The following is a 57,671-nucleotide window of genomic DNA, read 5'->3' on the forward strand; positions in this document are numbered from 1 at the left end:
TGATTTTAATGGGCGCACATGTCTTAAGGTGTCTCTTACCGACGACATGCAGGCAAAGATGTTGAAAGGACAGCCCGGGGATCAGGCAACGTTCGCCCTGCTGCCCGTTACCTTCCACAATGGCAGCATCGAAGTTGACATAGCAGGTGAAGTCAACGATAAGGGTGCTCCGGATGCGCGAGGCTTCGTGGGCATCGCTTTTCGCGTCGATGAAGATGCGTCCAAGTTTGAGGCGATCTACCTGCGAATGACCAACGGACTGAAAGCTGAACCACCCCCTCCTTCTCCCCGCAATGAAAGGGCCATCCAATACTTCTCGTATCCTGACTGGCGGTTTTCCCGATTCAGGAAGGAGTTTCCGGGGCAGTACGAGAAGGGTGCGAGCATAGCACCAAGGTTGTGGATACCGTTTCGGATAGAAGTGAGCGGAACCACCGCAAAGGCATACGTCAACAACGAACCTGAGCCCGCACTCACCGTGACCGATCTGAAGATGGGCCCCGATGCGCAAGGTTCCGTTGGCTTATGGGTGGACGATGGTTCAAGCGGGTACTTTTCCAATCTGCGGATAACGCCACTTCAAGAAAAAACTAAGCCATGAGCTTGTTATCTGCCATCATCAAATAACAAGGAGGCATAACTATACCATGGATGAAGTAACGCAAAGGGCGCTGAATATTCTTTTGAAGGTGAAGTCCATGACGTTCGCCACGATCAATCAGGGGGAGCCGGACGCGAGGATCGTCAACGTCATGCTCGTAGAAGAGGACGGCATCTATTTCACCACCGGGCGAGGCAAACATTTTTACAAGCAGCTCGAACAGAACCCCAAGGTCGCCATCTGCGGCATGAACGAAGATCTCGTGGCCGTGCGCCTCATCGGTGACATTCGTCGCTGCGAGGGCAGAGAAATGATGCACAGGATTCTGGAGCGCAACCCGCTCCTCGGCAACCTTTATGCTGGCGAGACAATTCAGATCCTGGAGCCTTTTCACCTGTTCAGAGGCAAAGGGGAAATATTCGATCTGGGCCACGAGCCTCCCAAAAAAGAACGCTTTGCGTTTGGGGGAGCCACGGTAAACCCACCCGGCTTTCGTATAACCGCAAAATGCACGGCATGCGGTGCGTGCGTCGACTCATGTCCTGTGGGCGTTATCACAGAAGGAGACGTCTATAGCATCGAAGGAAGCCTGTGTCTGGAGTGCGGGCTTTGTGCGGAAGTCTGTCCTGAAGGCGCGATCGATCCGCCCGGCAAAATGTAACGGATCGATTGCGCCTTGCTCGTTCAGCATCGCACGTTAATCAGGGTTGTCCAGAATCTCTGTCGTGGCGGAAAGCTGTACGGATATCTTCACACCGTAAAGCAACCCTTACAACAGCATGGAGGGCGTTCCGACGAGACCTATTGTTTAATCCGGCAAACCAGTCAATACTTCTCAGGATTTCCTCGAGCTGGCCGTGGCGTAGTATGGCACACCCCTTGCTCCGGCGCTAAATGAGGACATCGTCCAAGGTAATTCCATTCCAAGAAAGGAGGTATTTATGAAGCGTAACGGGTTTACGGCTTTACTAATTGTATGTCTTGTATTACTCGCAGTCAGTATCGCGGGAGCAGAATCGTTCCTTCAGCCTACAGGTCTTCTCAGGTGGGACAAGACAAAGGCTTTCAATGGCTACACACTTTACGCAACTCCATACACTAAAGATGTTTACCTGATCGACATGGAAGGGAACCTTATTCACAAATGGGAGACCGATAACCTGAACGGACTTTATGCGGTGCTCCTGCCGAACGGCAATATCCTGCGCGGCGCCTGTGTCAATGAAAGATTCGCGGTCTACTTCGGCGGGTCCTCAGGTTCATTGCAGGAGCTCGATTGGAATGGCAAGGTCGTGTGGGAATACAAGATGAATAGCCCGCAGGGCTTTTATCATCATGCTTTTGACGTCATGCCCAATGGTAACATACTGCTCATCGCATGGGAGCAGAAGAGCTGGGACGAAGCAATAAAGAAAGGGCGTGACCCGAAGACGACCAAGCCGGACGGTGTCGTCTCGCCTGCGGACCCCAAAAGACAGCCTGTCCAGGGTATCTGGCCTGACTTTGTCCGCGAAATAGACAAAAGCGGAAAGATGGTCTGGGAGTGGCACGTGTGGGATCACATCGGCACAGGGCCGGACCAGATCAACATAAACTTCACCCTTCCCTCAACGCTGGGGCCGCTCTACGGAGGGCCTGACTGGACGCACTTCAACACAGTACAGTATCTTCCAAAAACCGACCAGGTGCTGGTCAATTCCCGCAACTTCGGCGAGTTCTACATCATTGACAAGAAGAGCGGCAAGATCGTCTACCGCTGGGGCAACCCGGGTACGCACGGAAAAGGGCGTCTGCCAGGCGGTTACGTAGACGACGGCGACCAGATCCTCTTCGGCCCGCATCATGTGCAAGTGCAGGAGGACGGGAATATCACCATATTTGATAACGGCACCTTCAGGCCTTCCGGAAACTATTCCCGCGTCATAGAGATGGACCCGAAGACGGGAAAGATCCTCTGGCAGTTTGCCGGAAAAGGCATCCCGCGCTATGGAAACTCATTCTCTTCGGCGTTTCAGTCAAGTGCTCAGAAGCTGCCGAACGGCAATTTCCTCGTGACGTCAACAAACTGGGGTCACATGTTTGAAGTGACACGGGACAAAAAGATTGTCTGGGAGTACATCAACCCGGTCAATGAAAAAGGTGTGAACTGCACGAGGGATGATTTTGATGTCACCTACGAGGTGCATCGGTCTTACCGCTATGCGCCGGACTACCCCGGTCTTAAAGGCAAGGACCTGACGCCGAAGGGGCCTTTGACTGCGGGATGTCCTGACTTTCGCAAGGCGCTCGATGAAGGAACGGCAAAGAACCCCAAATAGAAGCACGGGCAAATAGATCAGGGGCTGCGGTTCACTGCAGCTCCCTGATCTGGACCCAAGGACAAACAGATGATTGGTCCTTGCGCACGTCAGCTGCTGCGACTTGTGAGCTCGGGCAGAGTATGGTAACCTTTCCGCAACAGAGGCTTGTGTGAACCGCTTCAGGCCGATACGAGCGGCCTTTATTCTTGTTCTTCTCGTCATTTTCCTTCTTCCGGTGGCAGCTTATCCTCAGCGAATACTCAGGGTAGGTGTCGACTCCTCTTTGCCCCCCTTTTCCTTCATCGATGCTGAATCGAACTCGATTCGGGGTTTCGATATTGATCTGGCAAAGCTGCTTGTTGCCAACCTGGAGGCACGACTCAGGCTCTTCCCGGCAAAGAGCAGCGAATTAGAAGAGCGTCTCTATGACGGTAAAGTGGATTTAATAATCAGCGAGAAAATCCCGAGTGCCAGGCTGCAGTCGCTTGAACTGCCGCTTCAGGTGGAAAGAAAACTCTTTGTAAATAATTCGTGCGTGACCGTCACCTGTGTCCGGGATCTCCCGGGTATCTCGGCAATTGTCCTGAAAGGTAGTGATCTGAGAACACTGGTTCCCAGCTGGGAAAAGGTCAAGTTTATTGAGGCCGAGACCCAGGAGAAGGCCCTGCAACTTCTCAATGCGGGAGAAGCTCAGGCTTACATTTCACCCAACGGCCGCGCGGCGATCTACACGATCCAGAAAAACAATCTGCGAAACATCAAAGAAGTGGGCATGCCCGTTGAGTCGGTGCCTTTGACCGTCTCGGTGCGGGCCGATAACACGCAACTGCTCACAGAGCTGAGTGTTGCTTTCGGCAAAATAGTGGAGAACGGAAGTTTCGACACAATCCATAAGAAGTGGTTCGGACACGAGATCGAATTTGCAGACCTGGAAAAGTACATCAAGTTCGGGAGCGGCGCAGCCGGACTTCTTGCTTTGATGCTGCTGGGATTTATCATCTGGAACAGGACACTGAAAAGAGAGGTGCGCCGGGTGACACATGACCTTAAGCTTTCAGAGCAGAAACACAAGGACCTGATCGAGTTCTCCCCTGAGATGATCCATCTTATTGCGCCGGACGGCAGAATCATGCATGCGAACAAGATCGTGCTGCAGAGGCTCGGTTACTCGTTGGAAGAAGTATGCTCCAAAGGTATCGGCGATCTTGTCGCGCCTGAGAAGAAAGCGGAGATAGAAAATTTTATTGAGTCGATCTTCACGACAGCGGCGGGGACAAGAGAGTTCTCTCTTTGCAGCAAGAGCGGCAGGATGATCGATGTAGAAATGAGCGCCACAGTCGTGAGGGGACCGGACACCGTATTGGCCTGTTGCTTTTCGCGCGATATTACAGAGCGCAAACGGTTGGAGGAAGAGCTGATCCAGTCGGAGCGCCTGGCTATCATGGGCGAGATGGCCGCAGGGATCGCGCACGAGATCAATAATCCGCTCGGGATCATTCTTGCGAACACAGAGGAGCTGCTCCAGCAGAAATTCGATGACGGCGATACAAAGGACAGCCTCGAGGCGATCGAGCGCAATGCGCTGCGGGCGGGCAAATTCATCGACGATCTGCTTACCTTTACCCGGCCGACCCCTCCTGCAAAGGTGCGTATCGATTTGACCGGCCTGGTTGAAGAATCGCTCAGCCTCTGCAAGCAGCAGCTCAAGCAGAAACAAGTCCGGATAGAAAAATCGTTCCCTGCCGGACCTCTCTTTTTTGAAGGCGATGACAGCCAGATTCAGCAGGTTATGATCAATCTGATTCTGAATGCTGTGCAGGCCATGCCACAGAAAGGAACTATCACGATACGTGCAGGGCACGAGCGTAACAACGGCACCCAACTGATTCACCTTGAGATCGCCGATTCCGGCACCGGTATTCCCGAGAAAGACCTGGCGAAGATATTCGATCCTTTCTACACCGCGCGCAAGAACAAAGGATTCGGGCTCGGGCTTTCTATTTCGAAACGCATCATCGATAAGCATAACGGGACTATTCGCGTCGAATCGGAGGCCGGTCGCGGCACCGTGATCTTCATCGATCTTCCCTTCTGTCCGCCTCCGGATGCGCCTCCTGCAGCCCAAAAGGAACGCAGCATTGGCTGAGAAAATCCTTGTTGTCGAAGACGAAGCTGAAATGAGACAAGTCCTGGCGCGGTTCCTGACGCGTCTCGGCTATGATGTGCATACTGCAGGATCCGGCGAGGATGGGTGGAAAGCTCTTGAACAGACCGAATTCGATCTTGTGCTGTCTGATATGGCTATGGACGATCTGAACGGTATCGAATTACTCGAACGCGTAAGAGCCGTAGATGCCACTTTGCCCTTTATCATCATCACAGGCGTGGGCACGATTGAAACTGCTGTCGAAGCCATCAAGCTGGGCGCCTTCCACTATATAACCAAGCCATTTAAGCAACGCGACGTCGAGATCCTTATCCGCAGAGCCCTGGAGTATGGGAAGCTCAACCGGAAGCTTGACACATTGCGTCTGCATGAAGACGACGAGGAATTTCCTAAGATGGTGGTCGGCTCCAGCAAGGCGATGCATGAGTTGCTTCGGAAGGTTGAAAAGATTTCCGATTCACAGGCGTCCGTGTTGATAGAAGGAGAAAGCGGGACAGGTAAGGAGTTGCTCGCGCGCATGATACATCAGAACAGCTCGCGCCGCGACCGTCCGTTCGTGCCGATCGATTGCGGTGCCCTGACAGAGACGCTCTTGGAGAGCGAGCTTTTCGGCCACGTCAAAGGCGCGTTCACCGGCGCGATACGCGCAAAACGCGGCCTGCTGGAAGAGGCCCAGGGTGGAACAGTTTTTCTCGATGAGATCTCCAATATCAAGCTTTCCACGCAGGTGAAGCTGCTACGCGCCATACAGGAACGGGAGATAAAACCGGTGGGTGGTAATCAAACTATACAGATAGACGTACGTTTCATATCGGCCACGAACCGGAATCTCCAGCCCGCAATTCAGGAAGGGAGTTTCCGCGACGATCTGTATTACAGGTTGGCTGTTGTGCCGCTCTTTCTACCGCCTCTGCGCGAGAGGCTTGAAGACATTCCTCTGCTCATCGACCACTTTCTTAACAAGTTCTGCAAATCCTACAAGAAAAAGATCAGCACCATCAAACCGAACGTGCTGGCGGCCATGCGCAGCTGGCCCTGGAAAGGGAATATCAGGGAACTGGCCAATATTCTGGAACGCGCGGTCCTTCTCGCAGAGGACGAGACACTCACCCTCGACTGCCTGAGTATCGAACAGACTCTCGCCAGAGAGGTGGGTGCTTTGACGGACAATACACCGCTTCCCCTGAAACAGGTGGTGGAAGAGGCTGAAAAGAGCGCGATCGTAAAGGCGTTGAAGGCAGCGGATAACAACCGCACTATGGCTGCAAGGCTCCTCGGAATCAGCCGTCGCGCGTTCTACGACAAGATGGCGCAGTACGGTGTGGATCTCTAGTGTGCTGCAAATCCAGCGACATCCCTCTCCCGAATTATCTATGTTGCGCAGTAACCTGCACGGCTGTGCAACACTTCGCACACTTGAGGCAATTCAGACTTTTCTTGTGAAGACGGAATGCTCTCAAAAGCCATGAAATCACGGCTCATCACCGTGGATCGGGTATCACCATACTCGGCACACGGATTGCTTTAAGAATGTACGGAAATAAGCGGCCTGTTTCTACGAAACCGAAAGAGAAGAAGGCGATCGGACCGCGAAGATAGTATGTTTACGGGCAGTGCGAAGGAGAGGGGGTGGGAACGTATTCTGAGCAGTAGTTTCTGAAGCGTGATGGTTTTTTGAGACTACATTATCATGAGAGGAGGGTGATCATGTCAAAGAAGGTGTTCTGTGCATTGGCAATTATAGGATTTATTGCAGCCTCGCTGGTGACGGCCGAGGCATATGAGTTGCTGTATGGTCCCACAGGATTAATAAGGTACAACAAAGAAAAAGCGTACGATGGTTACATGCTGTTCGCTCCCAGTTTGAGCACGACAACGTACCTCATTGATATGGAGGGAAATGTCGTTCATACGTGGAAGAGTAAGTATCTACCAGGGCTCTTTGCGATGCTTCTGCCCAATGGAAATATTCTGCGCGCTGGAAGACCTGAGCCCAACCCTGAAAAGACGCCCGTTGCGTTCGGCGGCACCGCAGGGCTTATCCAGGAGATCGACTGGGATGGAAACGTGGTATGGGAATACAAGGAGTACAGCCCGACTGCGCTCCAGCACCACTGTTTCAATGTTATGCCGAACGGCAACATTCTTTTGATAGGCTGGGAGTACAAGAGCGCCGCGGAGGCGATCAAGAAAGGGCGCAACCCGAAGACCATGCCCAAAGAATGGGAGTTTGAGGGCAAGAAATACACCGGACTCTGGCCGGATTACGTGAAGGAAATAAGCAGGGACAAGAAAGTGGTATGGGAGTGGCACGCGTGGGATCACATCGGGAAAGGACCCAAGAAGCTCGACATCAACTTTCAGCTTCCGAAGGCCTCCGGTTACATGCACATCCCCGACTGGACGCACTTCAATACCGTCGACTACCTCCCTGCAACTGACCAGATTCTCGTCAATTCCCGGAACTTTGGTGAGTTCTATCTTATCAACCATAAGACGGGGGCTATAGAGTTTCGTTGGGGCAATCCCAGCGCCTACGGAAAGGGAAAGCCGCCCAAGTTTCTGGATGATGGAGACCAGATCCTCTTTGGGCCGCACCATGTAACGGTGCTGGAGAATGGTCATTTCCAGATATTCGACAACGGATGGAAGAGACCGGAGAAGAACCGCTCGCGCGTAGTTGAGATGGACCCGAAGACCGGGAAGATTGTCTGGCAGTTCGAGCCTGTAATAGGCAACAGTTTCTATACGACGTATCAGGGATCGGCGCAAAAGCTTCCGAACGGCAATATCCTGGTGACATCGAGCAACCACGGTCATGTGTTTGAGGTGACGTATGGTGAAAAGCCGCAGGTGGTCTGGGAGTGGGTCAACCCTGTTTTTCCCGGTGATAAAATCAAGTGCTTCTATGACGACGGCAAGGACAGCGTGTCGGCAAGAGAAGACCTTGCGGCAAACATGATCCACCGTTCTTACAAGTATGGAAAGGATTATCCGGGACTCGCGGGCAAAGACCTGAGCAAGAAGGAACCCTTCGCAGGAGAATGCCCGGAAATATGGAAAATGGCGAAGTAGCATATCGTAGTAACCATAAGCGTGAGCAGGACCGGAGAGCCGAAGAGGCCGAAACCCGTTCGCAAGGCGCTCCGGTCCCACCAAATAAGATCAGATAAGGAGGAACGGAAATGAAGCGGAGATTGCTTTTGGGTTTTGTGTTTTGCCTGGGCTTTGCTTTTGTAGCGGCAGCAGCCCTCCACGCTCAAGCCCCGGCGAAGGTGAACGTGAATGCGGCGACTGCGGATCAGCTTGCAAAAGTACCGGGTATGTCTGCCGACATGGCTAAGGCGGTTGTTGATACACGGGCGAAATCGGGTGCCTTCAAATCGGCTGACGACCTGATGAGGGTCCCTGGCATGACGAAAGAGAAAGCGGACGCTATCGCACCAGCGCTATCCTTCGGACAGGCTAAGAGCGCAGGAGACGAAGAAGAGACCAAACTCCCGAGATACTAATGCAGTATCGCAGCAGCACCTGGATAGTAAGTAGATAGTGCATAGATGGTAAACCGTGCGTGATGACGCATGGCGAAGCGGATGTCCTGTGCGCTGTGCGCCATCACACCAAAAAAGGAGGTAGAGAGATGCGTATCAGAATATATTCTCTCCTGGCGCTTGTCCTGGCGGCAGCGCTGTTTCTGCTGGGCTATTCCGGGGCAGCGGTTGCGCAAAGCTCGGGGAAGGCAAGCCTGAATAAGGCGAGCGCAGCAAGGCTCGCAAAGGTTCCGGGTGTCACCCCGGCTCTTGCGAAGGCAATAGCGGATTACCGCACCAAGAACGGTGCATTTAAGAAACCTGACGATCTTTTGAAGGTACCAGGCATGACTCAAGACATTCTCAAAAAGATGTCGCTACAGGTTGATTCAAAAGGCGACATACTCTTGCCCGCGGCCAAAGGTGATGGCGACGATGAGGAAGAGCCGAGCCTGAAACCGTCGAAGTGTTAGCTGGCAAAGTTTCTGAAATCTTACGTTGAACATTCAGCCCGTAGGGCTTGTCATACAAGGAGGGTGTGCCATGGACGAGAAGAAGAACGATGACGATCAGAATGACAAAAAAGGCATATCACGTCGTAATGCCTTGAAGAAGCTGGCCGGCGGCCTCTTGGGAACCGCAGTTGTTGGGCTCACTGCGGATAGATCAGGTGCTGCCGCTGCCAAAAATAAAGCGGGAAAGGCCACGAAAGCTCACCAAAAACCGAAGATCCTGCTCATGGGTCTTGACTCATGCAGCATGGAAAAAATACTTGAATGGTCCAAGCAGGGCAAACTTCCCACATTCAAGAAACTCCTTACCCAAGGAAGCTACGGTGAGTTTGAGAATATTTTTCGCGGCATGTCTGTGGATGCCTGGGCTGCCTACAACACGGGCGTTGGCCCGGGTCAGAATAACTTCTTCGGATCGCATCCATGGCAGATCTATGACAAGACGGCCTATCAGACCTCAGGCATAAACCGCTTCTTCAGGCTCCACGCGGCCACAGTGCCTTTCATGCTCGCGGAAGGAGGCGTGAAAGTGGGTCTTTGCGGTACGGCAATGTCCTGGCCGCCGGAACGGCTGAAGGATGGCTTTATGATGTCGGGCAAGGGCGCGCCTGGCCCCGGCGACCAACCCTTCAACATGGGGCATGTATACTACACCCAGGAAAAACACAGGGCAGCGGGCCCCTTAAAGACAAAGATTGCGTTCTCCAACGGAAAAGTTTCAACCATGATCCGCAGGAAGGACCAGCAAGTGCCGCTCGATCTGACGCTTAATCCTGGAAACACGGTAACCATCGCATACGGCGACGTGAAGATTACACTGAAGGAAGGAGAATGGTCAAAGTACGTCCCCATACAATTCCCTAACGGGAGAAGAGCCATCGTTCGCTGGAAGCCGGAACGGGTCAATACGCAAGAAGGCGACCTGCAACTCTACCGTTACCGTCTTCTGCAGGATCCCACGGCACCCGAGCGGCATGAGCCGATAGACCCGTTCTTTGACGGACCGGTCGTCCCGACTGACCGTTGGACCTATCCTGCCTCTCTGCAGAAAGAAGTGTATGACGCGGTCGGCTACTATCGGACACCGAATGTCCCCTTCGAATATGATTACACGTCTTTCATCGCGTACGTGCAGGAAGAGGAGACGCTGATAGAGGATTGCTATGATGCAACGCGGGAACAGAACGACATCGTGATCTGGCTGACGAAAAATAAGCCGTGGGACTTCTTCTGGTTCTCCAATATGCCGTATGACCGCCTTAACCACAATATGACCCGCATCGAAGGCAATCCAGACTGGTCAGAAGAGTACGAAGAGAAGTACGGGAACGACAAAGTGATGCTCGAGTTCACGCAGTACGTTGACAAGGAACTGGCACGGATGCTGAAGGAACTGCCAAAGGATTCCTGTTTCATGTTGATTTCCGACCACGCCTGGGGTCCTACCAAGAAAGATTTCGAGCCCAACTCATGGCTGATGAAGCTGGGTCTCCTCAATGTGAAGCCGGAAGTTGAGGGTAAGAAACGGACCTATGATAACGATGATATCGACTGGTCAAGGACCAAAGCATACACGTCCTGGAACCCCGGCATATTCATCAACCTCAAAGGCCGGGAACCGAATGGCATCGTGGAATATAACGAGTATGAGAAATTGCGTGACTTCATCATCGCTGAACTGAAGAACCTCAAAGATCCGGAAGGGCAGCAATACACAAACATCGCAGACCGGGTCGAGAACATTTATAAAGGCGATTACGGCTGGTACGCGGGTGACGTGCAGTTCTGCGGGTTCCGCGATGCGTCCGGCATCAAAGTGCCCGGCAAGAAAAACGACGGGCTCTACCAGATCAATTTCGGCGGGTTCGGCCGCGACGGCGCAATATGGGACAATCCGCGCAGACATTTTACCGGCTATCATGGCAACGCGCTCACTTCTTTCATTGCGGTCGGCCCGGGTATCAAGAAGAACAATGACGTGTCGAAGGGCGGTCACATGATGAACGTGATGCCGACAATTATGCACATGTTCGGGTTGGTGCCGCCGCCCAATTTTGAAGGCCGCATCATGTATGAAATTTTCGAGCCCAATTCTCCGTTTGCGAAGAAGACGTAGAGTGCGTGCGCAGCGTTGGGTTGCGGGATGGAAGACAGCAGAACAAAGAGGAGTATAAGCCGCAGGAGCTTCCTGAAAGCAAGTGCGCTGGGTGCGGGTGCGCTAGCCGCCCCCAAAATAGTGCAAGGTGATGCCAGCGAAGCGGCTCCTTCTGCAGCAAATCACATTGACCGCGAGGTCATGAGCTGCTGCCAGTTCTGCCAGGTACGATGCACCACAATCGTTCAAGTGAAGGATAAACGGGTTGTCAACGTGTATGGCAACCCGGAAAACGCCTGGACTGAAGGGAAGATGTGTCCTAAAGGTCAGGCGCTGGTAGAGCTTACCTACAGCCCGCATCGCTTGCTTTATCCCTTGAAACGCGAAGGCGCCGGCTGGAAGCGTATCTCCTACAGTGAGGCACTTGCCGTGGTGGCTGAACGCATCCTGAAAATCAAGAGCGATTTTCCGGAGGATTTCACACACCGCCTCGTTCTTTTCGCTCCGTTGTGGGAATCACACGAAAGTGAAATTACAGCACAGATGGCTCTGTACTCCGCAGGTTTTCCGGACATCTGCTCACCGGGAGACACGTGCATCGGGAGCTCGGCAACGGCTCTCCGCATCTGCTTGGGAAGCCCTGTTTCCACGACAACGATCGACGAAGTAATGAACGCGCAAACGCTTGTGCTCTGGGGAGCCAACATCGCAGAAATGTACCCGCCGTATATCCGCTGGATAGACAGGGCGCGCGAGAAAGGCGTGCGCGTCATTTATCTTGACCCCCGGAGGACACCGACCAGCAATCACTGTGATGAGCAGATCATGGCGCGACCGGGCACGGATGGCGCGCTGGCTCTCGCTCTTATCCGGATGCTGATAAAAGAGAGCCTGTATGACCGCAACTATGTGGCCCGTCATGTCAACGGTTTCAAAGAGTTGCTAGACGCGGCTGAGACCTATACCGCGGATAAAGTTGCGGGAATAACCTGGGTACCGGAAGAGAAGGTGAAGGCACTCGCAAAGCAACTCGCTGCGAGCAAGCGAACCGTTGTGTGGCTTGGCGGCTCCATATCACGCTACACCAACTCAATACAGAGTGTCCGGGCGATCATCGCGCTGCAGGCGCTGACTGCAAACCTGAGCGGCCCAGGCAAAGGCATCATGAATGTTCAGGGAGGAAAGCCCGGAGGCACCGAGGCCCTGGAAGAGAGTTTCAGTGCTCCTGATCTCGGGAGTGCCCTGAGTTTCCGAAAGATACTCTTCGCTATGGAACAGAAACGCATCAAGGTGCTGATCCTGAATTCCAGCTATCGCCGCTATCCGGACGCGAACAGGGTCCGTAAGGCGATAGGAAACGTCGACTTTGTCGTCTATCGTGGGTTCTTTATGGATGACGAGGCAAGCCTTGCGCACCTGATAATCCCGGGCACTATGCCATTCGAGAGTTCAGGCTCTCAGTACGGGGCGCAGCGACAGGTTGTCTGGCGCAATCAGGCCGTACCTGCGCAGGGCGAGACGACAGAGGACTGGCGATTCTATTCTGGCCTGGGAAAGAAGTTGAACGGAGAAAAATTTCCTGACCTGAAGAGCCCGGAGGAGATATTTGAACTGGTGAGGAGAAATGCTCCTACGTGGTCAGGTCTTACGCTGGAACGCTTGAAAAAAGAACCGGCAGGCATTTGCTGGCCGTGCCCGACGGAGGAGCACCCGGGCACCCGCGGCACTCTCTATCCTGAAGATCGGTTCTTGACCGGTGATGGGAAAGTGGAGCTTCGTTCACCGGCTCTCGGGAACATAGAGTGGAGTGAGCCCGAAGAAAGCCCGTTCGCAGCGCCGGAGCAAGGTAAAGCCTTTCCCCTTATTTTTCTGCAGGGCAAAGTGGTGCAGCACTGGCAGCACACCTACACGAACTGGTCCGCGTATATGGCTCAATTCTCCAAAGGGAATTACGTGCAAGTACATCCGGATACGGTCAAGGGAATGGGAATCAAGGACGGTGACTGGGTGTATCTGGAAACCGGCATTGGGAAGATCAAGGTCAGATTAGTCGTAAGTGAAATGATCCTGCCTGGGCTTGTCTGGACACCTTCTCATCCTGCCGCGACAAGTCCCTTTGCGGAGAACAGGGGAGCCTCCATCAATACGATCATTCCCTCCAACTGGGACAAGGTATCGGCTCAATTTAACGGATTCGGTTGCAGGTTGGTAAGGGTGTAGAATGACAAGTTTTAATTACGAAATTCTAAATTCTAAACAATCTCAAAATTCAAATGTTCAAAGCGCGGCACGCATTGCTGCCTGTTTGAAATGTAAACATTTGGCTATTCGGGATTGTTAAGGAATTCGATATCAGGATTTGGTTACGTAGCTTGAGGTTGTATGGTTGAGCGGCTTATTTTATTCGACGAAAAGAAGTGCATCCGGTGCCACTCGTGCGAGGTGGGGTGCCAGCTGGAGAACGATGCGCCTCCCGGCGTGCAACTCCGCTGGGTGAAAAGCCGCGTGGCGGGCCATCTGCCGACGGTACAGGAATGGTCTGTATCGACGGCATGCTTCCACTGCAATGATCCTTCATGTGCCTCCGCATGTCCGGCAGGTGCCCTACGCCGCAGAGCTGACGGAGTGGTGGAACACCTGCGAACGAGATGTATCGGCTGCGGCTACTGCATTCAGTCCTGTCCCTTTCACGTTCCAAAAAAGAGCCCGACCCAACATACAATGCGCAAGTGCAGCTTTTGCGTTCAGCGAGTCGACACGGGTAAAGCGCCGGCATGCGTGGCAAAATGCCCCACGGAAGCGCTTACGTACTATCCTGACGGGAAAACACCTGACGTGCGGGCTTACGGCAAAGCCGAACGTCTGCATATGGTCTACGCGCTTCAAAGCTTGCCCGGTGATTACAGGTTGCCTGAACCTGTGCCGCTCAACACGGTGCGCGCATTTCAGGTCTGGAAGTGGCTCGGCGGGCTTCTACCCGGAGCCCTTGTGCTCGCGTGGCTCTGGAGAAGGCTTGGTCCGCAGGAGGGCATCGATGGTTGAGTCAGTCGAGGCCTGGGGACTCCCTGTAGCGCTGGATCTTTTCTTCGCAGGCCTCGGGGCGGGGAGCTTCTGTTTTGCCGTACTGGCGTCACGAAAGAAAGGGGATGCATTCGAAACATCTGCCCGAGGCGCGGCGATTTTTACCCCGCTCTCTCTCGGCTTCGGTCTCACGATGCTGATACTCGACCTCATGTACAAAACGCGTTTCTGGTTTACATTGGTTGTTTTCAACATCGACTCGCCGATGTCGTTTGGTGTCTGGCTGCTCACGATTTTTGCGTTGATATCTGTTGTTCACGCTCTTTTCTTTGTTCCTGAGCCGCTTTGGGCAAAGATACCACTCATCGGCAGATGGACGCTCCCGCGGCAAGCAGCATATCGCCGCAGCCTGGGACTATTGGGGATTCCTTTTGCGCTTGCGGTATCTGTCTATACCGGCGTGCTGCTCTCTGTTTCATCTCTACCTCTCTGGAGAAATATTGCCCTTCCAGGTCTCTTCTGCTTCTCGGCTCTGGCCACGGGATTTGCAGCCGCCGGGCTGATTGCGCTCAGAATTGCCCGAACAGACATGATGGAGCAGCCCATTCTCTGGCTCCGCAGAGGCTATCAGATATTGTTACCCGTTTACTTGCTCTTCACTCTGCTCTTTGCTCTGTTTGCGTATTCTTACGCACCATGGAACGATGTTCGCCATCTGATTGCGGGACGAATGGGTGTGGTCTGGTGGGCGGGTGTGCTCGGTCTGGGCATTCTTTTGCCGCTTGTTCTTGTCGTGGGCAGAGGACAGATGAATAGAATTAAGATTTCAGTAGCACTATACGCGTTGCTGCTAGGCGGGTTTCTCTTGCGGATGGTCCTCATCTTTGCGGGGCAGGCATCCGTATGACCAGCGCACCACGAGCAGTGCGAAGACCGTAGTATAAGGAGGATTGTGCAATGGCAAAGAAAAAAATCGCTTTGGTCTGTGTAACAGTAATCGTTTTTTTTAGTGTTGCGTTCAGTCTCTGGCCCTCTTCATCCGGTTGGTCGGCAGAGGAAAAACTTAAAGGTAAGACAGTCAATATCAACAAGGCGACCACGGACGATTTGATGAAAAACGTGCCCCTCATGACCCCGGAGCTGGCAAAGAATATTGTTAAGTACCGTAAAGATAATGGCGATTTTCAGACTGTGGAAGAGCTGCTCCAGGTACCGGGCATGGACCGGACACTCCTTAAGCGAATCAAACCATTCTTTATTCTTGAAGGTATCGGAGGAAAGGACTGTACATGCTGAACTCCTTCGTTTGTGTGACCAGAGCGCGGCTTCGAAGAGTATTTCTTGGACTGCTTGCCCTCGCGGTACTCTTCTGGGGGCTTCAGGGTGTGAACTGCGCACGGGCTGCTGAGCAGGCGCGTGAGGCTGCCCGTGAGATTCCCCATGGCTTGCCCCCGGCGGAAGACGCCACATACATTCCTAAATTGGGAGGCCTTCTTAACAAGACCCTTCGAAACCATTACGGACAGGAAAAGGAATTGGCCGAGTGCGTGGTGCTGAGAGGCAGCCAGGTTAAAGACAGCAAAGTTATTGTCCCTGCCGGCGGGCTCTTCTACGCTTCATCCACGTCACAGGACGCAAAGCCCCTGCGCAGAGACCCTTTCCTGATTCTGGGCGAGACCTCGTATCTCCTGTCCCTGAAAACAGCACAGGTAACAAAGAGGGATGTCGCGGTGAAGAAGAGGGGCAAGGTTCTTCTCGATGATTCAGGCTACCGGCTCTGGTTCGATTACGCGACAGATCACTACGGAAAACCCTACGGAGAGTTAGCGGTTATCGCCCCGTCCGGAGGATGGCAGACAGAGATGCCGGTCTCCTCCTCATTTCCTGAACCTTCGAAGGCGCGGGACCTGAAATTGAAAGAGGGCGTCAATCCGCAACAGGAGCCCTTCTTTCTTACCAGCTCTTACACGTACGGCGCTACGAAGCTCACCACGAAAAAAATGACGCATAACGACGCGCTCTTTTCTGAGGTGAGGTATCCGGTTATCAAGGAAGCTGTATTTTCCACGGACAGGCCCCACGTGGTGGGCATACGGCAGGAGAGCTATCGCTGGTGGTGGGACAAGAGGATTTACGCGTTCCGAAAAGAAAACGGAATTCTTGTAGAGGTGCGCAACTGGACGGGCAGAAAGGTACTGGCGTCAAAACTCCTCGTGCCCGCTACACAGCAGGAGTACAAGGTGACGCAGCAGGATCAGATGTCTCTCACCGACTTCGATCTTGATTTGCACATCGAGCTTGTCATCGACCCTTCCTGGTACAAGGGCTCTGACTTCGCGCCCTGGGCGAACGACGTTCCACTGGGATGGACAAGCGGTACGGTTTCCTTCATGATCTACGATAACCTTGTGCGCCTCCGAGACGGAGAGCCATGGCCGAGGGACAAGCGCTACATCGTGAGGCTCGAGCCCGATTCCATGAGCGGCATGCTAAAGCGCGTTGTCCTCGAGAACAAAGATGCATTTGAGCTTACTAACGAGAAAGACAGCTACGCAGGGCCGGTCAAGATATCCGATTTCTGGGACAGACCCTATTTTAAGATGGTGGCCGGAAAGATCGAAGGCGATGTGGTGAAGAACTCGTATGTCCGTGATTCTTTATTCCGGCGTACTGATAACCTTATCCTGTGGAAGGAAGGGCGAGAGAACGCAGACTTCTTTATCGGCATGAGTGAACTGGTCGTCTCCGTGATGGAGGATACCTTCCTGACGAGGCTTGCGGACCCCACCTACGGGGTGCCCGTGGTGAAATCAAAGTTCACATCGTACCCTCCTGCCATCGCTTCTGCCAAATGGTTTGCGCCTGACCCTGACTGCGCGTTTGTGCCCAAGCTGAGAGGATTCACGCGTAAATTCGTGGAGAACCGTAAAGGGGAGAAGCTTACGTCCGCAGAGGCACTGGTCATACGGGGAAGTTATGTTGATTACCACAACGGCAAAATAATCATACCTCCGGCCGGCCTCTACTATACCACCCGCCTGGACAGAAACGTGCGGCCCCTCGCTGGTGAATCGTTCTACATTCTCGGCAAAAAAGCATATCTCCTGAGCACCGAGAGCTATCTGGTCGTCAAGAAGCATGCTGCGATCGATTTCTGGAAACAGGTGCCGATGGGAGACGGAAACCTCCTGTTCTGGCAGGATATCCCTCTGGGGGATGGGAGCAAAGCAGTCCGTTTTCTGGGATCGCGCTGGCTCTGGGGAAGGCCGGTGGCAACCATGCGCATCATCAAGTATTCAGGCAACGCGTTCGGAGCGGATATATTGCTCGCTCCGGGCCTCTCGGAGTACAAGCCCATCTATGGCGACAAATCCTTTGCCAATCAGGAGTACTCTTTGCCGGATGTTTACGCAGAGGGCGCAACCTATGTGATACCCCGGTGGGTGAGTCCCGATTTGGTGGAGATTGATGAGATGGGCAGTCCCGGCATGGACTCTTTTACCATCTCGTACGAGGAGGCGGAAAAGCTGGAACTGAAAGCTGGCGAGCAGGCGCCTGTGGGCGAGTACAAGCTCAAGGTCGTGAGCGTTGACCAGGGTGCGAAAACAGCAAGGCTGGCGCTGCTTGACCGAGAGGGCAAAGTGCTCGCAGAGAAGCAGCTCGGCCCAGTAGATCAGAAGGTATACGACACGTTACCGCAGTACAGCCCTTCGCAACAGAAGGTGATGATGGAGTACAAGGACGTTCATGTTGAACTTGAGCTCCCGTGCGACTTCAAGTCGGGGAAGGTCACACTCTATGCCTCCACGGGAACTCAGAAACTCGAACGGGATAAACCGTGGGCAGCTGACCCCCGTTATATCATGCGACCCGACGTGTGCGGCCACTGCTACATGCTCAATGAGTTCATTCTTGATAATCCTAAGCCCATCGTACTCGACGCCAGGAATAACACGTATACAGGACCCGAAGGCTATTTCAAGATTGTGATCGATGACTTTGACGGCGAGCGTATCCAGGCGTGGCACATCGAGGATAAAACAGGGAGGAGGACGCCGAATCTTGCCGAATATCCGAAGAACAACGTGGATGTAATGGTGGGCGTGAACGGCACGACCGAGCATTTTCTGCGGAAGACACTGCTCAAGAGGCTGGCTTACAGAGAGATATGGCGGCTGAAATGAGAGTGTTGTGGCGGATTCCGGCGCATAACTTCGTTGGGCGCGGCAGCGCGGGTCCTCGACCTACTTCAGTACGCCTGCGGCCCTCGCTTTGGGTCCGCCTCGTTCTGCATCCGGACTACGCCACAACACTCCATCTCGTCGGCAATGCCGATAACCTGTAATGTTGTGATCAAGGAGATAGCCTATGGCGCAAGATATAACGTTTGACAGAGCTGTTGGGGGAGCCGTACCGGTCCGAAAACCGTCGGTGTGGGCCGCGCTCCCGAGTTTCAGAAGAAGCTGGCCGGGACTCTTGGCCATGATCATCATCGCGGTGATCTGCGGATTGCCGGGCCTTGACTTTTCCTTCACGGTGCAGAGCCTCCTCGCCTACGTGGACGCAGTGCTGCCGCCGATCTATGGTAAGGGACTCTTTGTCGACCTGCTCCATTTTAACTACGTGGTCATCGGCCTCGTGGCAGGCATACTCATTCGAAATGTGGTCGGCGTGCCTAAGTCGTGGGAACCGGGGTTGACGTATAGCGGAGTCTTTATGAATGTCGGTATCATCATGCTGGGCTCACAATATGTATTGAGGGATCTCGTCAAGCTCGGCGTTGTCTCCATCGTTCTCATGGTGATCATGGTGTTCGGCGGAGCGCTTGTCTTTATCTTCATGGGCCGTTTCTTCAAACTGGGAGACTCGCTCACGGCGCTTCTCTCAGGCGCTTTTTCCATGTGCGGTGTCTCAGCTTGTGTGGCCATCGCGCCCATGGTGCGCGCGAAGAGCGAAGAAGTGGCCTACGCTATCGCCGTATCCGTCACGTTCGGCCTTTTCTGCCTCTTCGGTCTTCCCTTATTCGGAAGGCTTCTCGGTCTTTCGAATGATGCCTTCGGCCTGTTATGCGCTGCGGGAGTACCAAATTCAAACCAGGTGATTGCCACGGGTTTCAACTTCAGTTTTGAGGCGGGGAAAGTCGCCGGCTTTGCGAATATCGGGAGGGTTGTCCTCATTCCGGCAGGTGTGCTCTTCATCTACTTCATGACATTGACGCACGAATTCCGCACGTCGAAGATCAGTGTCTGGCAGGTCCTGAAAGAAAAGTTCCCGCTTTTTGTATTCGGGTTCATGCTGGTGTGGATCGGCAACTGCCTCCACCTGTGGCCGCAACCGGCGAGCGAGGCAATGGAGAAGGTAATGAACTGGTCTTTCACCCTTTGTTTCGTGGGCCTGGGTCTTCAGACAAAACTGGGTGATCTGAGGAGAGCGGGCCCCAAGGGCGTATTGATCGGGTATGTGGCCGGATGCATGCGAATTGGGATTTGCCTTGGTTTCATCGTGATCCTTTTCAAGATGGGTATCTTCAAATAAAAGCCGAATAGCGCCTGAAGGAGAATTTCCATGGGTGAAGAACAAAACGGGAATAAAGGGCTTAACGAAGATCTAAGGAAAGTCGAGGCAGAATCTACGGCCAAGCAGACACGCCACCGTGTCGATGAGTATATCGCGCTGATTTTAGGCCTCGGATCGGTGCTGCTGCTCTGGTTCTTGCAGGCGGTAGGTCTTTATTAGAATAGAGGCAAGGGAATGGACCACGTGTTGCAGGGTTCTCCAGCCACAAAAAGAATACTACTTGTCACGGGCGTAGGTGACTGCGCCAACGCGACTGAGGAGGCCTTCCGCACTGCGAGTGAAACGGGAGCAGAGATCGGGCTCTTACAGATTCTTACCTCTGATCTTTACCATTACGGCCACAATGATCTCATAGCAACGCGTCCTTCAAAGAAGGATTTCTTGCTCTACATCCGGGAGCAGGTGCTTGAACGGGGCCGCGCTGAGGCAGAGGCGTTGCAACGAAGGGCACACGCGATGGGTCTCGCTGTCGAGGTATATTCTGTGGAGACGGAAGATGCGCCGTCGGTCATCATAGCTGAAGCGAGGAAAGGATACGACGCAATCTTCATACCGAGAGAAAGGAAGGCCCTCTTCCCACTCTTCAAGAAACAGCTAGCGTCGAGGCTGCGCCGGCACTTGAGGAACCTGGTGGTAGAATGCTGAAACTAACCACGGTTTTAATGCTGACCCGGATCAGGAACCTGTTCAGAAGCCAGCTGCTTGCTGCAGTCATCATCCTTTTTTTCTCGACCCTCACCTTTGCAGCAAATGCAAAGAACATTGTGCTCATGATTGGTGATGGCATGGGACCTGCGCATATTTACGTGGCATGGCTCTACTCCACCAGGCAGTTAAGCAGGGATTTTGCCATGACGGAGATAATGAACAAAGGGCGCACCGCTTACATGTACAATGACGGACTGGATGGCACGGTTACAGAATCGGCCGAAGCAGCGACCCAGATGGCGACAGGCGTTGAGGTCCACGTAAATGCTATCGGCGTAGGACCGGACGGCAGAATTCTGAAGACCATTCTTGAATTGGCCAGAGATAAAGGCAAGGCCACCGGGTTGGTCACGACCTCCGGAATCACGGATGCAACCCCCGCTGCGTTCGCCGCGCATGTGGACAATCGCTCCAAGGAAGATGTAATCGCACAGCAATTGCTCAACTCGGGCGTAAACATCCTTTTTGGGGGAAACAAACTCTTTTTCCTGCCTGAAACAGAGAAAGGCAGAAGAAAGGATGGACGTAACCTTGTAAGCGAGGCCAAAAAGAGCGGCTACGTTGTAGTGGAGACAGCGGAGCAGATGAAGAATGCCTCAGGAGCAAGAATTCTTGGGCTCTTCAGTGATGACAATATGCTGTTTGAGATTGATCGCAAAGGCAGCCGGGAGCCGAGCCTTGCAGAGATGACCTCAAAGGCGTTGGAGGTGCTCGAGAAAAGCAATGACGGATTTTTCCTGATGGTCGAAGGTGGAAGAATCGATCACGCAGCGCACCACAATGACTCCATAACCACCATCACTGATACCATTGCCTTTGATGAAGCCGTAAAGGTTGCCTATGAGTTTCAGAAAAAGAATCCGGACACGTTACTCATCATCACTGCCGATCACGAAACTGGAGCTCTTGCCATCCTTCCGGACAGTCCTACTGCGCTGAGAACCCGTCACCGCATCGCGTGGGGCGACAAGAGTCATTCCGGTGCTCCTCTTTTTCTGTGGGGCATCGGACCGGGCTCCGAGCTGATCAACGGCTGGAAGCACAACACCGAACTCTTTGGGATCATGAAGGATGCATATGGCTTTTGATTGTCTCGCGAGATGTAGGCCTAAAGCCGGGCCGTGGCCGCGCAAGTCTGTTTGGCTGGTCCTGATCGTGGCGCTGGTGAGCCTGGTGTCGTCCAGCGCACTGCCGGCCCCGGATGGTGCAGGCTTGCTGAGCTTTTCTCCACTTCTGGCCAAACCTACTGCATCTTCTATCGTGGTCAATATTGTGGCTGCCGATGCAGCGATTGTGTGCAGCGTGCGATATAGACCCGATACGGCTGGCTCGAAGGATAGCTGGAAGGAGACAGCGCCAACCGTCGTTAACCCTTTTAGCGCCGCGAGTGTGCGCATCGACGCATTGCATCCGGACACCGGGTACGAGTACCAGGTGCTGGCCCGCCCCATGGGACAGGGCATGGGACGGGATCAGATGGGTAAACAAACGGAAGGACGCTTTAGAACACAGAAGACAGGTAATGGAGCCTTCTCCTTTGCCCTTTTTTCTGACATGCACATTACCCCTTTTGACCTGGATCGGCAGAATGTCTTACGGCGCATCAGCGCGTCTGTTGAGAGACGTGAACCCGATTTTACGCTGATGCTCGGGGACAACATACAGACGTACGTGTCGCACGGCGGACCCTTGGGCGACCCTTCTCAGGGTCCCCAGCTCTATATGCATTTGCGGCGGGCTCTCGGCAGTTTGCCGTCACAGGTGCCCTTATTCTCAGCCATCGGCAACTGGGAGGGTGAAAACGGCTGGCACGGCGCAAGACAGAGGGAATGGGCACGGGACGCGCGCACGGCGTTTCTTCCAAATCCTGACAGCACGACTTTTCCGGAAGGCGGCAGCCCATACCAGGATTACTATGGGTTCACCTGGGGGGATGCGCTCTTTGTTGTGCTCAATCCGCTGAGCTATACAACGACCGATCACACGCACCAGAAAGGCCCTGGACGTGCCGACGAGTGGACGCTTGGAGAGGCCCAGAAGAAATGGGTCTACGAACTGCTTTCAAAATCGAAGGCCCGCTGGAAGCTTCTCTTTATGCACCATCCCGTCGGAGGCAATGCAGGGAACGAGCTCAACTCCCGGTACGGTCGCGGTGGGGGCAGGGCAGCGCGCATCGGAGAGCAAGCGCTCCTGCATAGCTGGATGAAGCAGTTTGGTGTCCAGGCCCTCTTCTATGGACACGATCATGTTTTTACCGACATGGCTGTAGACGGAATACACTACGTCTGCGTGGGAAGCGCAGGTGCTCCCTGGAAGTTTGAAACTGCAGAAACAGGATACGAGAAGTATTGGGCTCCTTCGGGCTATACTCTCGTGGATGTGACCACGAGAGAATTGAAAGTCTCCTTTATCAGCCCCGATGAAAAGACATCGCAGGATGTCCTGCTGCACTCTTTTGTCATTCCTGCTAACCGCTGAAAGAAATGCACCGGATTTCCCGATGACAGGGGCAACTGAGGCTATTCCCGTGGAAATCCATTAATTTGACCCGGCGTCTTTCGGAAACTCTGGCAAATCGGTTGTTTCGAAGCGTCCCGGTCCCGCGTACTGCTCCTCGGGAGAGGCAGTACCTGCCGTGAGCAGACGGTCCTTCCTGAGCCGGAGTCTATTCTGTTCTATATGATCGACGCCTAAGGCGGTGATCGCCATACGTCCGTTCTCCAGACGTTCCACCAATCCTTTTGACTTCAGATACCACATATGGAACTCGATGAACTCCAGCGGTTTGTCGAGCATACGGGCGAGCTCGTGATTGCCTAGCCCCGGCTGCTTCATGTAGTGACGGCGTTGGAGGTACAAAATTGAAAGCAGGCTTTCGCGGTCTTCCCAGTCATCGCCGAAGTCAGTTCGGCTTTTTGCCTCAGATGTGAGCTTCCACCTGCTGTTCCAATAATCCTGGTACTTGACGTCGTAACCGGCGCGCTTCTCAGGGTCGGAGAGTGTCTTGTGGGCCTCAACGATGACGAGGAACCGGTCGGTATCTCCTGATTCCTTGTTGTCCGGATGATACCTCTTGGCGAGGTAGCGAAAGACACGTTCAATAGTATCTGTGTCTGCATTCGGACTCAACTGCAGGAGTTCATAGTAGTCGATGAAGCCGTCTTCATTCACGGGAGACTCCTTCGGAAATGATCATCACAGGACTTAGAGCAACTTCCATGCCAGGCCCGTCGGGTGCTGACAGTGGCCCTCCGTCTAGTGATGGTGATGTTCCTCATCTTCAGCCGGCATAACACCCAATTGATTTAGAGCCGACCTCAAGGCCTCACTACCCTTCTTCATCTGTTCATTTGCTTCAGTTATGAGCTCTGCCACACGCGTTAAGTGGTTACTTCTGGCCAGTTCAATCCACCGCGCGTAGTCTTCGGCATGGCCTTCGTTATGCTCGATGAGGTGTCTCAACACAATGCCCAACCGCTGGATATCATCCATTACGTTTCCTCCGTTGCTTATACGTTCCATGACTATAGCCGATCCTGGAACACCCGCGTTATCACAATTGTAACACACGTCCAGCTCTTCAGGAAGCATTGATTGCAGGCCTCGAGGCACGGCACATTTGGCCTTCTGAAAACGAACTGGTGGAAATGATAGAGAAAGTAGCTATAATACTATCAGACTTCGGAAGACGGGCAGGGCCTAAACCCCAGCACCATAATGGTAGTAGTGAGATGTCATATATTCTGGATGCTTTAAAAAAAGCTGAGCGGAGAGAACAGCGGCGAAAGACGCCGATATCGGGCACTTTCAAATATCGCATTGGATCACCAGAGTGGCCGGTACAAATGGTCTCTCCCAACCGTCTTGTGCGCTTCAGGCCGGAAGCGGCAAAGAGAGGTCTTGCGAAGGCTCTGGCTTTCCCACGAGCAGCGGTGATTGCAGTGGCGCTCCTTGGGGTCCTCGCTGCAATTGAGTGTGCTTTGGTCTATGATGTTCGTACACGCCTGGCTGCCATTACAACTGATGTGAACAGACTGACAAAAGAGATTGGAGAAAAAGAAGCCAGAAAGACAAAGATGGAGCGAGAACGGCTCAGCCTTAAGCTTGAAAACGATTCACTACGAAAAGAGCTGGAAGTGGTGGGCACCGATTTGAAACGGAGCCGCGGTAATCTACAGACACTCAAGGCCAAACAGAAGCGACAGGCACCGGGTCAGAAGCAATCCACGTCTGCCCAGAAGAAGAAGCCAGGACAGATACCAGGACAAGTACCTGCGGCCTGGGTAGCGCCTCCCCGGACAACTGATGCCCCGCCAGCCAGGGCCGATACTTCCTCTCGGCCAAGCGCTACCGAAACCGCCACAGCCAAAGTCTATTCTATCCGTTAGAACAGAGCAGAGGACAGAATTTGTTCTCCAATCAATGTCAGATGTGGTAAGACCAGCCGAACTGATCCGGCTTTTCCCCGTACTGAATTGCGGTGATCTCATCGTACAGGCGCTGAGAAAGAGAGCCTGTCTTGCCATTGTTGACAGTAATGAGGTCGTCCTTGTGCTGGACCCAGCCCACGGGTGAAATCACTGCCGCAGTGCCCGTCCCGAATATCTCAGTCAGGCGTCCTGTTCTTGCCCCGGTCATGACCTCCTCAATAGAGATCCTTCGCTCATTGACCTGTATGCCCCACGAGCGGGCGACTTCAATGACTGTCTCTCTTGTCACGCCTCCGAGGATAGAACCTTCGAGAGGGGGCGTAACCAGCGCTCCATCGATCACAAAGAAGATGTTCATAGTGCCCACCTCTTCTACCCACTTGTTCTCGCAACCGTCAAGCCAGAGAACCTGTGTGAATCCCTTCTTCTGGGCTTCCTCCGCAGGAAGAAGAGAGGCAGCGTAGTTTCCCGGTGTCTTTGCTGCTCCGACTCCCCCTTTGACAGCGCGCACATACTCGCCTGACGTTATGAGCCGTACCGGGTTCATGCCTTCCTTGTAATAGGCCCCCACAGGAGAGGTAATGATCATAAAGAGATACGTGCTCGACACATGAACGCCGAGAAAATTGTCAGTGGCAAAAACGAAGGGACGGATGTACAGAGAGTAGCCTCTTTTCTTCGGTACCCAGTCACGATCGACAGCGAGGAGCTGTTTTAATGCTTCGCTGAAGGATTCCCAGTTCAAGGGGGGGATGCACAATCGCTGGCATGAGCGGTTAAGCCGCGCATGATAACGCTCCGGGCGGAACAGCCGTATCTCTCCGTCGTTTGCCTGAAAAGCCTTGAGTCCTTCAAATACTGCCTGCCCATAATGCAAAGTACAGAGACTCGGGGAAATCTGGATGGTACCGAACGGAACAATGCGCGGAGACTTCCACCGACCATCGCCGTACTGAAGAGTGAACATATGGTCAGAGAAAACCTCTCCAAAGCCAAGGCGATCAAGGTCCACCTCTTTTAGTTTGCTGTGCGAAGTTCTCTCAATCTGAATCTCCACCTGAACCTCCTTTATGATCAAACCGCAATAGCTTAGAATAACTATGGTTTCATTTCAAGGCTGCGCCTTCTGTTTCTGAGCAGGCTGCGTGCCTGCACATGAGCAAGCCTGAGCGGCTCAGGTAGCTTGCCAAGCCTTGCCCAGTATGCGTACTCCTGAATGGCTTCACCGAGGGTGACACCAAAGCCCGGTGAGACGAACATGGGCCTGCTGAAATGTTTCAGCCGGACTGCCGCTCCGACAGCCTGACATCGCAGCATGATGAACTCAATGTCAGGATAGCGTGAGGGCAGTCTTGTATACTCACCGCGGATCAATCTCGATGCAATCCCTATGGTGGGTATGTTGTGCGTCCAGCCAATTACTGTGGCCAGACCGAAAAAATAAGGATGACAGACGCCGTGGCCGTTTACAAAAAGAAGGTCTATCGCTTCTCCGGAGAGCAGGCGCGATAGCGCCGGGGCTTCTCTCAGGAAGAAGAGCTTGCTCACGTAGGGCGCGCTCAGCTCCCCTTCATCGGTCTTGACGCTTTTGAGTTTCCCGTCATGAAAAGTGGCAAGCGCAGACGCGTAACGGTTTACACCGTACGAGGCATCGATCCCTGCCGTAATCCTCATGGATGTGAGCTCGTCTTCAGCTCTTCTCCACTATAAGTATGTCCGGCAGGTTGCGATATTTTTCTGCATAGTCGATCCCGTAGCCCACAACGAATCCATCATCAATGGCAAGGCCGATATAATCGCAGGCAATGTCAATCTTCCTTCGCGCTTTCTTGTCCAGCAGGCAGACTATCTTCAAGCTTTTCGGATTTCTGTCCAGTAAGGTGTCCCGCAACCACTTGAGGGTCAGGCCCGAATCAACAATATCTTCTATAATGAGCACATGTTTCCCGGCAATATCCACTTCCAGATCCTTGGTGATGGTAATCTCGCCTTTTGACGACGTTCCATGGCCATACGACGAAACACGTATGAAATCGACGATAGTCGGGAGTTTTATTTCCCGTACCAGGTCCGAGGTGAACATGAAGGAGCCCTTCAGGATGCAGATGCAGATCACTTCCTCGCCCCGATAATCGCGCGAGATAGCCGTACCCAGTCTCTTGACGGCTTTCCTTATCTGCTGACGGGTAAATAAAGGCTTTAGAACATCATTCATAACTACAGGGCGTATTTGAGGACCCAAATCTCCGCTTCGCCAGGTAAGCTCTGCTTTGTCACGTCCAGCTCGGCCGCGCCCACTGTCTTAACGGCCTTCTTGCCTTTCGTAAACTCATCGAGTGTGGTAATCGGAAATGCACACTTCTCCGTCTTATAATGCATGGGTATCGTAAGCCTCGGCTTAATTGCGTTCATGACGTCTGTAGCTTCCTTTGCATCTATCGTATAAAAGCCGCCAACAGGCAGGAGCAGCACGTCCACCGAGCCCAGTCTCTTAAGGATATCCTGATCCAGATTATGGCCCAGGTCCCCGACATGGACAATCTTTAACCCATCCGCCTCAATCACGAAAATCAGATTATTGCCCCTGTCTTTGCCCTTTGAGGGGTCGTGAAAGCAGGCTATTGCCGTCACCTTTACAGAAGCGACATCATACGACCCTTCTTTTTGAATCCTGGTGAAGTTCCCCTTGATACTTTGCACGTAGTTGTGGTCTCCGTGGTCGTGGCTCGTGAGCACGAGGTCTGCTTCGTCCGTGATGTTTGCGTACGTCAGCCCGCCGTTTCCGAAACCCGATTCGTAGGGATCAACAATGATCCGCGCTCCTTTTTCCGTCGTGAGCTTGAATGCCGAGTGACCATACCACTTCAATTTCATGATATCTACCTCCTTTTACGTTATATAGAGGAAGCTCGATAAGGGTTCGTGTACGCGACTCCCCTGATCCTTTTTCCGCGTGCTTCGCGGGAGGAGTCAGGATTACAACTACTATAACACCAAAGTATTTCCACTTCCATGCTTCAATCGCGTTGTTGCTTCCACCCCTTCATAGCTGTGCAGCTTACGCTTGTTGGAGGATGTTCTGAAGTTCAGTGGAAGCCACACTCCTGAGCCTTATGTTCTTTCTCGGATTCAGAAGGTGCTCTGCCAGTATCTTGTAGGAATCATAGTCGAAAGCATGTGCGGCTCGCTTAAATTGCTCTGCCCCAGTGTCGTCAAACTTAAATGATCCCATTATGCACCACTGATCAATGAGGAAGGCTTCGCCTTCACCGGATCCGGCGCGCTCTTCAACCAGAACAGGGCCGGAAAAGGGCCAGGCTTTGATGCCGCTTGCGGCGAAGGCTCTCACGAATCTCTCGTTGTACGAGCGGGGAGGTTCTACGCCGGTGCAGGCCCCATGGCAGATGTCAGTCTGTACGTGGGAGCACTGGCCATCGCCTTTCTCCAGTTCCATGAGCTTCGGGCACAACCCATGCTCCTTTGCCCGTGCCAGGAGAAACTCCCTGGCTTTTCTCTTCGTTCGGAATATTCCCAAGACATCCCTTAACTCAGATGGGGAACATGACAGCAGTGGTTCTATGAGAGTCGTGAGGTAGCCGTTACCGGTAAGCGTTTTTTTTGCCACGACCAGTCTCTTGCCAGCCAGGGGCTTGCGGTTGTACATGGGATACAATTCGCGCATAAGCGTGCGTGCCAGGAGGCGTGCTCCTAACTCGCCTGCCGTCTTAATTACCCTGACGTCTCGTACCTGTTGAGAAAGCAGCGCCTCTTTTGTCGATCTGTAGCCGCCGGAAAAATGCGAAAGAACACCATTCCGGATGTTGCAGGCATCCCCTACATAGAGCGTGCTGCCATCATCAGCATAGAGGATATAAACACCGGCAGAGTCAGGGAGTGAGCGTATCATTGACTGATCAATGCAAGAAGGGAGGTTTGCGGTCTTGAGTACCTCCCGGATAGCGGTAGCCAGTCGCGAAGCATCCACGCGGTCCCTGAGAAGGTCAAGAAACTCCCACAGCACCTGCGCGTCGTCAAAAGCCCGATGCCTGTTTTGACAGGCTATGCCGAATCTCCTGATGATGCTGTCAAGGCCGTGTCTTCGCTCATGTGGAAAAAGCTTACGTGACAGGCGGGCCGTGCAGAGGCAATTTGCTGAAAAGTCGATCCCCTCCCGCCCAAATTCATGTCTCAGGAATCCATAGTCGAACCGGGCGTTATGGGCGACGAAGACACAGCCTTCCAAGAGCCTGATGAGATGTCCTTTGATGTCACCGAACGTAGGCGCGCCCGAAAGGTCCTTATTCGTGATGCCGGTCAGGTTTTCAATGTGGTAGGGAATGCTTCTCTCAGGATCGACGAGGGTTGAGTAAGTATCTACCAGCGTGCCGTCCTTTATTCGCAGTACCCCCACCTCTATGATGCGATCATAGCCGGGGCTTGTGCCCGTTGTCTCCACATCCACAATGGCTAAGTTTAGGCCGTTCATTGGCGTATTATTATACGGAGAGAGCGTGAGAATGTCTACCCTGCGGATAAAAAAGAACAAGAGTAAGCGGTAAACAGTAAGCAGTAAGCAGTGAATAGTGAGAGTCAGAAAGAAGATCAAAGTGAGCAGCCGGCGGTAAGCAGCAAAAAACGAAATGCCCAGGCCCTGGTCTTCAGGCAGTTCCAAAGCGGCGTTTCTTGGCGACTGCTCACTGCTTACTGCTCACTCGTTACCTGCTCTGCTGTCTCAGAACCAAGACACCCAGGCATCCTGGATGTTTTTCATGAGCCAGTCGCCCCCGGCCATCTCGACGTAATCGATCTTCTCACTTCCTGTTGAACCAAAGTACTCGGCACAGGGAGGGCAGCAGCCGAACCATCCGCCCTTGTCCTTGATCTTTTTCATGATCTCTGCGGCAGTGCCGAATTTCTTGTAAATGGGGGAATCGATTATTTCGACCCGTCTCTTGTTGGCCAGGTCTGCGCCGCCCAATGTCATCCAAACGTAAACCTTGCCCCAGCCTTTGTCTGCCACGGTTTGCGCCATCAGAAGGCCTAGAATAGCCCTGTTAGGGTCATCGCCTCCGTGGGTGATGACAACCACGTACTTGCCCGCTTTGTCTGCCTGGGCCATCGCCGGAGTGCCGACCAGAGAACCGATTCCGGCCATGCCGAGGCCTGCACCCATTGCCATCTTGAGAAAATCGCGCTTGGTGGAGCCTTCTTCTTTTTCACACATCTCTGTGTTCTTCTTTTCTTCCATATTCATTCCTCCTCCAGTTATTTGGGAATCCTATGCTGAACAGAGCGAAATTATATCGGTATCGTACATGATATTATAGACTTACACAAATGAAAATTAAGAATGCACCGGGGCAAATTAATCCAAAAAACCTATAGGACTGATCTCCCTTCTCTTATAGAAGTCGATAGGGCTGGGCCCGATCGGCCCACTCGCTCCCGGGATAGTCTGCCTGGAGCTTCTCGTACGCGGCCTTCAGCGGCTTCGGATCATGGGTGTTCTTGTACCCGGCGACACCGCGCAAAAAGACAGCCTCAGGGGCCGCCTTGCTCTTTGGATGCCCGGAAACAATCTTCTCCAATGTGCCGAGGCATTGATCGAGTACTCCGGTATCGAAGTACACCTTTGCCATGCCCAGCAGGAGCGAGGGAATAAGTTCCGCGGGAGAAAGAAACCCGACGCTGCGGTAGTGCTCCTTCCCTTGCTGGTCAAGGGTGATCAGCGTCGGTGTCCAGGTAATGTTGAACTCTTTGGCCAAAGGCATATCAGACTTAACGCGTAACGGGATCAGGTTACTATTTATAAAATCTATCACCTTGTCGTCCGGATACGTAACCGCATCCATCTGTTTGCAACCGATTCAGGCTGGGCTGAAGAAGTCGAGAAGTATAGGTTTCTTCTCCGCCGCCGCTTTCGTAAGCGCATCTTTCATTTCATTTGTCCAGGCGATCTGTCCCATGGAACCCCTCCTTTTTGAAATAGTTCGGACCCGTTCAACTCATTTGAGTAAAGTAAGCACTCCGGTGTCTCTTCCGCAAGCTGATTGTCCTGAGGTATGGCACAATTCTTTCTATAGGGAACACAAACATTGTGAAAAGGTGAGATCGGTCTTATGATACAATCCCTGCGGAAAGGTGCAATTCCAATGAACACGAGGATTAAAGAGCCGTATGTGCCAGTGGAGAGGTTTGACACTATCCGCCATAGAATTGTCACTCTTTTGTCGGAGCATCCTAATACCGCTCGACAGATGTCGGCGGAACTGAGGATACCGGAGAGAGAGATTTATGATCATCTCGAGCATATCAGGAAGACTATGCACACAGGGCCGCTCCGCCTCCTGGTACAGCCGGCTACTTGTGAGAAGTGCGGCTTCGTTTTCCGCAAGAGGGAGCGATTGAAGAGGCCTGGTAAATGTCCCATTTGCCGGAGCGAATCTATTTCAGAACCTCTTTTTTCAGTATTGGAGGCGAAATCAACATGAGTTCGCGGAGACAAGCCTGGGACTCTTACCTGTCCTCAGACCTTACTGTTTCTGCGGATGAACCTCGAGGAAAAAAGGTATTGAGGGATGAAGAAAAGTCTAAGGAACAATTAATCGAGGAAATGCTGGAACTCCGCCAAAGAATTGCAGAGCTGGAGGAGCTTCAGGAGAAAAAGGTGAGCTTCATGCAAGGCGAGATCAGTTTTGTGAAACGGCTTCCAAAGCGGATCTCCCACGTGAAAACCCTAAGTGGTTTACTCCCTATCTGTACTTCCTGCAAAAAGATTCGTGATGACGGGGGCTACTGGATCCAGTTGGAAATCTATATCAGCGACCACTCAGATGCGGAATTTTCACATGGCCTCTGTCCTGAGTGTGTCAAAAAATACTACCCTGTCGATATACTGACAAGAAACAGCCCAATCCGACCGGATAGTGAATGATGACACCTGCCCTTGAGGCGACTCGTATTCGGGCGCAGAACGAGGCGCTCAAGCCGCGAGGAGCGCATGCATACCTTGTGGTACGTCGAGCAGGTACGGGCCGAAGGGCAACGAAGGTATACGCTTGAAGGTAAATTGGTTCTTTCAGGTCAGCTGAAGGCTCACCCTACTCAACTTCTCCGGCAATTGTTCAACGGAACACCCCAGTTTCCTGCACACATTGAGCATCCTCGTGTTGTCTGATTGCACCAGCGCATAAACCTCGTGGAGCCCTCTTTCCTGGGCGATGCCGATTATCATGTCCACAAGCTTATACCCAAGGCCCTTACCATGGAAGTCATCCTGCACTACCACTGCGAATTCGCCGCTTTTGCCGTCAGGTTCGATGATCAATCGCCCTATTCCGATGATTCTTCTCTTTTCGCCTTCACGGAGCTCCGCAACGATCGCCATCTCCCTGTCGTAATCTATGTTGCAGAAACGGATGTGCATCTCATGCGTGATGTGCTTGATTGCCTGGAAGAACCTCTCACGCATGGTCTTCTCAGACAGGCTCATCAGCATCTCATGCTCCATGGGTTCATCTTCCGGCCGTATTGGCCGAAGCAGTACCTCGGTTCCGTCCGGCATTCGCCAGGACATGATGTATCGCGTAGGATATGGGGTAATGATCAGGTGCGGATAGGGTGAGGTGTAGCTCATGCAGTTCTTATCTATAACGATGCGCGCATCTAACGCATAGGTTGCACCGTCGGTCACCGCTATCGGATTAATATCCACTTCTGCTATCTCAGGAAAATCCGTAATAAGGTTGGAGAAGCTGACGATTATCTGCTCCAGCTTCTTGAGATCAGCCGGTTGTTTTCCCCGATATCCTTTCAACAGCCTGTAGGCCTTTGTCTCTTCCATCAGTCTGCGCGCCAGAGTCTGATTCAGAGGCGGCAACGCCAGCGCAAAATCCTGAAAAATCTGCACGCTAGTACCGCCCATGCCGAACAGTATCACGGAACCGAAATCTTCATCTTTCTTGGCACCGAGAATCACTTCGTAATCTATCTTCTCAACCATCTTTTGTACGGTAATACCCGCAACTTGAGCGCCAGGGGAATTCTCCTCTACTCGTTTGAGCAACCGGTCATAATCGGCTCGCAGTTCTTCATCTGACGTGATGCCGGTAATCACGCCGCCCACGTCGCTCTTGTAGGTGATATCCGGAGAGGCAATCTTGATGACCAATGGATAACCTAACGTTCTCGCTGCACTCACAGCCTGCTCGGGCGAGTGGGCCACGTAGGTTTTGATTGTAGGAATGCCGTAATTGATCAGAAATCGCTTCGATTCTTCTTCTGTGAGCACGGTTCTCCCGCTTGCCGCAATCCTTCGGATGAGTGTTTTTAAATTGTTCTTAGGAGGCGATTGGTCGACCGAGAGATCTGACGGAGTCTCATGCATGAGTTCCAGGTTCCGCTCGTAGCTGTACATGTAAAAGTAGGTTCGCACCGCCTCTTCCGGCGTAGCATACGTGGGAACGTTGTTCTCGACGAAAACTCGTCGCGCCTCCTGCACGTCTCCTCCCCCGACCCAGCTCGTGATTATCGGCTTCCAGGCTTGATGGGCGAGCCGCACAACTGCGTGGGCCAGTTCGCCGGGCTCTGCACTGCCTTGGGCAGTAAAAATTACCAGCACACCATCAACGTTCGGGTCTTCAAGGCATATCCTGATGACATTCTCGTACCTTTCGACGTCCGCATCCCTCAGAACATCAATGGGGTTGCCGGGCTTCCAGAACGGAGGCAGGCTGACCTTGAACTTGCCCTCGTTTTCTTTGGAGCACACGGCGAGCCTTCCCCCGATATCATTCAATGTATTGGTGGCCATGACCCCGACGCCAGCCGCATTCGTGATGATCATGAGCTTGGGCCCCTTGGGCAGGTGCTTGGCGTCAAGGACTGCTGCAGTGTTAAAGAGGTCAGCGGCAGACTTGACCCTTACAACCCCGACCCTCTTGAATACCGCGTCGTAGACTCTTTCGTGGGTGGCCATCTGACCCGTGTGCGACAGAGCCTGGTAGCCACCGCCGTTTGGTCGGGAAGGCTTGAGAACAACGATTACTTTATTGCGCGCAAACCCTCTGGCAGCGCTCACAAATTTCTTTACATTGCCGATCTCTTCTTCGATGTAAAGCATTATGCTGCGCGTGTGCGGATCATACCCGAGGAAGTCAATAAGTTCTCCAAAATCAACGTCGATCATCGAACCCAACGAGGCAAACATGCTGAAACCTATGTGTACATCCATGCCCCAGTAAAGTAAGGCTCTGCCAAAGGCGCCACTCTGCGAAATAAAAGCGATGTTGCCTTTATCAGGTATGCGCTTAAGCGGTGTTGCATTCAAACCTATGTGCGGTCTCAAGAGACCGAGGCTATTCGGCCCAAGTACGCGCAGCGCATGCCTCCTCGCGATCTCTGTTATCTCTTTTTCCAGTTTCTCTCCTTCGGGACCTGCTTCTCCAAAACCTCCCGAAACGATCAGCACGCCTCCTACGTCTGCGTTGCCGCATTCTTCCACTATTGCCGGAACTGTGGGCGCAGGAGTTACAATCACGGCAAGGTCGATGGACCTGGGTATCGCGGCTATATTCGGAAAGCATTCCAGATCCAGGATCTTCTTCCTGTTGGGGTTAACAGGAAAGAGAAGTCTTTCGCTGTCATTAGCCGCGATCAGATTCTGCAGCAGGGTATTGCCCGTCGAGTACTCACGCTCGCTGGCACCCACGAGCGCTATCGTCCTTGGGTCAAGCATCCGTTTGATATCACTCATAGTGCGTAAAATCCTTCCTCTCTGATCAGTGTATAAGCAACAGCCGACAATTCCTGCCGCTGCACATTCTAGTCTGACGTTTTTTGGTTGTCAATATGTACAGACGATTAGTCGTAGCAAAGTTCACGGAACCTTAGCCTCAGATACTTCGCTTTCAGGCAGAAGTCACATGTGCACGAGGTACAACAATTGCAGCCTCCCGCATCGAAGTATTCAGCGGCAAAACCATTTGAACTCTTGATGTGACTTCCGAACGTTCACGATACTGCACTGGAGGAGACCTGTAATGGAGAAGATTGATCTCAAACCGTTTCTCAAACAGAAAGTGCAAGAATGGAAAAGGGCAACACAAAAAAATCCGAACATGAAATCCCTGGAGGAGGTAGGAGCTGAGTTGCTGGGAATTACGTTAGGCGCACATCAGCAGAACGACAGGGTTGCCAACAAGATATTACATGAGCTGGATAGTCAGGGTAAGAAAAGCAGACTGGAGCGGTATATCAGCCAGATGTCCAGTGAAGAAAGGAAATACGTCAGTCTGGTCAGCATACTGGAGGAATTCAGACCGATCAATCTTGATGGCTAATTTTTAGCGGAATAACGCTGGGGCCGTGGTCTGACATGGAACTGGTTGCCTGTCAGCGAACCGCCACCGGTGTTTCAACTTTGACACCTCTATCTACCCTTGGGACACCCGCACGCGGGTACCCGGTCGCCGTGCTCGCTAGATAGATTTCCACGGACGACGCGTGGTGCAAGAGTCCAAGAGCTTGCCCGTGGAAATCTATTTTTCAGGATTTCAACTCAGCCTGAACCTGTTTGCCCGCTTTGTGGGTATCTTCACCTCGTGTGTCGGACCCGGGCTTGAAACTCGCGTCTGCGTGGACGAAACAGCCCGCGTGACTGGGGTATTTGGCGCCTGTGCCGCAGCGGCTCTACCCGTAGCCTCCTCTTCAGGAATTTCCTTTTCGGCGGAACCCAGAGAAACCACAAGAGCAGGGTAGAACTGCTCTATGTTCGGAAGAGAAGTGTAGATCGGCGAAACATAATCAGCTTTTACTTTCGGCGGATACGCAGGTCCGAGGGTAGCCACTGCTTCTCGAATACAGTCGACTACCGATGGGAGAAAAGCGCCTCCTCCAGTCACGATGATTTCGGTGAAGGCCGGGTCGAAACGATGCATGCCGACAGCTTTAATTGCTTCCCTTACAAAAACTCTGAGGCCATCCCTGATACCAAACAACGCTGCTTTGACGGGAAGTGAACTCTCCAGTTCCGACCTTTCCACAAGAATAGGCTCCGGAAGCATGGGTGACACATCGAGGGGGATCCCCTCATCTGACGTCATGATGTTTTCCTTGATCTCTCTGGCCTGTAGCTCGAGCCTTGCCTTGAAAAGCCTGAACTCGTTCACTTTCCTGCGGGTGGATGGGACCTCCCGGACACGATTGAAGAGAAGGGTTTTAAGGGCGTTGTCCCATACGCCCACACCTGTACCTACTCCTCCCCTGTAGACCACGTGGGCTGCCGCTTTCGAATCTCTCCCTTCGTCATACGCAACACTAAGGAGAGCGAAGTCGGTGAAACCAGCCCCGATGTTGATGGCGAGCAGCATCGAAGGCCGCGCCTTCTCGTAGGGCAGGCCGGCAAGGCGTGCATGCCCGGCTGCCGCCGACTCTGTCATTATTGAACCTACAAGTGCCTCCTCTATCTTGCTCTTGTGCTCGCGCGCCTCGTGCAGCGCTTTGCGGACGTCGGGCAGCCGTGCACCCCTTACAAGATCGTCTTTCAGCCATCGCTCCAGGCAATATGCGTACGCGGCAGCGCCTCTGAACAGGCGTTTAACATCTTCCCGGTACCTCTCTTCGATCCACGTCGGTATCGAGAAATTCCGGATTGTTGCATCCATATCCACCGCGTTCTTTCCTGTCTGTTTGCTGAGATAATGACGCGTGAGGCGCAGCAAGTAGGCAAGGTAGATCGCCAGGACACTCTGTGAATCGAGGCTTTCCGAAGCAGGAAAGAAATCGCTGTGTATTTGAAGATTTGCTCCCCCGCGCATGAGAAAGGTTTTCAGGCTCTGTATGGCAGGCCTGGGTTGTCCCGCTTCCGCTGCCTCCAGCGAAAGTTTCTTTGCTAGCGTTCCACAGTAGACGAATTCGTTCTGATCAAAATAGATCAACGATTCTTCGGCGTACTCGTTTGGACTTTCGAAGTGTCGCACGAGGTCGGCCTTGTGCAGAACTTCGTATGCCATCAGCGCCAGAGGAATCGGGGTAGCAGGTATGGTCTCACCGATTTTCAGCGCAACTTTACTGAAAGCCGCTCCGAAGTCTATACCCAGAAACGTTTGTCCGTTGGCTGCAACCTGTCCTATCGGTTCCCAGGGAAGAGGTTCCTCCGGAAGTGCAACCTCTTGGTCCGTCGTGACAAGTTCTCCTTCAGGAAAATCCAAGGCCTCTGCAGGCTCGGATTCATCGACAGGGGCCGAATCCCGCGGGACCAGCTCTGAAGGCGCATCTTCAGCACGCACTTCATCTGATGGCATTACTTCACCCTTGGGCTCCAGCGCCTCTTCCTGTTCAGGAACCCCTGCAGTTTTGGATGAGGTCTCAGCCTGCTCTGTCGGTGCGAGATCAGGCGCCGTCTCGGGTGGGCGTACAACGGCTTGTTCCGTCTCACTATCCTGCCGCTTTGTGGGCTCTGTAATTTGAGTCGCCACCGACTCGACCGCATGAGGGCCGGCTTGAGACATGAGGTCCTGCACTGGAAGCGCACCAGAGTGTTTTTCCTCATCTCCGGCGCACGTTTCATCGGGTGCGACATCGCTACTCGTGATATCGTCTATGACTTTCTCCGTTGCCAGTTCTTCATTATGTACTGGGGGTGCGGCTTCATCCTCGACAGGTTGCTCGTGTTTGAATAGAACCCGTTGCTCTTCGGGAGTCGTTAAAGCCTCTGTAAGAGAATCTCCCTCCTGCTGGGACACTGCTTGATCCACTTCATCGTATTCAAGTTCCTGCATCAGTCCATCCACCGTAACATCGATGGTACCGGACCCGTTCACCGGCGGAGACATCAAGAGGGCCCGCTCGTCGACTTCCAGACCTTCGCTTGGCTCAGGTGTGAGTTCTTCGACGGGCGTGAGTTCAAGGGTGAGTTCCTGTGGTGTGATGCTTTGCGCGGCTGCCAGAGCAGCGGCGAGGTGAGCCTCAGTCTCATCTTTGAACACGATTTCAGATACTTTTGCCGGGAATTCGGGGAGCGGCTCATCATCACGAGCCCCCTTATGACCATTAACGCCATCTTGCCCTTCACCGGTCGCCTTGAGGTCTGGAATTACAGGCGCGATATCCTGCTGCAACGGCTGTTCGGCTGCCGCCGCTGTGTGCTCCCTGGCAAAGCCCTCTGTTGCCATTTCGAGACCATGGGTAATGTCGGAAGATTCCTGAGGCGTCTTCTCTTCAGGTGGATGCGTTGCCCGTTTCTTGTTCTTGAAAGCTATAGCGGGGATATTCCAGAATTTTGGCTGGTGCTGGTTGCCGGCCTCTTCCGCCTCTTTCTTTATTGGTCCGTTGTCAGAGTGTGCTTCTTCACGCTGGACCGTCTCGGGCTGCTCCGTGACAGTTGGTACGCGTGACATTGCTGTCAACGAGGTAAGATTGCAGAGCGTGTCCAGTTTTAGAGAAATGTTGTCCATTTTTCGGACAAGTAGCTCAATAAAGCATCTGCCCAGGGACCATCCAGGACATTCCCGACCCAGGCACTCACCCGGACCGAACGGACATTTCATAGCTGACCTCCATGCAAGGGTCTTGCGTACTTCTGCTTAAGCCTCGCGACGTGGTACCGGGGCTTAAGCGATCCGTCACCACCAACGAAAACGCTGCCATGGGAGGCGATTCGATATGCTTTGTGTAATCGCCTGCCAGCGTCAAATAGTATTATCGGTCGATTTGAAAAATACTGAATAAAATAAATTATCTGTTACTGAACTCTGAGCCTCATCCTTACGGTGGCAGAGAGAACCCAAAAGTAAAGATTCACCCGGGGAGAGGTGTATTATATTTTCTTGTAAGATCAGCACGCAAAATACAGGTCCGCTGGTAGCGGGAATGACATTTGAGTGGAGAGTGGCATGGAGCAGAAAAGAGATCAGTCGATGGAGAGTGTGGGCGCCTTTTTCCAGGAAAAAACAAAATACACGCCGGAGAGGCTGCGCGGCCATACCCTTGACTGGAGCAAATTTCCGGATACGTACAAGAGTTATGAGGCTCCTCTCGCACGGATCACTCTCCCGAAGCCCGAGGTAAAGGGGGAGACGACGCTCTGGCAGCTCTTGCAGAAACGAAGGTCAAGAAGGGCTTACAGAGTGGAGCAGACTATTACGAAGGGACTTCTCTCGGCGCTGCTCTGGGCAACCCAGGGGCTCACCGCTCGCCAGGGAAAGATGTACTTCAGAACTGCGCCCTCGGCGGGCGGGCTCTATCCAGTGGAGACGTATCTATCAGTGAGAGCCGTTGAAGGACTTGAGCCGGGCATCTATCATTTCAGGCCTCTGGAAGCTGACCTGGAGTTGCTGAAGAAGGGCAATTTCGGGAAAAGTTTGGCAAGGGCAGCATTGGGACAGCAACTGGTCAGCGATGCACAGGTTACCTTCATCTGGTCTGCCGTGATGGAACGGAGCACATGGAAGTATAGGGAGAGAGCCTATCGCTACATTTATATCGATGCGGGGCACATAGGACAGAATCTTTACCTGGCAGCTGAAGCGTTGGGACTGGGGGCGTGCACGATCGGCGCTTTTCTTGATGACGATATAAATCAGATGATAGAGATCGACGGCGTCAGCGAAACAGTCATCTATCTTGGCTGTGTGGGATGGCCGTCTGGAGAGAAACACGAGTGACGGAGAAGATTGTTACGAGTTTCCAGTTAGGGTTAAAAACGGCAAAGAAATCCACCTGCATCTTCGTAGGGGGTCTAAAGCTCGCAACCCGTAACAGGCGCTGCAAAGCGCCTATGACGTTTATTTTTTCATCTCCTCGTCGTTTAGTTTCTTGAGAAAGGTAAGAATTTCTTCATAATTGGGAGACCCGTCTCTCATGTACCGCACAATGCCCTTCTTATCGACGATAATCGTGAGTCTTTCGAACACATACTGGCCGGGTTTCACAGCCCCGAAGTAGTCACCGGCATAGCCGCTGATATTGGAGAGGAGAGGGAAGGTAATGCGCAGATGCTTGGCCCAGTATTTCAAAGTAATAACATCATCACGACTGACGCCCACGACCCGGGCGTTGAGGGCCTGGTATGCGGAGAGATTCCGCATGTGGCCCTGCATCTCTCCCGTTCAGACCGGGGTAAACGCCGCCGGGAAAAAGGTCATGATCAGGTAATATTTTTCGTAATACTCGGGACCATAATTGATGAGGCGATCCTCCGTGGAGGCCAGAAACCAGCCTATAGTGGTCTTGCCGATCAGCTCGGTCTTCGCCGCTGCCTGCCCGTCCCGGGGGAGCACAAGCAGAAAACCAAGCAGCAAAAAAAGAATTGGAACCAGAAGCTTATTGCGCATAAGGACCTCCTTTACGTTTTCTTGCAGCAGAGAGCCTGTAGCCATTCTACCAGAAAAATAAGCACGAAAGAAGATAAACATAAGGGTTCATGGTTTGCCTAACTGAGATTCGCTCAAAATTTCTCATTTACACGGAGCAACGTCTGAGACAATAATTAAACGTGCATAAAGGATCGCGAGAAGTTGACATAGCGGGCGAGATCGCATAACGTTGCAAGAGGAGGAGGCTATGGATATAGGGATTCTGGAAAGGATGGAAGCATCTGAGTTGAGAAGCTACCTGGAGTTTCTGCTCTGGCACTACCGGGTAATCGATGCGTTCTGGTTCCTTTATGTTGCAGAACGTTTTGATCAACCGTCCGCAGAAAGGCTCAACGAAAAGGTCTGGTCGAAAGTTGCAGGGATGGCTGCCAAAGATCTCGCGCAGCGCTTCAACATCGAGGAGAAGGGCTTGAAGGGGTTCGCGAAGGCAATCAGATATTTTACGTGGACAATACTCGTCGGGTACGAGATCGAGGAAAGACCCGACGAAGTCATCATTTCAGTGCCTGAATGTCCCACTCAACAGGCACGGCTCCGGCGAGGACTTCAAGAGTTCTTCTGCAGGGACATGCACAAGGGAGAATTTGAGTCCTTTGCCCACCAGATCGATCCGGGCATCAAGGTTGCGTGCCTGTTTGCTCCTCCGGACCATCCCCAGGACATGTTTTGCAAATGGCGCTTCACCATGTGAGCTGAGGGCTGTCCAGTTATTGCCATAGCAAGTTCTTGACATGGAAATCACGCCGGAAGAAAGAGAGATGCTTCAAAAAATCCTGGACAACCAGTTTACTGGAGGTGCGTATAAACGCGCCACGTTCATCGAAAAGGTCTGCCGCACTAAGGCTGACAGGGCAACGCTCGAAGCGCTCTGCCGCATGGGTCTGGTTGAGAAGGGGTATGGTGGAACGGTCGCAGGCGACGTCTATGACGGCTGCTGGTTAACGGAAAAAGGCAGAGCAGCTCTGGGAGATAGCTCAGAAAAATGAAGAGCTGAGCCCGAGTGAGCCTTGCGCAGCCATAACCGTCGCACTGCTTCTCCCGAAATTGTATTCGAACCATTTCAGCCTTAAACTAGAGTCAAAAGGGGGTGAGTCTTCATGCCTGTTCCTGAAGATGTCAGGCGCATATCTGATACGATATGGGAAATTCCCGTCACGTATAAGGATGGCATGCGCGTTCCGGGTCGGATTTACGGTTCGGATAAGCTGATGAAAGAGTTGGACGCCGGCGTCTTTGAGCAATTGTCGAATGTGGCGTGTCTCCCGGGCATTCTCAAGTACGCATACTGCATGCCGGATGGCCACTGGGGATACGGCTTTCCCATTGGAGGCATGGCAGCGATGGACCCGGAGACGGGGGTTATTTCTCCGGGCGGCATCGGCTTTGATATCAACTGCGGCATGAGACTGGTACTCACCAACCTTACGCTTGAAGAAGTAAGGCCGCACCTTCGCGAGCTGGTGGATGCTCTTTTCCGTAAGGTCCCGGCGGGTGTCGGTTCCACAGGTTTCATCAAGCTGTCGAAAGACGAATTCAAGACGGTTGCCGAAGAAGGTTCCCGCTGGTGTCTTCGGGAGGGCTATGCATGGCCTGAGGATCTTGAGAATACCGAAGAGGGTGGATGTTTCAGGGGTGCGGATGCGTCGAAGGTCAGCCGCAAGGCAATAGAGCGCGGATTCGACCAGATCGGCACCCTCGGCAGTGGAAATCATTATTGCGAACTGCAGGTGGCGAAGCCTGAAAACATTTTTGATGAAGCGACAGCGAAGGCATTCGGTTTTACGCTGCCGAACCAGATCGCCATCATGTTTCATTGCGGGAGCAGAGGTTTCGGGCACCAGGTCGCAACCGATTACCTGGAGCTTTTCCTGAGCGTGATGGAGAGAAAGTACGGTATCAAAGTGAACGACAGAGAGCTTTCCTGCGCGCCGTTCCGCTCAAGCGAAGGCCAGGACTACTTCGCGGCAATGACATGTGCAATCAACATGGCGTTCGCAAATCGGCAGGTGATTCTGCACCGGCTCCGGGAAGTCTTCTCAGACATATTCCACAAGGACCCCAGAGAACTGGCCATGCACATGATATACGATGTGGCGCACAACACGGCAAAACTTGAACAGCATGAGATCGACGGAAAAAAGCGGGAGGTGCTGATCCACCGGAAGGGAGCTACAAGGGCATTCGGGCCCGGCATGGATGGTCTGCCGGATCGCTACAAGAGCACAGGACAACCGGTCATCATCGGTGGCAGCATGGAGACAGGCTCCTATCTACTCGCCGGCGTGAAAAGCGGCGCAGACGCTTTTTACACCACGGCGCACGGGAGCGGCCGCACCATGAGCCGTCATCAGGCAAAGAAGATGATCCGGGGACAGTCGCTACAGAAGGAGATGGAGGGACGCGGCATCTATGTACGCACAGCCTCCTGGAGCGGGCTTGCGGAGGAAGCAGGAATCGCTTACAAGAACATAGATGAGGTTGTTGAGGCCACGGAACGTGCGGGCTTGAGCAAACGGGTAGTACGTCTTCTGCCACTCGGGAATATAAAAGGATAGTAAGGGTGCCATACCAATATCGCGATGACACAGCCATCGCCGACGTTGCGTTCGAGGCGTGGGGCGCGAGCGTGGAGGAAGTCTTTGTCTCTGCAGCAGATGCTACCATGAACGTGATGGTGGCTGACCTCGCCGCAATAGGACGGAAACTTGAGTTGACCATAGAAGTGGAACGGGAGCAGCTTGATCTTCTGCTCTTCGGATTTCTTAACGAGCTTATCTTTTTGAAAGATGCTCGCCAGCTGCTTCTCCGCGTGGACAGCCTCTCTATCGTGAAGGCTGATTCCCGGTTCGGTGTGAAAAGCACGCTGTACGGTGAAAGGATTGACCCGAATAAGCATCCACTCAACGTCGACGTCAAGGCTGTAACCCTGCACCAATTCAGTCTGCGCCAAAAAAACGGCCGTTGGGAAGCCTTCGTCATCCTCGACATCTGATCCTCCATTTCTGATCTTATCGTTTCAGCGGTTCTGTGATACTATACTCAAGATGATCCAGGTTGAGGCTCGCGCGTGAAGAGAAAATCGCTGCTTGTAGCCCTTGCCCTTCCTCTCTTTCTTCTGATGCTTGTCGCGGTGATCTGGCTTTCACTGCAGTCTGCCAACATGGTGAACGGCGCGGCCGCTCTTGCGGCGCCTTTCATAGGCTACCGCGTGCGGGTGGATAGCATCTCTCTTTCGCCCGGTCTTCAAGGAAGGGTTTCCGGCCTTTCGCTTGTTCCTCTCACTGCCAATGGCCTTTCATTGTCCCTCGCTGAACTTGAGATAAAAGGAAATCTGAAAAATGTCATCAGCGCCGAAGTCGAAAAGCTCGTTCTTAAGCGGCCCAAGCTCTTCTTTCGCCTCGGCGCGGCAGGAGGGAAGACCGACCTCTCCGCGCTTGAGAAACTCCCCCCCGTCCGCCTCCTCAGTATAGAAGATGGCGAAGTAGACGTTTCTTCAGGCACCACACACGTAAGACTCACGGGCCTCCGGGCAGACGTCAAGAACTTTTCAACAGCTAGCGGAGGCAGCGCACGTTTTGAGGCGGCAGTCGACGTGAGTTCACCGGGAGACTCAGGCCCGGCGGGCGTAGGCCGGTGCAGCGGAACTATCGACGCCGCAGGGCCCCTCGGCAAGGCGAGAGTCAAAGGTTCCGCCACACTGCTCCTTGACAGCGCGTCGTTCGGCTCACTATCGCTCCATGGCCTCTCCCTTTCATCAGCGTTGGAACTGGACTCAGGAAGAATCCTTCTCGATCCTGTGAGCGTCAATGTCGCTTCTCTCGTCGTGGCAGACCAGGAGAGAAAGGTGAGCGTCGAGGGATACGCTGTTGACGCGCGGGTTCTCTACGAAATTGATTCCGGAAAGATCGCACTGGAATCAGTCAGGGGCAAGGCGCCCGGCATAGGTTCCTTCACTGCTGCGTATCGAGGATCGGTCAAGGGAGATGTGCCCTGGAATGCTTCACTCGAAGCACCCGCTGTGAACTTCACGCAACTTTACTCGATGGCAAAACCGTTCCTGCCGGAGGATTACCGCACATGGTCGGTGCAGGGAACAGGTGCCCTGGACATGAAAGGCGAAGGCTCACCGGCCGGTATCTGGAAGGCGGACGTACAGTTAACCTTCCTGGAGGGAGGATTTAAGTCGGCTGACGCGTCCAAAGCCGGCCAGAGTATTACAGGCAACGTGACCCTGAAGCTCCGCTCGGGTCCGGAAAACAAGAAAACAACGTTCGATCTTACAATGGCCGCGGGCGACGGTGAACTCTTGTGGGGAACCTACTACAAGAACTTTAAAGGTGAATCGATTAGATTCGCTTCGCAGGGCAGCTACAATCCTGATAGTGTGCCGTTTCTCAGCGGATCGGGCAGCTGCGACCTCTTCGGGACGGGCGAGTACGAGTTCTCAGGGCAGATGGCTGCTGAGGAATCTTCTCTGAAGGTGAGCGGAAAAAACCTTGCTCACGACAGGCTCTTTTCAATACTGTTTAAGGAGTATGTAGGTCAGAGTCCGACAATGATATCCAACCTTGAGATTGCCGGCCGATCTGACTTCGATGTCGAGGCACGAGTGAAGGCAGGGCATACGTTTCTCCAGGGCATGCTGAAAGTCAACGATACCAGCCTCAACATTCGTGATCTTTTCTCGGTGAGCGGTCTTTCGCTTTCGTTACCTTTTGACCTTGTTTATCCCTGGTCTGCAGCCCCTGTGGAATCAAGACCAAGTGGGGAAGCGCTGCTCACCATCAGGAAACTGCAACAGGGAAGCCTCCTGATCGAGAACCTGGATGTCCCGTTCATCCTTTCCCGGAACAACCTGAGGCTGCTTAAAGGCATAGACGTTAAGCTCTACGGAGGCGATATTCGGGTGCCACGGTTAGAAGCAGATAATCTTCTTTCGGAACAGGCAACCCTTTCGTTGACCATGCTCCTTGAGCGCCTTGATCTTGGACTTCTGACCAGACAACTGGCGGGCACAGAAATAGCCGGCACGGTCAATGCCGATTTTTCCGGCATAACGTATCGGCGCGAGAAATGGGTAACAAGGGGCACTCTGCGTACTGATGTTTTCGGCGGTTCCGTGGAACTTACAAACCTGTTCGGGGAAAACCTTTTCTCTCAGGCAAGGAAAATTGGTTTCGATCTTTTCTTCCGCGATATAGATCTTGAGATGGTAACGCAAAAGGTTGCGCTCGGCAAAATGACGGGGATCATCCGGGGTTCGCTTGCCAATTTCGTCATGGAATATGGTCAGCCCGCGCGATTCTTTCTGGACATTGAGTCGGACCCGACAAAGAAGGCGCCGCAATTGATAAGCGTTACTGCTGTCGAGAACATCTCGGTGCTGGGTACAGGTTCCGGCGCGATTTCCTCCGTACTCAACAGCGGTGTCCACAGGTTCTTTAAGGAGTATCCGTACAGCAGGATCGGTATACTATGCAATCTGGAAAATGACACTTTTTCTGTCAGAGGGAAGATTCATGAGGGGGGCAAAGAATATCTCGTGCGCCGGGGATGGCTCCGGGGCATTGACGTAATCATACAGAATCCAGGTAACAGTAGCAGTTTTGCAGATATGGAGGAGCGTATCGGAAGAATCTTTCGTGCGAAGGAAAAGCAGGGAAAAGTTTCGCAGACGGTTGGGTAGTGATAGAATAGATCATGCTTTCACGACCCGCAACTCGCGGATTACTGATAACGGCCTTGAAGAGGAGGGAAGAATGAGGAAAGTGCGAAGAGTATGTATTATCTGCCTTGTGTTGCTCGCCGCGTGCGTGACGGTAAACATCTATTTTCCGGCGGCCGAAGTGCAAAAAGCCGCAGACAAGATCGTCGGCGATGTGACGGGCGATACAAAACCTCCGGCCCCTGCCAAACCTGGGGATTCCAGTTCTCTCCTTGGGTCCCTGCGAATGATCGCACGCATGTGCCTTGTCCCCGGGAGTGCTTATGCACAGGTGAATATCGACGTATCCACTCCTGCCATAAGGGCTCTTAAAGAATCGATGCGTACCGATTTTCAGCAATTGAAGCCCTATTATGAAAAAGCTGCAGTGGGCGAAAACAGCAACGGCCTGGTTGAGGTCCGCGACACGGCCGGTCTCGACCTGAAGGAGCAGGCACAGGTAAAACAGCTGGTTGATCGCATGAACAAAGACAGGACAGACCTCTACAGGGAGATCCAGTCGGCCAACAAATACCCGCCTGAGGTGCTGCCGCAGATTCAGAAAATCTTCGCGAACAGCTGGCGCGAAAAATCACGCGCCGGCTGGTGGATACAGAACGACAACGGGCAGTGGGTAAAGAAGTAACACAGATTCTTTACCAGCCTTCTTTGGGGCTTTGTTGTATAAAGCAGGTTCCAGCGCCTTGAAGGAAGGCCGTAATTCCCTGTTCTACTTGATGAGCTTTCTGCCCATTTCCCAGGCTGGCCCTACATCTGCACCCAAACTCGAGTACATCTTGTGGGGCATCTGCAGGATCAATGGGTTTATCTTCCGCATGTCAGGAACGCCGTTAGTGAGGTATCGTTCCTCGGTATAAACTCCGATGATTTCCCCGATAAAGAGTTCCTCCGCAGGCAGCTCAACAGTTCGTACAAGTCTGCATTCCGCATTGAACGGGCACTCCCCGATCATAGGCGCGCTCTTGAGCTTGCCGTAGAATGTCTCGAACAGCTTTGACTTGTCGTATTTGCTTCCGGAAACAATCCCGCAATAATCGGTCACCTCGGCCATGTCCACAGAAGGTATGTTGACGCTGAACGTGCCATTCTGTTTTATGCCTCCATTCGTGTAGTGCACTTTGTTCATGGTGACCATCACGTAAGGCGGTTTAGGGTGGACCATGGTGAACCAAGCCACGGCAAGATAGTTCGGTTTGTCACCGACGTTTGCGCCTACCAGTGAACAGCCCATGGGGTAGTAGATGCGCTCGGGGGATATTTCGATCTTTTCCATCTCATCTCTCCTTTCTTCTTTTCATCTCGCAGTAAAGAAGCGAAACCTTTTCCATTGTAACACAATGCAGAACTAACGGTTGTTTTTACTACACAGCGGGATTATTGTTTATTCGTAATGGATAGCACTTCGTCGGAGCGAGGCAGGCCGAAGCACAACAAGACAGATGGACTTTTGACCAAGCCGTCGTTTCATGTGGGGACGAGTGGATGGCAGTACAACCACTGGAAAGGCGTCTTCTATCCGCAGGGATTGAAGGCTGAAGAGCGGCTGCAGTTCTACGCGCAGCACCTCGTGACGCTTGAGCTCAATGTCACGTTTTACAGGCTGGTTTCTCAATCTACTTTTCAGAAATGGTATGACACGGTTCCTCTTCATTTCCTCTTCTCCGTAAAAATGTCCCGTTTTATAACGCACATCAAGCGGCTGAATATTGATGAGGAGGCGATGCGCCGTTTTATGGAGAATGTAAGTGTGCTGAAGCGTAAACTGGGAGTCATACTCATCCAGCTCCCGCCTTCCCTGAAATTTGACCGGGCTCGTATGAATGATTTTTTCAGCCTTCTTAACCTCTCGCACAAGTACACGGTAGAGGCACGCGACAATTCGTTTGTGAGCGACGAATTCTTTTCGCTGCTGGAGAATCACAACATAGCCTGGTGCATAGCAGAGAGCGGAGGGAGATACCCCTACCAGGAGGCACTTACGGCTCCTTTCATTTATATGAGAATGCACGGCAGTGATTATTCATCCAGTTACACTGACGAAGAACTGCGCAAGATGGCCGCCAAGATCAGGGGATGGGCGCGGGAGACTTACGTCTACTTTGACAACGACGTCAGCGGTTACGCCGTCAAGAACGCCATGACCCTCGCCGGCATGCTTATGAGCCGTGAGCGGTGAGCGGTGAGCAGCCATAAGAAACTGCTGTACGGCACGCACATCGAATCAATTCGAGATTGATTGGAACAATCACCGATATAAAAACGACGACGGCGCTGACGAAAGCATGAAGCTATGCCTTGTGTATCTCGCTCCCGTTTAGTAACGGCTTACTGCTCACGGCTCACTGTTGACTGGTATCACCCGAGGATCAGGCGCTGGGGGTCCACTTGCTCGCGCAGTATCCGCAGCTCCTCTGCTGTGGGGGGTGATGATTCTTTCGCGCGAGTCACATCGATCTCAAAATCAATTTCATCGGTTATTTCAGAAAGGGAGACGCCGGGGTAATACTCGGCAAGATACATTGCCTTTGTCACTTCATCGAATTTGAGGATGCACTTGTTGGTAACAACCGCAATCGGACCGCCCCGCATGTAACCCGCGCTCTTTCTGGAATCCCCACCTTGAAGCCATCCGGGGCTGGTCAGATAATCAAGTCTCTTTACGAAGCGCTTCTTTCCAAGCTGCATAAAAACGATCACGCCCGACGCGAGAGACGCTGCATCGCAAGCTCCGCCGCTTCCCGGGAACCTCACTTTGGGATGATGGTAATCGCCGATGCAGGTGGAATTAAGGTTTCCGTATTTGTCGATCTGGGCAGCACCAAGAAATGCGATGGTGTGAAGCCTTCGGTGTCCTACTATAGAGAAGGATTCTACAAGGCCTGAATTAAGGCAGGTCCCGTCCATCACCCTGGAATCAGCAACTGCCATGGGAAGCTCATCCAGTGACGGATCAACACCGCCTGTCTCGAAGAATACGACGGCTTTGGGCGCATGAATCCGTTTCGAGACCGTGGCAGCAAGCATCGAGACTCCGGTGCCGGCGAAGAGAACGTCGCCGTTCGAGATCAGTCTGCCCGCACTTATGGCCATCATTTCTCTTTCGGTATACTCGCCCACAGTTCTCCTACCTCCTGTCCAGTCCCGGTGTGTACCCGATAACGGGATTTGCCCTTATCGTCATCAGTCCTGATGCCCCTATCTTATCGAGGTACTGCTCATGGTCCCTTGGGGTGAGAACCCATTCATCCAAATATCTCTTGAAACCGGCATCGTCTCTGGCCATATGCCTGTACATGTTCAAGTGTTTCGCATCGTAGTCGTAGAAGAGGCGGCACGCGGTAGGATGAGCGCCATACGGGACCCTCACTATGGCGTCGATAAGAAACGGAGGCAGTGAATTCTGGTCAGGGTCAAGACGGATGAAGGATTTAGGCACTATCTCCTCGCAGGTGACTATGACGGCGTCCGCCGCCTTGGCCTGCTCCACGTCCGCAAACGTAAGCCCTTTTATGCGCACTGTCCCGTCTTCTCCCACGTATTGCGCATGCACGATTGCTACATCGGGATTAAGAGCCGGCAACAGAACCACTTTCCCGCGGTTGTCGTCGAAAGGGTCGGCCATTTCCACGATCTTTTTGCGCGCTACCTTCTTCTCGCTTCTCGTTTCTTTAGAAAACCCTTCCTTACGTAAAAGATCGGTCTCAAAGCCCGACCTTGATGGAATGAAGGGTATGCTGAGCGAACCTGCAAGAAAGCGCAGGCTCATCTGGTTATTCGAATAATCTTCCACCTCGATATCGGCCCGCTCCACCGCCTTCCTGAACCGGATGCACGTCGGTGCGAACCTGCCCATGGCGCCGTACGCCAGCTCAACGCGCTTCACACATCCAGCGCCGACGAGCACATCAAAGGACTGCCCCTGAGAGTGGCAGACAACGTGCAGGTCCTTTATTTCCTGCCGAATTATCTCGTAGGCGATCGCCATGGGATTGCGATTTACCGTGAAGCCTCCGAGGGCTATCTGGGAGCCGTTCTTGATGAATCGTTGTACGGCTTCCGCGGGGGACATCAGCTTTTCCCGGATGTCAGGGTACCATGTCATCGATCACGCTCCTGTGCATGTATTCCGAGCTGTGCCGATTGTGGAGAATGCAATCATATACTACGTATATTCAGGGGCTTTCAAGGATTTTCTGCATACAGAGCATTTTAATTGCTTATGCCTGTTTACCGGCCTCACGTGCAATCAGACCGGACCATCCTGTCGATAGACCAAACAAAAAGCCAAAGAAAAAAGTTGACAAAAGCAATCGTTCACAGTAACAATCCAGAAGAAATATGTATCCAAACCATTCCGCAGAGGGGGTGCATTGTGGATAAGGTTTTTTTTGTAAAGGAGTCATGGACAAGGCGCGACTTCTTGAAGGTGGCTGTCGCAGGCAGCATCGCACTGATCAGTGCTCCAGATAGTCTTTTTGCCCAGGAAAGAAAGCGGGTGTCGGTCGCAACAGGAGGCATGGGCGGCGTCTTTTTTGTGATGGGTGGAGGAGTAGCGAGCCTCATCACTAAATATGGCGGGGCTGAAGCGGCTGCCGAAGTGACAGCCGCATCTGTGGACAATTGCAAACTGATTGCTGCCAAAAAGGCTGACATCGGCTTCGTCATGGGCGACACGGGGTATGATGCCTTCAAGGGTACGGGAAACTTTAAAGGCAAGCCTTTACCCATGCGAACGCTCACCGTGCTCTACCCCAATCTTATGCATGTCGTGACGGTTGAGGGAAAAGGCATCAAGAAGGTTGCCGACTTTAAAGGCAAGCGCGTTTCCACAGGCGCGCCCGGAAGTGGCACAGAGGTAAAGGCCCTGAGAGTGCTGGAAGCTGCGGGGCTCAATCCTGACAAGGATGTCAAGAAAGACCGACTGGGGGCGTCTGAATCCGCTGGAGCGCTTAAAGACGGGAAGATCGATGGTTACTTCTGGGACGGAGGCGTTCCCACCTCATCGGTTCTTGATCTGGCGGCTTCTCCGGGCGTTAAAATGATGCTCATCCCGCACGATGACCTGATACCTGCCATGATTCAGAAATACGGCCCAGTCTACTATAAGTCAGTCATCCCGAAAGGGGTATACACGGGCATAACGTATGACACACCTGTGGCTGCGGTCGGGAACCTGTTGATGTGCAATACGGAGATGGACGAGAAGCTGGCGTACAATGTTCTCAAGGCCGTATACGATCACCTGCCGGAACTGATAGCCATCCACAAAGAGGCGAGCAACATCAACCCGAAAGACGGGGCCTCGAGTAAGGCAGTCCCTTACCACAAGGGAGCGCAGAAGTTCTTCAAGGAGAAGGGAATCGACGTACCTACCTGAGAAGCACTATACGAGATCGTCAACACATCGGTGGAGGTAGCTCGTGGAAGATAAGAAAAAAGAGGATCAGCGCGCGCCGGCTACTGAAGGAGGAACAGGAGAGCTTACTGCCGAACAGAAGAAGAAGCTCGAAGAATTGATAGAGGAGGAAGAGGGTGTTACCAGAAAAGTTAAAGGATTCTGGAACATTGTCATCACGGTGCTGGCTATCGGGATGTCGGGTTTCGCCCTTTACTCAGCTGTTTTTCCCATAACCACGCAGATCTTGAGGGGCGTGCACGTTGCATTTCTTCTTGCCCTCTCGTTCCTCTATTATCCTTTCTCGAAAAGATTCAAAAGTCGGATCGGTCTAGTTGACATTGTTTTGGCCCTTGCGGGAATAGGCACTATTCTCTACATGCTCGTCGATTTTGAAGAGTTTATTTACAGGGCAGTCACACCGGAGCGTTGGGACATCATCTGTGGTGTCGCCTTCATTGTGCTGATTCTTGAGGCAACGCGCAGAAGCTCGGGCTGGATCATGCCTGTGACGTGCATTGTTTTCCTGCTCTATGCATACTTCGGCCCCGTACTCCCTGCGCCATGGACCCACAGGGGCTATGACATCGAGCGCATCATCGGTCACATGTACATGACCCTCGAAGGCATATTCGGCGTTCCCATCGATGTCTGCTCAACAATAATCATCATGTTCTGTATTTTCGGCGCATTTCTGTCAGTCTCAGGTGCGGGTAAATTTTACGTTGACGTCGCTTTCGCCGCCATGGGAAGAAAACCCACAGCCGCAGGCCGCGCCGTCGTCGCAACCTCGTACTTCCTGGCAATGGCGTCAGGCTCCGGAGTGGCCAATACGGTCGCCATCGGATCGGTTGCCTACCCGATGCTCAGGAAAGCAGGTTACGATAAGGACAACGCAGGCGGGTTTCTCGCTGCCGGTGGGATGGGCGCGGTAACAACGCCGCCTGTAATGGGCGCTGCCGCATTTCTGATAGCAGAATTTCTGCGCATCAGTTACGTTGATGTAATACTCCTCGCTCTTCTTCCTGCGGCTCTCTACTATTGGGGCCTTCTCCTGATGGTGGAGTTCGATGCAAGAAAGTTTCGTCTGAAAGCGGTCGAGATAGAGAAAAAAGGCACGGTATGGCAGCTTACCAAGGCCCAAGGATTCCATTTTCTTCCTCTTATTGCGATCGTTGGTTTTCTGGTGAGAGGCTACACGCCGCAGGTGGCTGTCTTCGCAGCAGTTCTCACCTGTTTTTTTGCCTCATTTATCCGCAAGGAATCAAGATTCAACGTGCCGAGAATCATTGAGGCCCTGAAGCAGGGCTCACTCACGGTCCTCAACGTTGCCGCTATTTGCGCATCAGCAGGCATCATTGTCGGTGTCGTGAGTCTCACCGGGCTCGGTCTGAAGCTCTCATCGATTATTATCGGATACGCAGGGGGGAATCTGGTTGTCACTGCACTTTTCACTGCGCTCCTCCTGTGGGTCATCGGGCTGGCGGTTCCTATCACGGCGACCTACATCATTGCCGCTGTTATCGCAGCGCCAGCACTCGTCAAACTCGGAGTGCCCGACTATGCTGCTCATATGTTTATCTTCTATTATGCGCTACTCTCCGAAGTCTCGCCACCCACGGCCCTCTCGCCTTTCGCTGCAGCAGCGATCACGGGCGGCGACCCTTACAAGACCACAATGATGGCGTGGAAGTATGCGATAACGGCCTTTCTGCTCCCCTTCATATTCACGATTCTGCCGGCTGGAAGGGTCTTGCTGCTCAGGTGGGAAGGGGTGGGTACGATTGAAGGCATCTGGACGATCATTGCCGCGTTTCTCGGCATAGGCGTGCTTGCTGCAGGATGCTCAGGATGGCTGCTCAAGAAAGCGACCATCATAGAAAGACTTCTGCTTATTGCCGGGGCACTATTCTTCGTGTATCCTAACCAGCTTTCGGACGTCATCGGCTTCGCGTGTCTCATATGTGTGATCATGCTTCAGAAAGTGAGGAAAGACAGGGTTCTCGAACCAGGAACCGTGTAAGCATCGCGTTTTCGCTCGTCTTTTTACACGACCAATTACGTCTGATCACTCCTTCGGAATCTCTTTGAACCGTGTCGGACATCTATTTCATCCTTGACACCGAAAGCACCGAAATTGTAGTCTTTCCCAAGAGATTCACGCCTTCTCGTCGATGAATCAATATCAGGAGGAACTGTCATGAAACGCTTTCTTGTTCTGCTGTTAGCCATAAGTCTTGTGATAGGTGTCTCTTCTGTGTGGGCACAGAAGAAAGTCCGGATATCGATCGCCACCGGTGGCACAGGCGGCGTCTACTACCCCTACGGAGGAGCCATTGCCAGCGTTATCTCAAAATATGTCCCCGGGGTTGAGGCGACTGCCGAAGTGACAGCCGCGGCAGTGGATAACCTCAAGCTGGTGGGCGCGGGAGAGGCTGATCTGGGTTATGCGTATCCGGATCTTTCCTATGATGCCATGGAAGGAAAAGCCCCTTTCAAAGGCAAGCTTCCCATTCGCATGGTCGCCCACCTCTACGTAAGCTATTTCCATCTGGTGACTCTCGCGAACAGCAACATCAAATCGGTTGCGGATCTAAAAGGGAAGAAGGTTTCGACCGGTGCACCGGGAAGTGGGACCGAGGTGGTAGCCTTCAGGGTCCTTGAAGCAGCAGGGCTCAATCCCGACAAGGACGTCAAACGCGACCGCCTGAGCGTGGTCGAGTCAGCCAATGCGCTGAAAGATGGCAAGATAGACGGTTTCTTCTGGGTTGGAGGTCTTCCCACGGCGGCAATACTTGATCTGGCTGCGACGCCCGGCGTCTCTATGAAGCTCGTGCCGACGGATACCAACATCGCCAACATTTTCAAGAAGTACGGGCAGGTGTATGTCAAGGCTGTGATTCCTAAAACAGCCTATCCCAAAATGACCGCCGACGTGGGCGTAGTCGGGATCCCCAACGTGCTGGTCTGCAATACCAACGCTGACCCGACGCTGATATACAATATTCTGAAGGCAATGTTCGATCACAAGCAGGAGTTGGTGAACGTCCACAGTCAGGCAAACGAACTGATGCTGGAGAATGCGGTCATCAAGACTGTCGTGCCCTATCATCCGGGCGCCGTCAAATTCTTCAAGGAGAAGGGAGCAAAGATGTAGGGCCGCAGATGGCTCTCAGGATAGCTATCCTTCTGGCGCTCGCATGGTGTCTTGCGACTCCGGCATGGGCCGCTACCTATCTTGAGGTGGCGCGATTGGAATCCGGTGAATTGACAGCCCGCCTGCCGCTTGAGCAGGGATCGACGTTTTACCTGGAGTTTATCAACTCCATCTATCTGGCTCCTGTGCGGGAGACGTTTATGTACAAGCCCCCGGACGGGATATGTTTGATCAAGGTGGAAAGCCCATCTGCGGGCGTCTTTGAATATTACCGGCTCATATCTGACGGGCAGGGCACGGCCCTGTTGTACAGGCCAGTGGGAGAGTTCATACTTCACAGCCACGACTACGAGCATCACACGCTGGCCGTTGGAGAGAGAAGCATTCGCCTCAAAGGACTCGTTCCTGATGGGGAGCCAGTAGTGGTACGAGTACGGACGCACGGGGACTGAGTTTCGTCGGGTTTTGGGAGGCATTCTGTGAGCGACAAGAAAGACCAGAGAGAATCGAAAGAACAGATGGAGCACGTCTCCGAAGAGCGCCTTAAGGAAGCACAGAAGTACATAGAGGAGGAAGAGGGTTTCACCCGGAGGCTCTCCGGATGGAAGGAACTTTTTGTTACGTACTTCGCCGTCTTCATGAGCCTCTATCATCTCTATGCTGCGGTGGCGACCATCACCACGCAGGTCCTGCGTGGCGTTCACGTAGGCATGGTGCTCTTCCTCAGCTACCTGGTTTTTCCACCGTTCAAGAAGAAAACCGGCTCAATCGGATGGTACGATGTTCTGCTCGCACTGCTCGGCGCCTCAACCATTGTCTATATGCTGGTAGATTTTAATGAATTCGTCTACCGCGCAGTGACGCCGGATGCCTGGGATCTTTTCTTCGGGTCGGTCCTCATCATTCTGATCCTTGAAGCGACCCGCCGGTCAACCGGATGGATTATGCCCGCTGTGGTAATTGCATTCCTCATCTACGCGTATATCGGCCCCTCGCTGCCGGCTCCATGGACACACCGGGGCTATTCGGTGAAACGCATCGTCGGCCACATGTACATGACATTGGAAGGTATCTTCGGCGTACCCATTGACGTGTCATCCACGTTTATCATTCTCTTCACCATTTACGGCGCGATCCTGGAGTACTCGGGAGCGGGCAAGTTTTTTATTGACTTCTCTTTCAGACTGATGGGCGGAAAGCCAACAAGCGCCGGCAGGACCGTAACCATGGCTTCGTTTCTTCTCGGCGGACCTTCGGGGAGCGGTGTGGCTACGACAGTGACCCTCGGGTCGGTTGCATACCCGATGCTTCAAAAGGCGGGCTACGACAAGGAGTCGGCAGGAGGGCTTCTTTCCGCCGGCGGCATAGGAGCAATCATCTCGCCCCCTGTGCTGGGTGCGGCCGCGTTCCTGATCGCAGAGATTCTCAAGGTCTCGTACCTTCAGGTGATAAAAATGGCCATGGTGCCGACCATACTCTATTACTGGTCTATCTTCCTGATGGTAGAGTTTGACGCAAAACGATTCGGCGCCCAGCGCATCGAAGCAAGCTCCGGCGAATCTGTCTGGACGCTGACGTGCAGGTACTGGTATCACTTCTCTTCTCTCGTAGGCATCGTTGTTCTCATGGTAATCGGCTTTTCACCGATATGGGCCGTCTTCTGGGCCACCGTGCTTGCATTTGCCGCAAGCTTCCTGCGCAAGGATACCGCGTTGTATTATAAGAAGACGATTAAGGCATTGAGCTCCGGGTCTCTCGGGGTTCTTTCCGTGGCCTGTACCTGCGCCAGTGCCGGCATCATTGTAGGCGTGGTGACGCTCACCGGACTGGGATTGAAGTTCTCCAGTATCATAGTCGGCTACGCGCAGGGCAACCTTTTTCTAACCGCGGTATTCACGGGTATCCTCATGTGGATTATCGGCCTGGCCGTGCCTGTTACCGCGACTTACATCATAGGAGCGGTCATTGCCGCACCGGCCTTGATACAGCTCGGCGTGTCAGCCTTTGCGGCACACATGTTCATCTTTTACTACGCAGTGCTTTCAGAAGTTTCACCGCCCACAGCGCTGTCTCCCTTTGCTGCTGCCGCGCTCACGGGCGGCAGTCCCTTCAAGACCATGATGATGGCGTGGAAATATACGATCCCGGCCTTTATTGTGCCGTTTATGTTCGTGCTGACACCTGACGGGATCGGGCTGCTTCTGGAGGGCTCTCCCTTCAACATGGTCTGGACGTTCGTCACGGCCATGATGGGCATCGTGGGCATCGCCGGCGGCGCCAGCACGTGGCTTCTGCGCCGGACCGCGCTATGGGAGCGGGCTGCCTTGATTATCGGTGGGCTTCTGCTGGTCTATTCGAACATTGCCTACGATTTTGTCGGGATGGGGTTAGTCGGTCTGGTTGTGACATGGCAGCGAATTACGCTCAAACGAGCTGCGGCAGTCCAGAGTAGCTGACGTCGGTCAGCGAACAACTTTTGTTCCTGCTGACCATATAGGTGGAAAGCAGCCACGTCCCGATTCTCAAAAGATTTCCTAAGCATCTTTCACTGTGTTTTTTCCTGTGCGATTTTCTTGACAGTCAGCCGGACTGTGTGCAATGATTCGAATCGATCAAGAGGGTAGCTGTGACCCTGGAGTAAGATGCTGGGAGGAAGGGAATGTTTGTCAAAGGCTTTGATCAGCTGAACAAAGACATGTTTGAGGAATGCGGCGGCAAGGCGGCCCACCTGGGCGAGCTGACGAACCTCAAGTTACGTGTCCCGAATGGATTTACAGTGCTGGGCGATGCCTATTATCATCATCTCAAAACAAACAACCTCGCAAGCAGCATAGACGCTATCGCACGAAGTATAGAGTTCGACGATTTCAAGGATCTGGAGAATAAAACGAAACAAATCAGAGACCTGATCATGGCCGCACCCGTACCTTCAGAGATTGAGCGGGAGATCACCGAGCACTACGGAAAACTCTCACAAACGCCGAATCCTTCTGTCGCCGTGCGATCATCGGTTGCCGTTAAGGAGTCGCCTGTTTCGTCTTTTCCGGGCATGATGGACACCTTCCACTACATCCGTGGT

52 protein-coding genes (1 of these 52 running past the window's edge) are annotated in these 57,671 nt (G+C 53.0%); 36 read left to right on the forward strand and 16 right to left on the reverse strand.

The window, feature by feature from the left end:
* The 19 genes from VMT71_11925 to VMT71_12015 form a co-directional block, all read left to right on the forward strand.
* A partial coding sequence (locus tag VMT71_11925) for a hypothetical protein (protein ID HVN24671.1) occupies positions 1-601 on the forward strand: 601 nt, incomplete at its 5' end.
* A 46-nt stretch (positions 602-647) separates the two neighbouring features.
* Positions 648-1,262, forward strand: coding sequence for a 4Fe-4S binding protein (locus VMT71_11930; protein ID HVN24672.1), 615 nt, complete (start codon positions 648-650; stop codon positions 1,260-1,262).
* 280 nt (positions 1,263-1,542) lie between these two features.
* Positions 1,543-2,919: an aryl-sulfate sulfotransferase gene (locus tag VMT71_11935; protein HVN24673.1), complete on the forward strand. Its 1,377-nt coding sequence runs from the start codon at positions 1,543-1,545 to the stop codon at positions 2,917-2,919.
* A gap of 151 nt (positions 2,920-3,070) precedes the next feature.
* Positions 3,071-5,047: a transporter substrate-binding domain-containing protein gene (locus tag VMT71_11940; protein HVN24674.1), complete on the forward strand. Its 1,977-nt coding sequence runs from the start codon at positions 3,071-3,073 to the stop codon at positions 5,045-5,047.
* Positions 5,040-6,401, forward strand: coding sequence for a sigma-54 dependent transcriptional regulator (locus VMT71_11945; GenBank protein ID HVN24675.1), 1,362 nt, complete (start codon positions 5,040-5,042; stop codon positions 6,399-6,401). Before VMT71_11940 ends, VMT71_11945 begins: the two co-directional genes overlap by 8 nt.
* Before the next feature lie 374 nt (positions 6,402-6,775).
* Positions 6,776-8,143 carry an aryl-sulfate sulfotransferase gene (locus VMT71_11950; GenBank protein ID HVN24676.1) on the forward strand — a complete coding sequence of 456 codons (1,368 nt, stop codon included), beginning with the start codon at positions 6,776-6,778 and terminating at the stop codon, positions 8,141-8,143.
* A 110-nt stretch (positions 8,144-8,253) separates the two neighbouring features.
* Entirely contained in the window at positions 8,254-8,580 is a 327-nt protein-coding gene (locus tag VMT71_11955; protein ID HVN24677.1) for a helix-hairpin-helix domain-containing protein, read from the forward strand.
* A 128-nt stretch (positions 8,581-8,708) separates the two neighbouring features.
* Positions 8,709-9,071: a helix-hairpin-helix domain-containing protein gene (locus VMT71_11960; protein HVN24678.1), complete on the forward strand. Its 363-nt coding sequence runs from the start codon at positions 8,709-8,711 to the stop codon at positions 9,069-9,071.
* A gap of 70 nt (positions 9,072-9,141) precedes the next feature.
* Positions 9,142-11,226, forward strand: coding sequence for a hypothetical protein (locus VMT71_11965; protein HVN24679.1), 2,085 nt, complete (start codon positions 9,142-9,144; stop codon positions 11,224-11,226).
* 27 nt (positions 11,227-11,253) lie between these two features.
* Complete coding sequence (locus VMT71_11970) at positions 11,254-13,425, forward strand: molybdopterin-dependent oxidoreductase (GenBank protein HVN24680.1); 2,172 nt, start codon at positions 11,254-11,256, stop codon at positions 13,423-13,425.
* A gap of 162 nt (positions 13,426-13,587) precedes the next feature.
* The gene (locus VMT71_11975; protein HVN24681.1) at positions 13,588-14,247 is read left to right on the forward strand and encodes a 4Fe-4S dicluster domain-containing protein; all 660 of its coding nucleotides are present in this window, start codon (positions 13,588-13,590) and stop codon (positions 14,245-14,247) included.
* Complete coding sequence (gene nrfD / locus VMT71_11980) at positions 14,240-15,133, forward strand: NrfD/PsrC family molybdoenzyme membrane anchor subunit (protein ID HVN24682.1); 894 nt, start codon at positions 14,240-14,242, stop codon at positions 15,131-15,133. Before VMT71_11975 ends, nrfD begins: the two co-directional genes overlap by 8 nt.
* Positions 15,134-15,183: 50 nt before the next feature.
* A complete protein-coding gene (locus VMT71_11985) occupies positions 15,184-15,522 on the forward strand; it encodes a helix-hairpin-helix domain-containing protein (protein ID HVN24683.1) in 339 nt (112 codons plus the stop codon).
* Complete coding sequence (locus tag VMT71_11990) at positions 15,516-18,410, forward strand: hypothetical protein (GenBank protein HVN24684.1); 2,895 nt, start codon at positions 15,516-15,518, stop codon at positions 18,408-18,410. The genes VMT71_11985 and VMT71_11990 overlap by 7 nt, the downstream gene beginning before the upstream one ends.
* A gap of 184 nt (positions 18,411-18,594) precedes the next feature.
* Positions 18,595-19,761: a putative sulfate exporter family transporter gene (locus VMT71_11995; protein ID HVN24685.1), complete on the forward strand. Its 1,167-nt coding sequence runs from the start codon at positions 18,595-18,597 to the stop codon at positions 19,759-19,761.
* A 30-nt stretch (positions 19,762-19,791) separates the two neighbouring features.
* Positions 19,792-19,962, forward strand: coding sequence for a hypothetical protein (locus tag VMT71_12000; protein ID HVN24686.1), 171 nt, complete (start codon positions 19,792-19,794; stop codon positions 19,960-19,962).
* Positions 19,963-19,977: 15 nt separating this feature from the next.
* Positions 19,978-20,448, forward strand: coding sequence for a universal stress protein (locus VMT71_12005; protein HVN24687.1), 471 nt, complete (start codon positions 19,978-19,980; stop codon positions 20,446-20,448).
* On the forward strand, positions 20,442-21,599 hold the full coding sequence (locus VMT71_12010; protein HVN24688.1) for an alkaline phosphatase: 1,158 nt from the start codon (positions 20,442-20,444) through the stop codon (positions 21,597-21,599). Before VMT71_12005 ends, VMT71_12010 begins: the two co-directional genes overlap by 7 nt.
* Positions 21,589-22,989: a metallophosphoesterase family protein gene (locus VMT71_12015; GenBank protein ID HVN24689.1), complete on the forward strand. Its 1,401-nt coding sequence runs from the start codon at positions 21,589-21,591 to the stop codon at positions 22,987-22,989. The genes VMT71_12010 and VMT71_12015 overlap by 11 nt, the downstream gene beginning before the upstream one ends.
* A gap of 60 nt (positions 22,990-23,049) precedes the next feature.
* Here VMT71_12015 and VMT71_12020 read toward each other — a convergent pair whose 3' ends face one another.
* Positions 23,050-23,682, reverse strand: a complete 633-nt coding sequence (locus VMT71_12020; protein HVN24690.1) for a DnaJ domain-containing protein — start codon at positions 23,680-23,682, stop codon at positions 23,050-23,052.
* A gap of 84 nt (positions 23,683-23,766) precedes the next feature.
* Positions 23,767-24,033: a hypothetical protein gene (locus tag VMT71_12025; GenBank protein HVN24691.1), complete on the reverse strand. Its 267-nt coding sequence runs from the start codon at positions 24,031-24,033 to the stop codon at positions 23,767-23,769.
* Positions 24,034-24,242: 209 nt separating this feature from the next.
* On the opposite strand from VMT71_12025, the gene VMT71_12030 reads away from it, so the two are divergent.
* Positions 24,243-24,899, forward strand: coding sequence for a hypothetical protein (locus VMT71_12030; GenBank protein HVN24692.1), 657 nt, complete (start codon positions 24,243-24,245; stop codon positions 24,897-24,899).
* A gap of 37 nt (positions 24,900-24,936) precedes the next feature.
* Here VMT71_12030 and VMT71_12035 read toward each other — a convergent pair whose 3' ends face one another.
* The 7 genes from VMT71_12035 to VMT71_12065 all read right to left on the reverse strand — a co-directional run bounded on the left by VMT71_12035 (position 24,937) and on the right by VMT71_12065 (position 30,793).
* Positions 24,937-25,998 carry a branched-chain amino acid aminotransferase gene (locus tag VMT71_12035; protein HVN24693.1) on the reverse strand — a complete coding sequence of 354 codons (1,062 nt, stop codon included), beginning with the start codon at positions 25,996-25,998 and terminating at the stop codon, positions 24,937-24,939.
* 41 nt (positions 25,999-26,039) lie between these two features.
* A complete protein-coding gene (locus VMT71_12040) occupies positions 26,040-26,615 on the reverse strand; it encodes an endonuclease V (protein HVN24694.1) in 576 nt (191 codons plus the stop codon).
* 16 nt (positions 26,616-26,631) lie between these two features.
* The gene (gene hpt, locus VMT71_12045) at positions 26,632-27,156 is read right to left on the reverse strand and encodes a hypoxanthine phosphoribosyltransferase (protein ID HVN24695.1); all 525 of its coding nucleotides are present in this window, start codon (positions 27,154-27,156) and stop codon (positions 26,632-26,634) included.
* A 2-nt stretch (positions 27,157-27,158) separates the two neighbouring features.
* A complete protein-coding gene (locus VMT71_12050; GenBank protein HVN24696.1) occupies positions 27,159-27,815 on the reverse strand; it encodes an MBL fold metallo-hydrolase in 657 nt (218 codons plus the stop codon).
* A gap of 184 nt (positions 27,816-27,999) precedes the next feature.
* Entirely contained in the window at positions 28,000-29,427 is a 1,428-nt protein-coding gene (locus VMT71_12055; protein ID HVN24697.1) for an exonuclease domain-containing protein, read from the reverse strand.
* Between the two features lie 246 nt (positions 29,428-29,673).
* Positions 29,674-30,189, reverse strand: coding sequence for a DsrE family protein (locus tag VMT71_12060; protein ID HVN24698.1), 516 nt, complete (start codon positions 30,187-30,189; stop codon positions 29,674-29,676).
* Positions 30,190-30,343: 154 nt separating this feature from the next.
* Complete coding sequence (locus VMT71_12065) at positions 30,344-30,793, reverse strand: hypothetical protein (protein HVN24699.1); 450 nt, start codon at positions 30,791-30,793, stop codon at positions 30,344-30,346.
* 635 nt (positions 30,794-31,428) lie between these two features.
* On the opposite strand from VMT71_12065, the gene VMT71_12070 reads away from it, so the two are divergent.
* Complete coding sequence (locus VMT71_12070) at positions 31,429-31,875, forward strand: hypothetical protein (GenBank protein ID HVN24700.1); 447 nt, start codon at positions 31,429-31,431, stop codon at positions 31,873-31,875.
* Between the two features lie 144 nt (positions 31,876-32,019).
* Here the strand turns inward: VMT71_12070 and VMT71_12075 are convergent, their stop codons facing one another.
* Positions 32,020-34,695 carry a bifunctional acetate--CoA ligase family protein/GNAT family N-acetyltransferase gene (locus VMT71_12075; protein ID HVN24701.1) on the reverse strand — a complete coding sequence of 892 codons (2,676 nt, stop codon included), beginning with the start codon at positions 34,693-34,695 and terminating at the stop codon, positions 32,020-32,022.
* Positions 34,696-34,981: 286 nt separating this feature from the next.
* On the opposite strand from VMT71_12075, the gene VMT71_12080 reads away from it, so the two are divergent.
* Complete coding sequence (locus tag VMT71_12080; GenBank protein ID HVN24702.1) at positions 34,982-35,281, forward strand: hypothetical protein; 300 nt, start codon at positions 34,982-34,984, stop codon at positions 35,279-35,281.
* Between the two features lie 213 nt (positions 35,282-35,494).
* Here VMT71_12080 and VMT71_12085 read toward each other — a convergent pair whose 3' ends face one another.
* Complete coding sequence (locus VMT71_12085) at positions 35,495-38,488, reverse strand: hypothetical protein (protein ID HVN24703.1); 2,994 nt, start codon at positions 38,486-38,488, stop codon at positions 35,495-35,497.
* 345 nt (positions 38,489-38,833) lie between these two features.
* On the opposite strand from VMT71_12085, the gene VMT71_12090 reads away from it, so the two are divergent.
* Positions 38,834-39,604: a SagB/ThcOx family dehydrogenase gene (locus VMT71_12090; GenBank protein ID HVN24704.1), complete on the forward strand. Its 771-nt coding sequence runs from the start codon at positions 38,834-38,836 to the stop codon at positions 39,602-39,604.
* Positions 39,605-39,724: 120 nt separating this feature from the next.
* On the opposite strand, the gene VMT71_12095 is transcribed toward VMT71_12090, so the two are convergent.
* Together VMT71_12095 and VMT71_12100 are read right to left on the reverse strand one after the other, a co-directional pair.
* Complete coding sequence (locus tag VMT71_12095; protein ID HVN24705.1) at positions 39,725-40,039, reverse strand: redoxin domain-containing protein; 315 nt, start codon at positions 40,037-40,039, stop codon at positions 39,725-39,727.
* A gap of 9 nt (positions 40,040-40,048) precedes the next feature.
* On the reverse strand, positions 40,049-40,273 hold the full coding sequence (locus VMT71_12100; protein ID HVN24706.1) for a hypothetical protein: 225 nt from the start codon (positions 40,271-40,273) through the stop codon (positions 40,049-40,051).
* A gap of 229 nt (positions 40,274-40,502) precedes the next feature.
* On the opposite strand from VMT71_12100, the gene VMT71_12105 reads away from it, so the two are divergent.
* The 6 genes from VMT71_12105 (at position 40,503) to VMT71_12130 (ending at position 46,665) form a co-directional block, all read left to right on the forward strand.
* Positions 40,503-41,006 (forward strand): DUF6125 family protein, encoded by a 504-nt coding sequence (locus VMT71_12105; protein HVN24707.1) that lies wholly within the window; start codon positions 40,503-40,505, stop codon positions 41,004-41,006.
* Positions 41,007-41,046: 40 nt separating this feature from the next.
* Positions 41,047-41,301, forward strand: coding sequence for a hypothetical protein (locus tag VMT71_12110; GenBank protein ID HVN24708.1), 255 nt, complete (start codon positions 41,047-41,049; stop codon positions 41,299-41,301).
* 111 nt (positions 41,302-41,412) lie between these two features.
* Positions 41,413-42,870 carry an RtcB family protein gene (locus VMT71_12115; GenBank protein HVN24709.1) on the forward strand — a complete coding sequence of 486 codons (1,458 nt, stop codon included), beginning with the start codon at positions 41,413-41,415 and terminating at the stop codon, positions 42,868-42,870.
* Positions 42,871-42,875: 5 nt separating this feature from the next.
* Entirely contained in the window at positions 42,876-43,307 is a 432-nt protein-coding gene (locus tag VMT71_12120; GenBank protein ID HVN24710.1) for an archease, read from the forward strand.
* Between the two features lie 75 nt (positions 43,308-43,382).
* On the forward strand, positions 43,383-46,001 hold the full coding sequence (locus VMT71_12125; GenBank protein HVN24711.1) for a hypothetical protein: 2,619 nt from the start codon (positions 43,383-43,385) through the stop codon (positions 45,999-46,001).
* A gap of 73 nt (positions 46,002-46,074) precedes the next feature.
* Positions 46,075-46,665 (forward strand): YdbL family protein, encoded by a 591-nt coding sequence (locus VMT71_12130; GenBank protein ID HVN24712.1) that lies wholly within the window; start codon positions 46,075-46,077, stop codon positions 46,663-46,665.
* A gap of 84 nt (positions 46,666-46,749) precedes the next feature.
* Here the strand turns inward: VMT71_12130 and VMT71_12135 are convergent, their stop codons facing one another.
* Positions 46,750-47,313, reverse strand: coding sequence for a flavin reductase family protein (locus VMT71_12135; protein ID HVN24713.1), 564 nt, complete (start codon positions 47,311-47,313; stop codon positions 46,750-46,752).
* Between the two features lie 117 nt (positions 47,314-47,430).
* Between VMT71_12135 and VMT71_12140 the strand changes: the two genes are divergently transcribed.
* Positions 47,431-48,216, forward strand: a complete 786-nt coding sequence (locus VMT71_12140) for a DUF72 domain-containing protein (GenBank protein HVN24714.1) — start codon at positions 47,431-47,433, stop codon at positions 48,214-48,216.
* A gap of 179 nt (positions 48,217-48,395) precedes the next feature.
* On the opposite strand, the gene VMT71_12145 is transcribed toward VMT71_12140, so the two are convergent.
* Positions 48,396-49,157 carry a CoA-transferase gene (locus VMT71_12145; protein ID HVN24715.1) on the reverse strand — a complete coding sequence of 254 codons (762 nt, stop codon included), beginning with the start codon at positions 49,155-49,157 and terminating at the stop codon, positions 48,396-48,398.
* A gap of 7 nt (positions 49,158-49,164) precedes the next feature.
* Positions 49,165-50,142, reverse strand: coding sequence for a CoA-transferase (locus tag VMT71_12150; GenBank protein ID HVN24716.1), 978 nt, complete (start codon positions 50,140-50,142; stop codon positions 49,165-49,167).
* 270 nt (positions 50,143-50,412) lie between these two features.
* Here VMT71_12150 and VMT71_12155 point away from each other — a divergent pair, with 270 nt between their 5' ends.
* From VMT71_12155 to VMT71_12180, 6 genes are all read left to right on the forward strand, one after another.
* Complete coding sequence (locus VMT71_12155; protein ID HVN24717.1) at positions 50,413-51,417, forward strand: TAXI family TRAP transporter solute-binding subunit; 1,005 nt, start codon at positions 50,413-50,415, stop codon at positions 51,415-51,417.
* Between the two features lie 43 nt (positions 51,418-51,460).
* Positions 51,461-53,458, forward strand: a complete 1,998-nt coding sequence (locus tag VMT71_12160; GenBank protein ID HVN24718.1) for a TRAP transporter fused permease subunit — start codon at positions 51,461-51,463, stop codon at positions 53,456-53,458.
* Positions 53,459-53,635: 177 nt separating this feature from the next.
* Positions 53,636-54,592, forward strand: a complete 957-nt coding sequence (locus VMT71_12165) for a TAXI family TRAP transporter solute-binding subunit (GenBank protein ID HVN24719.1) — start codon at positions 53,636-53,638, stop codon at positions 54,590-54,592.
* Positions 54,593-54,600: 8 nt separating this feature from the next.
* Positions 54,601-55,044, forward strand: coding sequence for a hypothetical protein (locus tag VMT71_12170; protein HVN24720.1), 444 nt, complete (start codon positions 54,601-54,603; stop codon positions 55,042-55,044).
* A 27-nt stretch (positions 55,045-55,071) separates the two neighbouring features.
* Positions 55,072-57,048, forward strand: a complete 1,977-nt coding sequence (locus VMT71_12175) for a TRAP transporter fused permease subunit (protein ID HVN24721.1) — start codon at positions 55,072-55,074, stop codon at positions 57,046-57,048.
* A gap of 203 nt (positions 57,049-57,251) precedes the next feature.
* A protein-coding gene (locus VMT71_12180; protein HVN24722.1) for a PEP/pyruvate-binding domain-containing protein crosses the window boundary here: on the forward strand, positions 57,252-57,671 show its 5' end (the start). The gene runs 537 nt beyond the window's last position; 420 of the gene's 957 nt are visible here — the first part of the coding sequence; it begins with the start codon at positions 57,252-57,254; its stop codon lies off the right edge, out of view.

The organism is Syntrophorhabdales bacterium, assembly GCA_035541455.1.
Taxonomy (GTDB): Bacteria; Desulfobacterota; Syntrophorhabdia; order Syntrophorhabdales; family WCHB1-27; genus JADGQN01.

Bases quoted from the DNA above. Each gene is read 5' to 3' on its own strand.
- VMT71_12135 (HVN24713.1), bottom strand. From the start codon at position 47,313: ATGGAAAAGATCGAAATATCCCCCGAGCGCATCTACTACCCCATGGGC.
- VMT71_12130 (HVN24712.1), top strand. From the start codon at position 46,075: ATGAGGAAAGTGCGAAGAGTATGTATTATCTGCCTTGTGTTGCTCGCC.
- VMT71_12025 (HVN24691.1), bottom strand. From the start codon at position 24,033: ATGGAACGTATAAGCAACGGAGGAAACGTAATGGATGATATCCAGCGG.
- nrfD (HVN24682.1), top strand. From the start codon at position 14,240: ATGGTTGAGTCAGTCGAGGCCTGGGGACTCCCTGTAGCGCTGGATCTT.
- VMT71_12110 (HVN24708.1), top strand. From the start codon at position 41,047: ATGGAAATCACGCCGGAAGAAAGAGAGATGCTTCAAAAAATCCTGGAC.
- VMT71_11975 (HVN24681.1), top strand. From the start codon at position 13,588: ATGGTTGAGCGGCTTATTTTATTCGACGAAAAGAAGTGCATCCGGTGC.
- VMT71_12075 (HVN24701.1), bottom strand. From the start codon at position 34,695: ATGAGTGATATCAAACGGATGCTTGACCCAAGGACGATAGCGCTCGTG.
- VMT71_12115 (HVN24709.1), top strand. From the start codon at position 41,413: ATGCCTGTTCCTGAAGATGTCAGGCGCATATCTGATACGATATGGGAA.
- VMT71_12000 (HVN24686.1), top strand. From the start codon at position 19,792: ATGGGTGAAGAACAAAACGGGAATAAAGGGCTTAACGAAGATCTAAGG.
- VMT71_12140 (HVN24714.1), top strand. From the start codon at position 47,431: ATGGATAGCACTTCGTCGGAGCGAGGCAGGCCGAAGCACAACAAGACA.
- VMT71_12085 (HVN24703.1), bottom strand. From the start codon at position 38,488: ATGAAATGTCCGTTCGGTCCGGGTGAGTGCCTGGGTCGGGAATGTCCT.
- VMT71_12095 (HVN24705.1), bottom strand. From the start codon at position 40,039: ATGCAGGGCCACATGCGGAATCTCTCCGCATACCAGGCCCTCAACGCC.
- VMT71_11930 (HVN24672.1), top strand. From the start codon at position 648: ATGGATGAAGTAACGCAAAGGGCGCTGAATATTCTTTTGAAGGTGAAG.
- VMT71_12170 (HVN24720.1), top strand. From the start codon at position 54,601: ATGGCTCTCAGGATAGCTATCCTTCTGGCGCTCGCATGGTGTCTTGCG.
- VMT71_12030 (HVN24692.1), top strand. From the start codon at position 24,243: ATGTCATATATTCTGGATGCTTTAAAAAAAGCTGAGCGGAGAGAACAG.
- VMT71_12040 (HVN24694.1), bottom strand. From the start codon at position 26,615: ATGAGGATTACGGCAGGGATCGATGCCTCGTACGGTGTAAACCGTTAC.
- VMT71_12065 (HVN24699.1), bottom strand. From the start codon at position 30,793: ATGGATGCGGTTACGTATCCGGACGACAAGGTGATAGATTTTATAAAT.
- VMT71_12010 (HVN24688.1), top strand. From the start codon at position 20,442: ATGCTGAAACTAACCACGGTTTTAATGCTGACCCGGATCAGGAACCTG.
- VMT71_11965 (HVN24679.1), top strand. From the start codon at position 9,142: ATGGACGAGAAGAAGAACGATGACGATCAGAATGACAAAAAAGGCATA.
- VMT71_11955 (HVN24677.1), top strand. From the start codon at position 8,254: ATGAAGCGGAGATTGCTTTTGGGTTTTGTGTTTTGCCTGGGCTTTGCT.
- VMT71_11960 (HVN24678.1), top strand. From the start codon at position 8,709: ATGCGTATCAGAATATATTCTCTCCTGGCGCTTGTCCTGGCGGCAGCG.
- VMT71_11985 (HVN24683.1), top strand. From the start codon at position 15,184: ATGGCAAAGAAAAAAATCGCTTTGGTCTGTGTAACAGTAATCGTTTTT.
- VMT71_12100 (HVN24706.1), bottom strand. From the start codon at position 40,273: ATGCGCAATAAGCTTCTGGTTCCAATTCTTTTTTTGCTGCTTGGTTTT.
- VMT71_12005 (HVN24687.1), top strand. From the start codon at position 19,978: ATGGACCACGTGTTGCAGGGTTCTCCAGCCACAAAAAGAATACTACTT.
- VMT71_11995 (HVN24685.1), top strand. From the start codon at position 18,595: ATGGCGCAAGATATAACGTTTGACAGAGCTGTTGGGGGAGCCGTACCG.
- VMT71_12165 (HVN24719.1), top strand. From the start codon at position 53,636: ATGAAACGCTTTCTTGTTCTGCTGTTAGCCATAAGTCTTGTGATAGGT.
- VMT71_12105 (HVN24707.1), top strand. From the start codon at position 40,503: ATGGATATAGGGATTCTGGAAAGGATGGAAGCATCTGAGTTGAGAAGC.
- hpt (HVN24695.1), bottom strand. From the start codon at position 27,156: ATGAATGATGTTCTAAAGCCTTTATTTACCCGTCAGCAGATAAGGAAA.
- VMT71_11950 (HVN24676.1), top strand. From the start codon at position 6,776: ATGTCAAAGAAGGTGTTCTGTGCATTGGCAATTATAGGATTTATTGCA.
- VMT71_12070 (HVN24700.1), top strand. From the start codon at position 31,429: ATGAGTTCGCGGAGACAAGCCTGGGACTCTTACCTGTCCTCAGACCTT.
- VMT71_11970 (HVN24680.1), top strand. From the start codon at position 11,254: ATGGAAGACAGCAGAACAAAGAGGAGTATAAGCCGCAGGAGCTTCCTG.
- VMT71_12150 (HVN24716.1), bottom strand. From the start codon at position 50,142: ATGACATGGTACCCTGACATCCGGGAAAAGCTGATGTCCCCCGCGGAA.
- VMT71_12055 (HVN24697.1), bottom strand. From the start codon at position 29,427: ATGAACGGCCTAAACTTAGCCATTGTGGATGTGGAGACAACGGGCACA.
- VMT71_12060 (HVN24698.1), bottom strand. From the start codon at position 30,189: ATGGAAGAAAAGAAGAACACAGAGATGTGTGAAAAAGAAGAAGGCTCC.
- VMT71_11935 (HVN24673.1), top strand. From the start codon at position 1,543: ATGAAGCGTAACGGGTTTACGGCTTTACTAATTGTATGTCTTGTATTA.
- VMT71_12090 (HVN24704.1), top strand. From the start codon at position 38,834: ATGGAGCAGAAAAGAGATCAGTCGATGGAGAGTGTGGGCGCCTTTTTC.
- VMT71_12050 (HVN24696.1), bottom strand. From the start codon at position 27,815: ATGAAATTGAAGTGGTATGGTCACTCGGCATTCAAGCTCACGACGGAA.
- VMT71_12015 (HVN24689.1), top strand. From the start codon at position 21,589: ATGGCTTTTGATTGTCTCGCGAGATGTAGGCCTAAAGCCGGGCCGTGG.
- VMT71_12080 (HVN24702.1), top strand. From the start codon at position 34,982: ATGGAGAAGATTGATCTCAAACCGTTTCTCAAACAGAAAGTGCAAGAA.
- VMT71_11990 (HVN24684.1), top strand. From the start codon at position 15,516: ATGCTGAACTCCTTCGTTTGTGTGACCAGAGCGCGGCTTCGAAGAGTA.